Source organism: Gammaproteobacteria bacterium (genome assembly GCA_021648145.1).
Classification (GTDB): domain Bacteria; phylum Pseudomonadota; class Gammaproteobacteria; order JAADGQ01; family JAADGQ01; genus S141-38.
Genome location: JAKITI010000006.1, coordinates 115,343 through 157,021 on the forward strand (window position 1 = coordinate 115,343; position 41,679 = coordinate 157,021).

Below are 41,679 nucleotides of genomic sequence, written 5' to 3' on the forward strand. Positions count from 1 at the left end.
TCCTGACGAACTACCGAGTAATCCTCGGTAGTTGATTTTTCATCTAATTCGCCTTCAGAAAAAATATTTTTTAAGTGCAAGCTGATATTATCGCTAGATGTTTGAAACAAATCAGCCATCAACTGCTGAGTAAGCCATACTGTTTCATCAACAAAACGAACATCCAACCTGGTTTCACCATTTTCGGTTTGATAGATGATGAATTGAGAGTCATTTTTAGACATAGACTAACCTCTAATAACAAATTTGTAAGGAGTCCTTTTCTGGTTCCCACGCTAACCCATAATCATTAAACTGGCTTTCATTCATAGCATTAAACGCAAAACGTAAGGTTGCATGGGTGCATATTAAAATAGTGGCCGCACTATCCTCCATAAAAGAAACAAACGCACTCACCTTGCTTTTATCACCCCCCGCTGTACACAGGTTATATTCATGCTCAACTTCCCAATCCGTAAAGAAGCCGTGAGTCTTTAAAACAGTGGTGGCAAACGATGCGCCAAGCGAGCGTTCAGGCACCGCTACGATTACCTTTTTAACATCTTGGTTAAATAATTCATCAAAATAATCAGGGCGACCATCAGGTTTTTTTTAAGCGCTCATCATCCATTACAAAGCCCTTTAACAAATACTCCTTTAAGTTATTATTTGCCCATATTCTAAACTGTGTTCCTCGGAAACCTTTGACCCGAAAACCAATGGCAATAATCATTTCAAGGGAATAATGAAGTATCTTGTAATCCTTGACAACTGAAGCTTCGTGCAACTCATTGTTTTTTATAATACTATCAACATGAAGTCATATATTTTTCTTAGAGGTGTCAAAAAGTTCTGCCAACTGATTTTGCGTCATCCAAACCATGCCATCATTGGCATAAAGTGAGACAGATACTCCTCCATCAGTGGAGTTGTAAATAATAAGAGTAGATTGATTAGACTTTGACATCGTTACACGACCCTCCCTATTTTTCAGACATAATCATTCATCCGCCCCCAGTCTCTTAATATCTTCTTCTATTTCTTTAAGACTATTCTCAACTTCAATATTTCTTTGCTGCTCACGGTATTTTTTCAACTCTAGTGCGGATTTTTCTTTGGCTTGTTGCTGGCTAATTTTACCTGCATGTTTGAGTAACTCCCTGCCATTTAATTGCAAAATAGCATCGAGGCGCTCGCTCCAATCTTGCATCGTCATCGGCGTTTGTTGTTGCGCCATTGTTTCAGCAAAAGCGAGGTATTGCTCTACCAATAAACCGAGTAGCTTTATCTCATCTTCATTCAAATAATTTTTGGCAATGCTGGCTTGTTGTTTGTTAATGGATTGACTTTTTGAGTCAAGTGACAACATTCCCAACAGTGGCAAACGGGCATCGGCGCGACGGTAGACCAACTCAGCCGCAGTTTGCTGGCTAATTGCCCAAAGTAGCTTATTTTGTACTATTTGAAAAAACTGGCGGGTTTTTTCATCCTTGGGACTGTAATCAACACTGGTGGTGTAAATGTCTTTTATTTTTTGGTAAAAGAATTTTTCAGAAAGGCGTATCTCACGAATGCGTTGTTGCAGTTCATCAAAGTACTGCATGGATTTGCCTGTTTTAAAACGATCATCATTTAAGGCGAATCCTTTAATAATATACTCTTTTAAACGCTGGGTTGCCCAGATTCGGAACTGCGTGCCCTGTTTGGATTTTACGCGGTAACCAACAGAAATAATCAGCTCTAAATTATAAAGCTTGAGGCTCTGTTGCTGTGTTTTTCCTGCTATAGCACCGTGTTTAGTGGTATGTCGGAAATCCCGACACACCACCTCTTCAGATAATTCTTTTTCTTGGAATATATGATTAATATGCTCGGAAATCGTACTTCGACCTTTACCAAATAGCTGTGCAATTTGAGATTGACTGAGCCAAACACTTTCACTTTCAATGCGTACATCAAGCTGTATACCTCCTTGAGCATTTTGATAAATGACAATTTGACTATCATTACTCATTGTCTTGCTCCTTTTTAATCATCTCTTCGATATTAGATAGCGCTCAACTTATCATGCCTGCAATGACGATATAACGAACAATTCTCAGCGTACAAATTACGCCAATAAACCATAACCAACCCACTCGTGCCATACCGGCAATTACTGTCAGCGGATCACCAATAATGGGCAGCCAGCTTAGAAATAGGCTTGCTTTTCCATAACGCTGCATCCAGTGAAGAGAGAGCCTTCCCCCCTTGCTGTTTTCCATTTTGCTTTGCATCTTTTCCCGCAGCCAATCACCCAGTTTAAAATTCAGCAAACATGCGAGACAATTCCCGATCGAGCAAGCGATCACCACATTCAGCACAGGCACACCTGCCGTAATGGCAGCAAACAGCGCCGCCTCCGAACTGAAAGGCAGCAGCGTTGCCGCAAAAAAGGAGACCAGCACAAGACCAAGCTCAGTAATCATCTATTGGCGACGCCAGCTCGTTCCCCCGCTGCCGATTCCATCAGCGGCTCCATCACCTTTGAAATAGTGACCCGAATTTTCTTGAAGCAATCCTATAATGGCTCCTAAATGGCGTAGCAGTGCAGCCAGTTGTGCCGCTTTTTCGGTATTTGATTCACGTAGGTTATTAATCTCTCGAACGACATTGAACAATACAGCCAAGGCTTCAGGCGTATTAAAATCATCATTCATCGCATTGTGAAATCGTTGCTCATACTCACCGCCTAATTTAAATTTTGAGGCAGGCTGATAACGCGCCAATACGTCACGGATCGTGAAAAAACTACCTAAATGGATCAGCCCCGTCGGGCTGGGTGCAAAACGAGTTTTAAGTGTATTTGAATTCATGAAGCGCATGGTAACGGAAACTGGTTTGTGCTACCACCTGATCAATATGAATTGAATAAGCGCCATTAATTCATAATGCTTATTGAGCCAAATTCTGGGCTGGATTGCACAGGTGTTAGCCCTAACAGGCATTTGCTTAACAACACGCATTGTCATTACCAGCCTCTCAAAAATAATAACTCACTGTTGATACTATACGATCATTGTTGCGATAGTTATACAATATTGCATCCGGTTTAGCCGCACGATAAATGAAGTAGTCCAGAGAGAATTGTATATTATCGCGATACTCATAGCTCAAGTTAATGCGATAAATATTCCCATCATTCGCGCCATATTTAAACCAGGCTAAATCACTGCTCAGTCGATTATTTAAATACGTTCGCTTTAAAAACAGCGCATAGGTGTGCTGTATTTTGTCGTTTAACAAACGTTCCGTATAGTTTTTGATATAGCGAGTATTCCATTCAAACGTAATGGTGGTATTGATTAAGCCGCTGTAGTCCACGCCAATCATAGATTGAACAACGTCTTTTCGAGACCATCCCTGAGTTTGTTGTATCCCCTTATTAAATTTATAAGAAAATTCAAATTTAGTGAGCCACGCTTGCCACACCGCATTACCCGATGCGCCAACAGTTTTCATTCGTTTATACTCTGGCCTTAGACTATTGCCAGGGCGTTGGTTGAGTATGGCGGATTTGTCATACCCATCACCAATAATCACGGCAAGCTCCCCTTTTGCCAAATAAGTTTTGAGACGAAAATAAAACTCGCCACTTCTTGCGAAGCCATAAGGTTTGGTTTCATCATGGATTTCTCTATCTCGAAACGTGAGGTAGGGATCAAAATCGCTGCCATGTACACCGACTCTGTTGCCGCGAAACTCAAACACAGAGACAAACTCAGCCAGCCATTGATTGTCAGTGTAATTCAGTTTTAAAGCCCCTACGGGTAAACGCATTTCTTCGAGATCGGCTTGGCCAAATTCCCTGATATCTCGCGGATTGACGATATCGACAACGGGGGATGCTTCGGATTGTCCCCAGGCACTAATGAGTCGACCTATGGAAAGCGAGAAGTCGTTAGGTAGCTTTAGGGTTAAATAAGACTCTGCCATTTCCACCGCAGATTCAAATGCCCTTTTTTGCTCGGCTGTGTATGATGAAGAATCATTGAATTGATAGCTTGCGTCATAATAGCCATTCAGCCTAAATTTATACTTGATTGACGACGAATACTCATCGTGCACATAAGCGTTAAAGCTGACCTTTGCCTTTGTCAGTGCCGGAGCGCGAGAGTTCGGTACATGGGTGGTTTTATTGTCTTCCAGGTTTATACCTGTCTGATAACGCAAAAAACCACCAAGATATTTGTTTTTATCGTCACTCTCTTTGTTAGTCAGCTCTATCTCACCAAAAAAATCCACGTCAGTGAATGTTTCCTGAGCATAAGTTATCTGGCCGTAAAGCAGGAGCATGAGAAATAATGTCCGCCTCACTCTAATGTTCTTTCAATGCAGCGGCGGTGAATGTTTTGTCTTCTATTGCTTGGTTGTACTGAATGTCATTAACAATAATGATTGTCTGATGTTGTAGCTGACCATTTTTTGTCGTCGTCATTTGCAGTTTTGTATCGGTTGCAATGCCATCGATGATCTCAAGTCGGGTGACTTTTAAGTATTTAATTTTGTTGTTTTTAAACCAGCCTTTTTTTTGCATCACGACAAAGTGATCTTTACTTACCCATAACAACTCTTTTCGGTAGCCGGTCTGTTTTTCAATACGGGCTTTTATTTCAGGCTGAGGCACTCTTTCTATTAACCAGCTATCGATTTTATCCACCGAGCCATTTGCATCAATCATTTTGTAATCGTAATAAGAGACTTCGGCATCTTCAAAATCAGAAAATGAAAAATCACTGCCCAGAAATGCCCCCGTTCGATCACTGGAGGGAATACGTTTTGTTTTTCGTAACGTGGGTAGATAGATCCATGCGTCGTTACCCTTCATGTCATCTGCCCACTCATAACTTAAAAAGCGTGTGCCTTTAACATCTGCTGGAGAGAGAAAAGTCGTCAGAGATTTATCACTACCCTCATAGGATTTGCTAAGGGTCGTGAAGTTTCGTTTTCTTTGCGAACCACGCTTGTCGATTAATATCATGGTCAATTTTCGATGAGAGGTATCTCCCGTGTCACGCTCGTCCACTTTCACCATGATTTCCTTGGCGGTTAGATTATCATCGGCCAAGGTGATGGATGAAAAAGATGCCAATGCCATCGCCAATAAAATTAATTTTGTTGTCAATTGATTGTTCATGTTTATGCTTCCTTTGATTTCTTGCGGTATGCCAGCGACAGTAATGCAGGAACCAATATGATGTCTGCTATCAGCGCACTGATAATCGCAACGCTAAGTACCATACCCAGGCTGGCCAGCGTGCCGACTGAGGCGAAGAGGTAAAGACTAAATGCGCCCACTAACGTACAGGAGGTAATTAGAATGGCGCGTCCTACCGAGGAGATAGCTGTTTCGATGGCATGCCACATATCGTTGCTACGCTGATAATTTCGTTGAACGTGATGAATAAAATGAACGCTATCATCCACGGCCAAGCCAAATGCAATACAGCCCATCAACACGGTAAACATATCAATCGGGATGCCTGCAATCCCCATAAAAGAGAGCGCCATAATGATGGGAAAAAAATTAGGTGCAAGACTAATCAGACCAAAGCGTAAATCGCCAAAAATCAATAGCATTAATAAAGCGATGATTAAAAATGCAATCAAATAACTCTCGGTCATTGTATCAATGACGTTGACAAAACTTTGCGACAAGAGGTCTAAATAACCCGTGACGGTAACGGTTGCGTAATCTTCAAACTTGGCTCTAAACATCATTTCAAGTTCATTGCGTAAGGGCAAATAGAGGAAGGCATCGCCTTGCGGTAATCTCAGTGTTATGCGTAACATTGAAAATTGGTTATCAATGATATTTTCGAGATCATCTGTATTGGAATTTTCAAACAATAACAGCGCTTGAGCAATGAGGGCTTTCGATTCCGGTACAACGTGAAACGCTGGTTGGCCTTCATTCAGCGCCATGTTAATTTGTTTTAAAATATCAACGACGGAATAGGTTTTTGAGACGGACATACCATTAACCTCCAGTGCTTCAACTGCTGATTGAATATCGGCTAAATCTTGCATCAAACGAGAATCGTATAAGCCGTTTTCTTTGCCTGTATCGACGATCACTTCCAGTGAAAGAGTGGTACCGAGTTCCTTGTCAATGGCTTCGGTATTCATTCTCACCCAGTTATCTTCGGGCAACCACGAAACCACATCGTGTGAAAAACGTAAATTGCTCAGCCCCGCACTCATCACTAGAATCGTGATTAAGCTAAAACTTATGATGGTGTAAGCGGGGCGTTGATAACCTATGCGCCCAAGGTTTACCATCACTTGAGTTGCTGTATAAGCATTATTTACTGGTTTCTTTACTTTGATATCAAATAACGAAATCAACGCAGGCAATAACATAAAAGTAAACAACAAAGCGAACATAACGCCAATGGGCGTGGCGATACCCAGGTGGGCAATAGGCAACAAATCAGCTTGGCTAAACGCGATAAAACCTGCGGCTGTAGTCAGGCTAGTAAAAATCATTGGCAGCCCTGATTTTTTTAACGCATGAGCGACGGCATCTCGTTTGCTCATGTCACCATAGGCCGGATAAAATAGACTTAAAAAATGCACCGTATCGGCCACACAAATGGCAATGAGCAAGGAAGGAAGCATTTGTGACACAGGAGAGATGGGGATACCGAGAAATCCAATCACACCAAAGATGGAAATCAAGGTGAGCATCACAACACACAAAGGTAAAACAACCCCGCTGACGCGTCTAAAAATAAGGGCAAGAAGAAAAAATATTAAGACCCCTGCTGCCATGATCATCGCACCCACATCTTTGTGGATGGAGCTGTCATGCTCTACATCAACAATTGGACCACCGGAAAGGTAAATTTTGAAGTTAGCATCGTTATTATATTTTTCGACAAGTTTTTTTATCGCTTGAGAAAATTCATTTTTTTGAATATTATTCAAAGAAGATGGGATTGCTTTTATTTGGGTCGTTTTAGGGCTGGCTTGATTAAACTCGTCAAACTGAATGAAATCATTATCAGCCACCGTGCTTTGCAACCCAGTTCCTGGGCGAATGGTGATGATGGTAAAATTCCCTTCATCAGATATTAAACGTTTCTGATATATGGCGTTATTAAGCACATAAGCTTTTAATGCCGCCATCTCCTGCTTACTTTCAGGAAACTTATCCAGTAGTTCATTAACCAGCAGCTCGCCACCCTGCCCACGTATACTGGTAACATTGAACAAACTGGTTACTTTATCAACATAAGGAACCGTCTCTTCGAGTTCAATATGAAATGCTTTAAGGCGTTGCAAAACGGGCAGGGTAAATAACTCATCAGATTGAAGGGCGGCAATAGCGATTGAGTCTTGCCCAAACTGTTGTTTAAAAGCCTCGTAATTTATAAAGGTTTGATCATCTGGATGAAACATCCCTTCGATGCTGGTTTCAACTTGCAGTTTGGATATGCCAAAACTAAAAACCAGTGTCAGCAGTACGATAACGGCTAAGCTTCGTTTTGCGTTATCGTAAATATAATAGGCTAGGTGCGCTAATAATTTGTCAAACTTGTTTTTGAATTTTTGCATATAAAGCCCTAGTCGTAAAATTTAGACACCATTTTGTCCTGATAGCGATGCGACTGACTTGATATATGATGCACATCATTTGATGATATGCGCTAAACACCACTGACGAGTTAAATTAAATAATGACTGAATCCAATAGCAGGGCATCGTCCACTGCGTGCCTGATTTTGATTGATCACCTCTATTCAATTGGCCATGATGCAGAACAATGGTTGATTGATGCAGGGCTTGCAGTGGACTGGTTAAATCGTGCGGATAGCTGGCTGCCTTTAACCCTGTTAGACGATGTTTGGCGCGTTATGCTGGAAAAAACCGGTGATGAGCTGCTTGGATTCCATGCAGGCTTATCGATTAATGGAATACAAAATAATGTGCTGTCCTTGTTGGCAAGCAATTGCATGACCGTTGAGCAAGCACTTGATAAAGTCTGTGAATATCATGGTGTAATGTCCTCAGGACCCTTACCTAAAATGCATAAAGGCGAACAGTCATCCACATTTAGTGTTGAGGAAGTGAATTCAAGCCAAGAAATAAATTGTCACCTTACCGAAGCCATGTTTTCCATCATAATTACCATGCTGAGGCAACTAACACGAAAACCTCTTTCCCCTATAAGCGTTCAAATAGCTCGGAGCAACCCTCGTCACTCAAGAGAATTAGACGCGCATTTCCAATGCTCTGTTAAGTTTGATTGCTCAAGCAGTAATATGACATTTTCAAAAAAAGCACTTGCTCAAGCCATTCCCCGCGCTGATCCGAAATTTTTAATGTCCATTGAGCAGCATGCCAAATATTTGTTGAGCCAGCGAACAAAAACTGCAACATGGACGGACAAAGTGAAACAAGCCTTGATAAGTGGTGTTAGTCAGAGAGAAAGCACTATTCGAGATATTGCACCTCGTCTTTGTGTCAGCACGCGAACACTGCAACAAAAATTAAATAAAGAAGGGATGAGTTTTCAAAAAATACTCGATGCGGTTCGAAAAGAGATTGCTATCGACTATTTGAAAGATGAAGATGTCTCAATGATTGATTTAGCACTCCATCTGGGCTTCTCGGAACAGAGTGCATTTAACCATGCGTTTAAACGTTGGACTGGGTGTACGCCGACGGATTATATAAACTTGGGATAATAGCCCCATGGCATTTAAGGTTTAGAAATTCCTGTCGCGCCACACTGCAAAAAATGAGAGCAGCGCAAGACTCAGTTCACTCACTGGCGACGCCAGCTCGTTCCCCCGCTGCCATCTTCAATAATAATGCCTTGTGATTGCAACTCATCACGAACTCGGTCTGACTCTGCCCAATCTTTGTTTTGACGTGCGACTTTGCGTTTTTCGATCAGCGCTTCAATCGCTGCACTGTCGACTCCATCAGCGGCTTCATCACCTTTGAAATAGTGATCCGAATTTTCTTGGAGCAGTCCCATAATGGCTCCTAAATGGCGCAGCAATGCGGCAAGCTGTGCAGCTTTTTTGGTATTCGACTCACGTAAGCTATTAATTTCTCGCACAACGTCAAACAATACAGCCAGTGCTTCCGGCGTATTGAAATCATCATTCATCGCATTGTGAAATCGTTGTTCATATTCACTGCCTGTTTCAAATTTTGAAGCAGGCAGATCACGCAGTGCCAGATAAAAACGATCCAGTGCAAATTTAGCATTATCCAGATGCTCATCAGAGTAGCTCAGTGGGCTGCGATACTGGCTGGTAAGAATGAAATAGCGTACGACTTCAGGCTGATAACGCGCCAATACATCACGGATCGTGAAAAAATTACCCAATGATTTGGACATTTTTTCATTATCAATATTAACAAATCCGTTATGCATCCAGACATTCACATAATGGTGACCGCTTGCGCTTTCAGATTGCGCAATCTCATTTTCATGATGTGGAAATTTCAGATCCATACCGCCGCCATGAATATCAAAATGATCGCCCAGGCAACGTTTCGCCATCGCAGAACATTCAATATGCCAACCTGGACGACCCCGCCCCCACGGCGCATCCCATGCAGGTTCATTAGGTTTGGCTGATTTCCATAAAACGAAATCTAACGGATCATCTTTGGCTTCATCGACATCAACGCGAGCGCCTGCGCGCAAATCTTCCAGCTTTTTACCTGAAAGTTGGCCGTAATTTTCGAAGCGGCTGATATCGTAATAAACATCACCGTTATCCGCGCAGTAAGCCGCGCCCTTATCCACCAAGGTTTGAATCATGGCGATAATGTCATCCATCGAAGCGGTGGCTTTGGGTTCCTGATCAGGGGGTAAAACACCCAACAATGCTGCATCTTCGTGCATTGCTTCGATAAAACGATGAGTTAATGTTTCGAACGGCTCACCATTTTCATTGGCACGTTTGATGATTTTATCGTCAATGTCTGTCACGTTACGCACATAAGTCAGGTCATAACCTGAGTGACGCAGATAACGTGCGACCACATCAAATGCAACCAATACACGCGCATGACCGATATGACAGTAGTCATAAACCGTCATACCGCACACATACATGCCCACCTTACCGGGAACAATCGGAACAAATTTTTCTTTTTTGCCTGTCAGGCTATTATAGATATGCAACATAATTAAACTTTATGAAATGATTTTCAGGCAATGATCAAAACGCTGACGAATCTTCTCTTCACCCATTAAGGTCAGCAACGCACTCATCTCTGGGCCATTGTGCTCACCAGTCATGGCAATACGAAGCGGCTGAAACAGCGCTTTACCTTTTGCGCCAGTGGCCTCTTTAATCTGTTTATTGAGAAGTTTGAAATCATCAGGGTATGCAGTAACTGCTTCAATCGCCGCTTTAAAAAAGTCGGCTCCCGCCTGTTGAACAATATCCAGAGCATCCCCTTGTAAATCGAGTGACTCTGCAAACAGGTGGTTTGCCCATAACAACGCATCATTCGGAAGTTTGATATTGGGGCGCACCGCTTCGATAAAAGCCTCTTTTTTATCTTGAGGAACCAATGAATGTACCTCTTCACCCATCCACAACCAAAGTGCCTGTGCATCGGTTTGTGCAATCACCTCTTTTTGCCAATAATCGAGCTGAGAAACGTCAAAACGAGCTGGTGCACGCCCCAAATTAGAAACATCAAACTGAGCCGCCAACCCTTCCAGAGTCATGCACTGGTTATCTTTATAATAGTGCCCCAATCGTGCCAGATAATTATTCACTGCATTGGGTAGGTAACCGTTATTGCGCAATTCAGCCACACTGCGACTGCCGTGACGCTTGGAGAGTGGTGAGCCATCGTCTCCAACAATCATGGAGATATGACCATATTGTGGCGCTCGAAGCTGTAACCCTTGCAGTAACATCAACTGACGCGGTGTATTCGTTAAATGATCTTCACCACGTAGCACACAAGTTACGCCAGTCAACGAATCATCAATCGCATTACTAAAGAAAAAGGCCGGTGTACCATCGCCGCGACGAATAATAAAATCACCAATTTCATCGGTTGCAAACTTTTGAGTGCCACGTACAATATCTTCAAACTCAACTGTTTCACCACGCGGCACACTAAAGCGCAACGTGGGTTTTAATCCTTGATCTAATTTGGCCTGCACTTCATCCGCACTCAAAAAGCCACAACGCCCCTCATAGCGCGGCGCTCGCCCTGACGAACGTTGTATTTTACGAGAGATTTCCAATTCACGACTGCTACAAAAACAGGGGTAAGCTAAATTTGCATCGACCAGTTGTTGATAATAATCAGAATAAACAGCGCTACGATTAGACTGCATACATGGCGTTTGTGAGCCATCATCCAGAATACCCTGCCACCAATTCAGCCCCAGCCAGCTCAAATCCTCTTCCAAAGCTTGTACATACTCAGCTTTACTGCGCTCTTGATCGGTATCTTCTATACGCAGTAAAAAATGACCCTGCTGACTTTTAGCCATCAGCCAGTTAAACAGAGCCGTACGAACATTGCCTAGATGAATCAACCCAGTCGGGCTGGGTGCAAAACGTGTTTTAAGTGTATTTAAATTCATGAAGCGCATGGTAACGGAAACTGGTTCGTGCTACCACCTGACAACGAGGAAATATGAAGCAGCTGTTAATAAATCAAATCAAGAAACATCTGACCGCAGAGAACTTGGTTCTTTGCGGTCATTGTTAAACATTCACTTTATTTTACAATGATTTCGATTTTTTTTGATACAACAGGCGGGGTGTGAGGCACATGTTTTTTATCACCCAGCACAAGCTGTAGCGTATGTTTTCCCTGAGCCAGTTTAAGCGTCACCTGTGTTTGGCCGCCACCAAAATGCTGATGGTTAGCATCGCTTATGATTGCCCTTTTCATATTTGGTGTTTCTGCATCAATAATCAAATGATGGTGTCCAGTATTTTTTTTATCCACACCTGCCGGAGCAACACCCGCTCCAGACAAACCAAAAATCACCGTAACAGGCGAAGACACCACTTGCCCATGGGCAGGCGACACAATAAAAACATGCGCATTCTCTGATATTGGCGTAGCAGCGAAACTGTTTGCTGACACCAACATCCCAAACAATAAAGCTAATACATTTGTTTTAAACATTTTCATTTCCTCTCTTGAGTAAATTATTAGTCACTGCAGAGTAATCCAGCAAACAGTTTATACACTTAATTATGCGAATTCCAGAGTGAAATATTATCTCAGATTCTTCGCCAACAAACCCAGTTCAATATTTTTTGTAGGCACTGGGATACGTATTTTATAACCACCACCTGGTGCTTCCTGCATTGGTTTTCCATAAAAATCTTCCATGCTTTCCAGCATAATAGTATGGTTCCCATCAGGCAAGATGACTTCCAGTGAGTCACCGACACATATTTTATTTTTCACCAACACTTCAGCAAGGTTTTTCTCTTCATCAAAACCGATAAATTCGCCCACAAATTTTTGGCTGTAATACTCTGAATTTCCTTGAATATAATTTTGATATTCATGCGTATCATGACGCTTGTAAAAACCATCGGTATAACCACGGTTTGCCAGTGACTCCAACGCACCTAACATACTAGGGTCGAACGGCTTTCCAGCAGCGGCATCATCAATAGATTTGCGATAAATTTGTGCAGTACGCGTCACGTAATAGTGGGATTTCGTCCGCCCTTCTATTTTCAGCGAATTGATGCCCATCTTCGCAAGACGCACAACATGTTCAACAGCTCTCAAATCTTTTGAATTCATAATATAAGTGCCCAACTCATCCTCAAAAATGGGCATCAATTGATCAGGGCGACCGGCCTCTTCAATCAGGTAAGTTTTCTCTGCTTCAGGATGGCGCTCTGACTTTTTATAGAGATCACCCGTCTCATCTTCGACCGCTTCAAACGTTTTATATTTCCAGCGACACGCATTAGTACAAGCGCCTTGATTGGGGTCACGGTGATTAAAGTAACCCGACAACAAACAACGCCCTGAATAAGCAATGCATAATGCCCCATGAACAAACACTTCCAGTTCGATATCGGGGCAACGCTGACGAATCTCTTCAATCTCATCCAGAGAGAGTTCACGCGATAAAATAATGCGCCTAACTCCCATTGACTCCCAAAACTTCACAGATGCATAATTCACCGTATTTGCCTGCACTGAAAGGTGAACCGGCAGATCAGGCCAACGCTCCCGAACCCACATAATCAAGCCAGGATCAGCCATGATAAATGCATCGGGTTTAAGTGCCACCACTTCCTCCATATCTTTCATAAACGTTTTCAGTTTTGAATTATGTGGAATCACATTGGCAGCCACAAAAAGCTGCTTGCCTTGTTGGTGCGCCTCTTCAATACCGATACGTAAATGTTCCAAATTAAAATCATTATTACGAACACGAAGGCTATAACGTGGCATTCCGGCATACACGGCATCTGCACCATAGGCAAAAGCGTAGCGCATATTTTTTAAAGTGCCGGCGGGAGAGAGGAGTTCAGGTGCTTTCATAGAGTTTATATGATTTTATTTTTTTAAAGCGGCAAGTAATTTTTGTAATGCTTGACCACGATGGCTGATGCGATTTTTTTCATCTTTGGGTAACTCAGCTGATGTGCATTTATGAGTCGGCACATAAAAAATAGGGTCATAACCAAACCCACCCGAACCTAAAGACTCAAACAAAATTCGACCTTCCCAAGAGCTTTGGCATACGAGCGGCGTGGGGTCGTTTTCATGCTGCATATAAACAATCACACATTGAAAGCGTGCTGTACGCTCACTCTCTTTTACCTCACGAAGATCCGTCAATAATTTTTCGCGGTTCGTCTCATCCGTGGCATCGGCTCCCGCATAACGCGAAGAGTAGATGCCTGGTGCGCCTTGAAGTGCATCCACCTCAAGACCCGAATCATCTGCAATGGCAGGCAAGCCCGTATGATGTGCGGCGTTACGTGCTTTGATAATGGCATTTTCTATGAATGTCAGACCTGTTTCATCTGCTTCAGGAACATTAAATTCAGATTGTGGCACGACATCCAGACCCAAGCTGGATAACAGTTGGCTCATTTCTCGAACCTTGCCTTGATTCCCCGTCGCCAAAACAATACGTGACGCAGCTTTTTTTATCGGCAACGACATCTTAAATTCCCAAAGCCTCGCGCTGAATTTCAATCAATTCAGCAATGCCTTTATGAGCCAAATCTAGCATTCCATTCAATTCCTCACGATGAAATGCATGGCCTTCTGCTGTGCCTTGTAATTCAATAAATGCGCCAGCATCATTCATGATGACGTTCATATCCGTCTCTGCATTTGAATCTTCGGCATAATCAAGATCCAATACCGGCTTGCCTTTATAAATACCGACGGAAACAGCCGCGACCGCACCATAAACCGGAATTTTTTTACCCAGCTTTTTCCGCATTGCATCGACCATCGCTACATAAGCACCTGTAATGGACGCGGTGCGTGTGCCACCATCCGCTTGAATGACATCACAATCCAGTACGATTGTATTTTCACCCAGGCCTTTCAGATCCACCGCTGCACGTAATGAACGTCCGATCAAACGTTGAATTTCTACGGTGCGCCCGCCTTGTTTACCTCTTGCAGCTTCACGACCCATTCTTGAACCGGTCGAGCGTGGCAACATTCCATACTCTGCTGTAATCCATCCTTGGCCTTTACCTTTCAAAAAGCGAGGCACCTGGTTATCCAGACTAGCAGTGCAAATCACTTTAGTATCTCCAAATTCGACCAGCACGGAGCCTTCAGCATGCATAGTGAAATTACGTGTCAACTTAATTGTTCTTAATTCATCAAGAGCTCGACCACTTGGGCGCATAACAGACTTCCTTTTTATTAAAATTTAAAGGTTAGATAATTCAGGCAAATAGATTAGAATATAACAAAGTATAGCACCGAGACAGGATTAAAAAGAAACAACATGATACGAAGCATGACGGCCTTTGCCCACAAACAGCTTCAAACCGAAGGGGGCACACTGACGTGGGAAATTCGCTCAGTGAATCATCGTTACCTGGAACCGGCCATTCGACTTCCTGACTGTTTGCGCACATTGGAAACATCCGTTCGTGAAGTACTCAAGAAGCAACTCAGCCGAGGCAAAATTGATTGCAACCTTCGATTTCAACGCAATGAATCCAGTAATTCGACTATTGAAATCAACCAAGCGCTTACAGAGCAGCTCATTACCGCTACCCAGCAAATCAATGCCTTATTAAAAACCAACGCCAATCCTGTTCAGGCAATGGAACTTTTGAATTGGCCTGGTATTGTTCAAAGTGTTGAACTTGATGCCAAACCACTGCAAGCGACCTCAATAAAACTGTTTGAAGCAACGCTGTCTGAACTACGTAAATCGCGTGAACGTGAAGGCGAAAAACTACAAACACTCATACGCCAACGCTGTGATGCGATGGAGAGTTGGACGACTCAAATTAAAACATGCTTACCACAAGTATTAGAGACAATACGCCAAACACTCAGCCACCGGCTCGCTGAATTAAAATCAGAGATTGATCAGTCTCGACTTGAGCAAGAGTTGGTGTTGCTTATACAGAAACTGGATGTTGATGAAGAGCTGGATCGCCTTGCAGCTCATATCATTGAAGTCCGGCGCGTATTAACACTTGATGAACCCGTTGGAAGACGGCTCGACTTTCTCATGCAGGAGCTGAACCGTGAAACAAATACGATTGCATCAAAATCGGCCAGTGCAGAGATCACTCGTATCAGCATTGAAATGAAAGTGCTCATTGAACAGATGCGCGAACAGGTTCAGAATATCGAATAATTCACTTAACTCGGAAAGTTGTTATGAAACCGAAGCAAAAAAATCAGGATAGTTTCCGCCTTAGAGGAAGTTTTTTCAGTCTCTCTGCCATGGAGCTGCACTCCTCAGATATTGATAAAATTGATGAACAGCTAGCTGAAAGTATTGCCCTCGCCCCCAAATTCTTCGAAAAAGCACCCCTTGTTATTGACCTAGAAAAAATCAAAGGTAAAATCCCTGACCTGCTCGTCCTGCGGCAATTATTAGAACGGCACAACCTGATTCCTGTCGCAGTCTGCTCCTCTAAAAAACTACATCAAAACGCAGCACATAAAGCAGGGCTTGGCATACTCACGACCAACACACCTCCAGTCGATCCAGTCACTAATAAGGCAAAAGAGGCTAAAACAGAGGATCATCAGGAGGCGGCCGAAACACCACCACACGATGAAGCCAAAAGTAACGGGGTCATGATTCGTCAATCGGTACGTTCTGGGCAACAAATCTACGCAAAGGGGTGTGATTTAACCATATTGTCCTCAGTCAGCCCTGGCGCTGAAGTACTTTCTGATGGAAATATTCATATTTACGGTGCACTCCGTGGACGTGCTTTTGCAGGTGCTAGCGGTGATACTGGAGCCATGATTTTTTGTCACAGTCTGGAAGCAGAGCTGGTTTCCATTGCCGGACACTACCGCCTAAATGAAAAAATTGACTCCGATTACCTAAGTAAACGAACAGTCGTTCATTTACAAGATGAGAAACTACTTATTGATTTACTGGATTAACAGTGATAAATAAGACAGGCTTTTAAAAAAGTGATAAGGAAATCGCTTTCAAAGACTCATTGTTACGTTATAAAATAAATCAAGAACAAAAACTGATCCAGATTAATAACTCAGGGAATATACTGAAAATGTCTCAAATCATTGTCGTTACGTCCGGTAAAGGGGGCGTAGGAAAAACAACCACAAGTGCTTCGCTGGGTTCAGGATTAGCCTTGAAAGGACACAAAACAGTTATCATCGACTTTGACATCGGCTTGCGTAATCTTGATTTGATCATGGGCTGTGAACGCCGCGTTGTTTATGATTTTGTCAACGTTATTAATGAAGAAGCCACCCTGAATCAAGCACTGATCAAGGACAAACGTGTTGATAACCTATTTTTGTTGCCTGCATCACAAACGCGCAATAAAGATGCTCTAACTCGGAAAGGTGTCGAACGTATACTGGATCAACTGACCGGCGAACACAGTTTTGACTATATTGTATGTGACTCTCCCGCAGGGATCGAACACGGCGCATTAATGGCGCTCTATTTTGCTGATGAAGCCATTATAGTCACCAACCCTGAAGTCTCTTCTGTTCGTGATTCAGATCGTATTTTAGGTATTCTGGCCAGTCAATCCCGTCGTGCAGAGCGCGGTGGCACACCCGTTAGAGAGCGGCTGCTACTCACTCGCTATTCACCGGCACGCGTCGCAAACGGCGACATGCTTTGCATTGAAGATATCGAAGAAATTCTAGCCATTCCATTACTGGGTGTCATTCCTGAATCAGGGGATGTATTAAAAGCCTCAAATTCAGGCTCACCCGTTATTTTGGATAGTGAGAGCGATGCAGCAAAAGCCTACGGGGATGCCGTTGACCGCTTCCTCGGCGAAGAAGTTCCTCTACGGTTTATCGAAGAAGAGAGACCTGGATTATTTAAAAGATTATTTGGAGGCAAAGGATGAGCCTGCTCGACTATTTTCGTAAACCTAAGAAAAAGACAGCTTCGCTTGCCAAAGAGCGTTTGCAAATCATTGTCGCACATGAACGATCTCAGCGTGGAACAGCAGCACCTAATTATCTACCACAAATGAAAAAAGAGATATTGGCCGTTATTAGCAAGTATGTTGATATTGATAAAGAGCAGGTCAAAGTCAGTCTTGATAAAAACGAGCAGTTTTCCGTTCTGGAACTCAATGTCACCCTGCCTGATAACGACTCCCGAATACGCTAATTTTATCTCGTTCCCATGCTCTCCGTGGAAATGCATACGATAGTGAAAGAATAACATACGATATGGATTCCCACGGAGGACTGTGGGAACCAGAAATCGACTTGACCAGAGACCCCATATGGATTTTATACAAATAGCGGTTTTAGCCATTGTTCAAGGGCTAACCGAATTTCTTCCTGTCTCCAGCTCAGCCCATCTGATTTTAGTCCCGGCCTTAACAGGCTGGGAGGATCAAGGGCTGGCTTTTGATGTGGCAGTTCATGTCGGAACATTGGCAGCTGTCGTCGCCTATTTCCGCAAAGAGTTGGCAAAAATGTTTACTGACTGGTTTGCGTCCTTGGCGGGTAAAGGACAAACCAAAGAGAGCAAGCTGGCGTGGGCTGTACTGCTAGGTACTATTCCCGCAGGGCTTGCCGGCCTGATCTTTAAGGATTTCATCGAAGAAAATTTGCGTGGCCCTATCGTGATTGCGATAACAACCATTGTCTTTGGTATCGCATTATGGATTGCCGATCGCAGGGGAAAGATGAATCGCAGCGAATACAGCATCGTCTGGTTTGATGTGCTTGTCATTGGCTGCGCTCAGGCATTAGCACTTATTCCGGGCACATCACGTTCAGGAATCACAATCACTGCTGCACTCCTGCTCGGTATGACGCGTGAAGCCGGAGCGCGATTTTCATTCCTGCTCTCTATTCCGATTATTGTGTTAGCCGGTGGATTGGAGACGGTCGGTTATCTTGAACATGCAAAAGGCGATGACTGGCTACCACTGGTTCTGGGCGCTGTACTTTCAGCCGTCAGTGCCTACCTCTGTATTCACTTCTTCTTAAAGCTTCTTAACCGCATCGGTATGACACCTTTTGTCATCTATCGACTGTTATTGGGAATTGTGCTCCTGGCAGTATTTTTGTAGGTTGGTGGTGAGCTTGCGAATCCCAACGTAGCCAATAATGTTGGGGTTCGCAAGCCAAGTAGGGTGCATTATATGCACAACAACACTGCTGACAATGCCAAAAATCACTTGGTTTTATGAAACGTTTTTGGTGCGTGCAACGCACCCTACTTGGCTTCTGGCAGTCCAGATTGACGCTAGTTCGTATGCGACTTACGTGCTACACTTAACCAGTGTAAAATGCAATATAATACGGTAAGAGGCTGAAGTACAATGACTAATGTAACGATTTCTATAGAGGAAGAAGACCTCAAGCAAGCTCGAATGGTTGCACTACAACAAGGTTCATCGTTGAATGCCGCGATACGTGAATTTGTGAAAAGCTACATCGGAAATACCAGGCGCTACAGCCAGGTGACTGAACGTATTTTACAAAGAGCCGAACAATCACAATTCAGTAGCGAAGGGTGTGAATGGACAAGAGAAGACTTGTATGAACGATAAAGTCTTTTTCGATAGCAATATATTAGTTTATGCCTACGACAAAAATGAACCGGAAAAGGGGGCAATTGCTAAACAACTCATCCGCGAACATGGAACAGATGGCAATCTTGTATTGAGCACACAGGTCATGCAAGAATTCTATGTCACTGTTACCAAAATCGGCAAACATATGCTACCCAAAGAAGAAGCGGCCGATATAGTAAATGATCTTGCTGAGTTCCCATTGATACAGATAACTAAAGACATCATTGCACGAGCGATGAAACGCCATCAAACCAGGATATTTTCTTTTTGGGATAGTCTGATAGTAGAAGCAGCCTTACAAGCTGGATGTTCGACCTTGTTAAGCGAAGACATGCAGGATGGATTTGTGATTGATGCAATGCAAATACACAATCCCTTTTCACGCTTACCTACATAAAAGAAACTATCGCTATTTTTTGCCTACTTGTTGAGGTTCGCAAGCTCACCACCCACCTACCAATTGCCACAAATTATTGAATTCTATATTCTGCAGAACGCGCATGGGCAGTCAAACCTTCGCCACGCGCGAGTATTGAAGCAGGCACCCCTAATCGAGAAGCACCTTCTTTCGAGCACATAATTAAACTAGAACGCTTCTGAAAATCATAAACGCCCAATGGTGACGAGAAACGTGCTGTGCGTGATGTAGGCAATACATGATTAGGCCCCGCACAATAATCACCCACGGCTTCAGCCGTATATCGACCCATGAAAATAGCACCCGCACGACTGATACTTTCGACCAACGATTCAGGCTCTTCTACAGACAGTTCAAGATGCTCTGGGGCAACATGGTTTGAAACCTGAGCGGCTTCAGCCAAATCAGTCACTTGAATCAAAGCGGCTCTGGATGATAATGATTTCTCAATAATTTCAGCGCGCTCCATTGTTGGCAACAGACGGTTAACACTCTCTTCAACTTTATCAATAAATTCAGCATCAGGGCAGACCAGTAAAGATTGTGCATCTTCATCATGCTCTGCCTGAGAAAACAGATCCATCGCGATCCAGTCAGGGTCTGTTTGACCATCACAAATAATCAATATTTCTGATGGCCCTGCAATCATATCAATGCCCACCGTACCAAATACCATTTTTTTTGCAGTGGCCACATAGATATTACCTGGGCCTACAATTTTATCGACTTGCGGTACGGTTTCAGTTCCATAAGCCAATGCTGCCACAGCCTGAGCACCGCCGATCGCAAATACTTTATCGACATTCGATATGCAGGCCGCAGCCAGAACTAAATCATTGACTTCACCATCAGGTGTAGGCACAACCATAATAAGCTCTTCAACACCCGCCACTTTCGCAGGAATTGCATTCATCAATACAGAAGATGGGTATGCTGCTTTTCCACCGGGAACATACAAGCCAACTCGATCAAGTGGCGTGACTTTTTGCCCCAACATCGTGCCATCAGCTTCAGTATAAGACCACGATTCAATTTTTTGGTGTTGGTGATAACTTTTTATGCGCTCAGCAGAAAACTCCAGTATTTCACGCTGCACTGCAGTGATCGACTGCAGTGCTTTTTGCTGACGAGAACTACTGATATCCAATGCCGCCATATCAGTAACACTCATACGGTCAAAACGATTCGTGTACTCAACAACAGCGCTGTCACCTCGTTGCCGAACATCGTTTAATATGCCGTTGACGGTTTGAAATACAGCATCATCGCTTGCTTTATCCCATGCCAACAACTGATCCAACTGTGACCAAAAAGTATTCTCTTTGCTATTAAGGCGCTTTATCTTCATCATCATTCAATGCCCAGATTAATTTTTACGCTGCGCAACCGCTTCTTCAATTTTATCAACAAAGCTTTTTACTACCGAGTGCTTCATTTTCATTGATGCTTTATTCACAATCAGACGAGAGCTGATATCAACAATATGTTCATACGGCTTCAGACCATTCGCCACCAGAGTATTCCCTGTATCCACCAAGTCAACAATCGCATCAGCCAATCCCACTAAAGGCGCAAGTTCCATTGATCCATAGAGTTTGATAATTTCAACCTGCTCACTTTTGGCTGCAAAGTAGCGCTTAGCTGTTTTGACATATTTTGTTGCAATACGTAACCGGCCTTGTGATTGTATACCATCCACTGGCCCTGCCAGCATCAAACGGCACTTTGCAATCTCAAGATCCAGCGGTTCGTAAATACCTTCCCCGCCATACTCCATTAATACATCTTTACCCGATACACCGACATCCGCCGCACCGTAATCCACATAAACAGGCACATCCGATGCACGAATAATAAGCAGCTTTACATCATCATGATTGGTATCAAAAATCAGCTTGCGACTGGTCGCCAAATCATCCCGAAGTTCAATGCCAGCATAAGCCAGCAAAGGTAAAGTCTCTTTTAAAATACGCCCTTTCGACAAGGCAATTGTCAATTTTTTATCCATCAATAACTACTCAGAAACTCGGCGAATCGTTGCTCCTAATTGAGCCATTTTCTCTTCAATATGATCATAACCACGATCAACATGATAGATACGAGAAATCTCTGTTTCACCTGTTGCAACCAAACCGGCTAAAACCAGACTGGCCGATGCACGCAAATCTGTTGCCATCACGGGCGCGCCTGTCAGCTGTTCTTTGCCTGTACAAAATACCGTATTACCACGTAATTTAATTTGAGCGCCCATACGTTGCAGCTCTTGCACATGCATAAAACGATTCTCAAAAATCGTTTCCGTCACCGCACCGACACCTTCTGCAACTACATTCATTGATGTAAACTGAGCCTGCATATCCGTTGGAAAACCTGGATACGGGGCGGACTGAACATCCACGGCTTTAGGGCGTTTCCCTTTCATATCCAACTCAATCCAATCGTCACCTGTTTCGATATGAGCGCCAGCTTCTCGCAATTTAATCAGCACAGTTTCCAGTAGATGAGGGTCGGTATCTTTCAATTTGATGCGGCCACGAGTCATTGCGGCTGCGACAAGGTAAGTGCCCGTTTCAATGCGATCGGGTAATACGGTATAACGCGCGCCATGCAAACGTTCAACGCCATCAATCACTAAAGTATCAGTGCCGACACCACTAATTTTGGCACCCATCTGAATCAAACAGTTTGCCAAATCAGTCACTTCGGGTTCACGCGCAGCATTTTCGATAACCGTTTGCCCATCGGCCAGCGTTGCCGCCATCATTAAGTTTTCAGTGCCCGTCACGGTGACCTGATCCATTACCAAGTGTGCGCCCTTCAGGCGCTCCGCTCGTGCCCGAATCACTCCACCCTCGATAGTAATGGTCGCACCCATTGCTTCCAGACCAGAGATATGCAGGTTGACTGGACGAGAACCAATCGCACAACCACCTGGCAAAGCAACATTGGCCTCTCCATGGCGAGCCAACAAAGGCCCCAACACCAGGATTGATGCACGCATGGTTTTAACCCATGCATAAGGCGCATCAAACGTATTGATCGTCGTGGAGTCTATTTCAACACACATTTTTTCATCGACAACCAGCTGCACACCCATCTGTCCCAACAGCCCCATCGTTGTTGTTACATCCTGTAGATGAGGCACATTACAAATTGTGACAGGTTCATCTGCCAATAAGGTCGAGGCAAGAATAGGCAAGGCAGCATTTTTAGCACCAGAGATGCGAATTTCGCCATCTAACCGTGCTCCGCCCGTAATTATTAGTTTATCCATTGAAAGTAGTTTGTATTATTAATTAAAAAAATATTTCTCGTTCCCATGCTCTGCGTGGGAATGCATACGGTGCCAACATATAGCACGGTATATGGGTTCCCACGCGGGAGCATGGGAACCAAAAAACTATGCTGCATTTTGAGCATCTGCCCACTGCGCTACAGTATAGGTGCGAATAGAAAGCGCATGAATCGCTGACTCCATTTGATCACCTAACGCCGCATAAACCATGCGGTGTTGTTGTAACATTCCTTTTCCCGCAAAATCATCACAGATGACAACAGCCTGAAAATGGCGACCATCACCACATACTTCAGCCTGGCTGTCAGGTAAATTACTTTCTATCATCTCTTGAATCGTTTCAGGTTGCATTATCAATTGATCTCACAAAATTAGTTATCTATAAGCATTGAAAGTCCACTTAGTTCAGCAATTGCTTTCATTTGCTGAGGAACATGGTGACATAGTATTTTTTTATTGTGTTGTTTTGCCAAACGCTGCCACTCAACCAGCAAAGCAAACCCTGCGCTATCAACTTGGGTGACTTTCAATAAGTCTAATACTAACTCATCACCTTCGAGGTCAAACAGTGGCAAACTCTTTTTATGCAATACTGGAACGGTCGCATAGGTCAGTATTCCAGTAATTTGATACTGATTATCAGCTATTTTATTTAATTGTGCAGCTAGATCGCTCATGAAGAAGCAGGTTCAGCCTTGTGGTTTCCTTTGGCCAATTTTTCAATCAAACGATCCAGCCCTTTTTTACGGATCTCTTTTGAAAAGCTGGTGCGATAGTTCGCCACAAGACTAATTCCATCGACTTCGACATCATATAATTTCCAGACATCTTCTTTCAGGTGAAGTTTATAGTTAATTGGAATTGGAAAGCCACCAGGCTCATCCACTTCCATACGCACAGTTGCGTTGGTCGCACCCTCTTTGCCACGAAAAGGGAGGTAGTTGAACTCTTTATCAATAAATTCATTCAATGATTTTGCATAAGTACGTACAAGCAGTTGTTTGAACTCAACAACAAAACGCTGTTTTTGCTCATCCGTTGCACGTAACCAGTATTTACCTAAAACCCACCTTGAGGTACGTTCAAAATCAAAATGGGGCAGCACCAAGTCTTCAACGAGAGAATAAATTTTTTCAGGGTGTTTTTTAATGATCGACTGCTCTTCTTTCAGCTTAGCAATCACCTTTTCAGAAGTCTCCTCCATTAACTTCTGTGGTGTAGAATCTTTTGCCCATACAGGGTTTAAAAAAGAGACAAGCAGTACAGCAGCTATAATCTGAATTTTCACTGTTTTTCTCCTGTTACATTCATCAATTGGGCAACATACATATTGTAATCAAATGTTGTTTTAAGGTAATCCGTATGTGCCATCACATAACTTTGCAATGCCAATATTATTTGCTCAGGTTTTTCTAGTCCAGCTTCAAAATCTGCAAAACTTGCTACCATCCAGCGCCGTGCGGCACGACTGCCCTCAGCCAACTTATTGACCGCTTCATGATACGCGTGCACCTGATAGTATTGCTCCGCTACTTGAAAAGGAATTCCTGTTTTTGCAAATTTAGCCTTCGAAAGCATCGCATTTAATTCAGCTTCTGCCTGTCTGATTTTTGCTGATTGTACGCCATTCGCCCACTTCCAGTTAAGACCGATCACAGGGATGATTCCATAGTCATTAAAAGGATCAGCAATAAATGGACTATCCAGACGATCTCTATTGCTCGAGTTTGCTGCCATGCCACGAAACCCCGCAAACACGTTGGGGCGTTTTTCTGCTTTTTTTGCCTCAAGCAGAGCCTGACGTGCAGCTAAACCTGCATTGACTTGAGCAATTTCAGGGCGCTGTGACAGAGCATTTCTTCGCAGATCTTCTTTTGTCAGTTCAGGCAATTCGACCGGTTTTATTGCTTTATCGAGCAATTCAACATCAACATTATCCTCAATACCTGAAAGCATTTTCAGCCCCGCCAATGCAACTCGCTCAAGCCCTGTCGCCTGCGCCATATAACGTCCCAACACAGCACGCCCTGCTTGTAAGGCATAAAGATTTGATTGAGAAACATCACCTTCCCCCTCTTCAAGCCATGTCGATACTAAATCAATTGCAGATGCCAAGCGCTTATCGACTGACTCTAAAGTTTTTCGACTATCACTCGCTGAAAGGTAGCCATAATAAGCACGCTTTACATCCAGCACAGTGGCATTACGCTGTATCTGCACATCCCCTGCTTTCACTTCAATATTATTTTTTGCAGCGAGACTGTAATTTTCAAGCTTGCCAAAAGTATACAGCGGTTTGATCACGCTAAATTGCAATACTGTTAACAGGGATGTGCCATCAAAGTCATACCGGCCTCTACGTGGTGTTTTACCATCGGTTTCAAAAAAACCGCCCTCGTCAAGCCCATTGGTTATACCGACAAGAAATGTGACATCAGCAGACACATCTCCATAACTTTTTGCCTCGCTCAGCAAAGCTTCTGCCTTCGAGACAAAATGCTGTTTTTCACTGATACGAGGATCAACCTGCAGGGCACGTTCAATCGCCTGATCTAATGAAAGAGTCACCGTTGATTCAGCCATACAGGGTGATATAATAGCGCTTGCCAACAGCCCTATGCTACATAAAAGCTGTTTCACTCATCATCTCCGCCGGCATTAAATAAAAACTGCCCAATCAATTGCTCCAGCACTAAAGCAGACTGCGTGAGCTGCAGTTCACTGCCATTTGCCAGATAAGTTTCCTCACCACCTGGTTCCAATGCGATATATTGCTCACCCAGTAAACCCGCAGTAAAAATACTGGCTGAAGTATCAAGCGGCAAAGCCGCATACTGCGAGTTAATCGTCAAAGTGACCACCGCTTCGTACGTTTGACTATCAAGACCGATACTGGAAACCTGTCCAATTTTAACGCCCCCCATTGACACCGGAGAACGCGCCTTCAAACCACCGATATTATCAAATCGAGCGGTGACATCGTAACTTGCACCATTATCAAAGCTGGAGAAATTACTCATCTGGATCGCCAGCACAAATAGAGCAACGATTCCTGCGGCAATAAATAGCCCGACGCTGATCTCTACTGCTTTAGTTTGTCTCATGACACATTTCCCCAGAGTTATTCATCAAACATTAGAGCTGTCAATATAAAGTCAAGCCCTAAAATTGCTAATGCGGAGTGAACAACGGTACGTGTTGTTGCACGTCCAACGCCTTCAGATGTTGGCACTGTATCATACCCTTCAAAGAGCGCAATCCAACTGATTACAAAACCAAAAACAACACTTTTAATAATGCCATTTACAATATCTCCATGAAAATCAACCTGACTCTGCAGTTGCGACCAATAAGCTCCATCATCCAGACCCAGCAAACCAACACCAACAATGTAACCACCAAAAATTCCTACCGCACTAAACATCGCGGCAAGCAGTGGCATACTGATCAACCCTGCCAAAAATCGTGGGGCTACAATTCTTGAAATAGGGTCGACAGCCATCATCTCCATTCCTGAAAGCTGCTCGGTCGATTTCATCAAACCAATCTCAGCCGTCAAAGCTGACCCTGCGCGCCCCGCAAAAAGCAGCCCTGCAACCACAGGCCCGAGTTCTCGTACCAGTGATAACGCCACCATGACACTCAGCGACTCTTCGGCACCAAAGTCCACAAGAGTATTATAACCTTGCAATCCAAGAACCATTCCCACAAACAAGCCTGAAACAACAATAATCAGCATCGATAAAACGCCAATATAATAGAGTTGCTGAACCAACAAGTTAAAACGCATCAACGATGCAGGCACCGCTCTTAGAACATTAAACAAAAAGAGAGAGGCACGCCCCAATCTCTGGAAAAAACGAATACCGGCCTGACCCAGTTGTTGTATCCAAGCACTCATTTAATCACCCAACCCAAATAGCTCACTCTTATAGTCAGGAGCCGGGTAATGAAATGGAACCGGTCCATCTGCCAAGCCCTGCATAAATTGTTGAACCTGAGCTGATTTAGATTCTTTTATTTCCTGCGGTGTGCCAGACCCAACCACCTTTCCTTCAGAAAGAATATAGATATAGTCTGCAATTGAAGTTGTTTCATGAATATCATGCGAGACAACAATACTGGTCATATTAAGCGTTGCATTTAATAATTTGATCAGCTTTACAAGCACACCCATTGAAATCGGATCCTGACCGGCAAAAGGCTCATCATACATAATCATCATTGGGTCAAGCGCAATTGTACGTGCCAACGCAACACGCCGCGCCATCCCGCCAGAAAGCTCATTAGGCATTAGCCGGTATGCACCACGCAAACCTACTGAGTTCAATTTCATTAGAACAAGATGATGAATAATTATTTCGGGTAAATTAGTATGCTCCCTTAAAGGGAAAGCAACATTATCAAAGACAGAAAGATCCGTCAGCAGCGCACCACTTTGAAACAACATGCCCATGCGCTTGCGTAAGTTAAACAGTGATCGACGCGACAATTGACTCACGCTTTCGCCATCCACATGAATTGTTCCTGCATCAGGCAGTAGTTGACCACCAATAAGGCGTAATAACGTGGTTTTTCCTGTTCCACTGGGACCCATAATTGCTGTTATTTTACCGACAGGAATATCCAGATCAATTTCATCAAAAATTGTACGAGAGTCGCGTCGAAATGTCATACGACGAACTTCAACCAAGGAGTTCCTGGATTGTTCTGTCATTTTGTTTTTATCTTTGCAATCATCAGTTTTTCATTTTTTGATGGAGTGACATACAAGAAAATAGCCGGCAATTCTAACAGCTAGACGGCTTATCGTCATACTGTTTTCATAAATTGATACAAAAAGATACAAAAAACCCACCGTCAGGTGGGTTTTTTGTTCTGACATAATACCGAAGTATTATCAATTGATTACATCAATGTTGATCCGGCCAAGGATGGGTGCGCCCTTTAATACGCGACCAAACAGCTTTTTTCAACAAATATGCCAAGATACTTAACAACACCAAATAGCCGAGCACATATTTACCCAGTTCATGGCGCTCTTTCTCTTTTGGGTCTTGCGTCCAGTGCAAGAAAGAAGCAAGGTCATTAATCTTCTGCTCAGCCGCTTCACGGTCAGCCCCTTTCAAAGAAGCATAACCAAACACGTCCGGCATTTTAGTGCCGGGCATTGCATGATTATCAACCTGACCGTTTTCGTCGTTATAATAACCCGCCATCAATGTATAGACATAAAGTGCGCCACCTGCGCGCGCTTTAGCCATCAATGATAAATCAGGTGGCACCATGCCAAAAGCTGCCTTGGCTCCCTCAGGCGGCATCATTGCCGTTAATGGAGCCTCCATTCCATTATCACCACGCATCGCATTGACTTCATCTTCGCTGTAACCGATATCCATCAAATGCTTATAACGAATGTACTTAAGACTATGACAACTCATACAAAGAGTCGTCACTGTTTCAGCACCCCGTTTAGCGGCTTCGTAACTCTTATCAATGTCCACATCAGCGAGTTCGACTTTAACTGGCGCCGCCCATACTGATGATACAGAGAACATCAATCCCAGCGCACATAAAATACGTTTACTGTTTTTCATTACGACTGCCCTCCGTTATTTGCCTTTTTCTCTTCTGCTTCCATATAGTCCAGAACCTCTTTAGGTAATGTTCCACGCTGTAGCAACCATTTTTCTTCCCATTTAGAGACCCATGGCAATGACAGAAAAAAACCAAAATAGAGCACAGAAAAAACTCGGCCTATAGTCACATAAGGCTCTTCAGCCGCCTGCGCACCGATCCATGCCAAAACAATGACAACCAAAATAAAAGCAGCAAATGACCAGCGATAGATTGGGCGAAAACGTCCGCCACCAGGAATTTTCGAGCGATCAAGGAACGGTAACGCTGCAAAAATAACCGTCGCAACACCCATTGCAACAACACCCGTCAACGTGTCAGGAATGGCTCGCAAGATGGCATAAAAAGGTAAAAAGTACCATTCTGGCACAATACTCGCCGGAGTCTTCATCGCATCAGCAGGAACATTATTGTCTGCCATGATAAAGCTTGATGGTGAATAGAAAACCAACCCCAGGAATATAATCAAAAAGATACAAACACCCAGAAAATCTTTCATTGTGTAATATGGGTGAAAAGGAATCGCATCTTTTGCTGGCTGTGGCACACCTTCAGGATTACTGCTTTTCACTGTATGCAGTGCAACCAAATGGATAATGACCATACCCGCAATCAAGAATGGAATTAAATAATGCAAAACGAAGAAGCGTGTTAGCGTTGCATCACCGACCACAAAGTCACCACGCAACAAAACAACAATAGACTCACCCGCTATTGGTATTGCACCAAATAGATTGGTAATAACAGCCGCACCCCAGTATGACATTTGCCCCCAAGGAAGCAAATAACCCATAAATGCTGCGCCCATGACTAACAGCAACAGAATCTGCCCTGTCCACATCATCAGCTCACGAGGTTTGCGATAACAACCATAATAGAGCGTCCGCCCCATATGGAGAAATATCACCGCAAAAAAGGCACTGGCACCCGTTGAATGTATATAACGCAGCAGCCAACCATAGTTCACATCGCGCATCATATGCTCAATGGAATCAAAAGCCATGCCAATATCTGGTTTATAGTGCATGGCTAAAAATAGACCAGTTGCAATTTGAATCACCAGCATCAAGCCGGCTAATGAACCAAAATTCCACCAGTAGTTCAGATTCCGAGGTACCGGATAATCTGTTAATTCATGTCGAATGATCGCCGAAAGCGGAAAGCGTTCATCGATCCAGGCCATAACTCCTTTCATAATCTTTCCCCTTAAGCCTTGTTAATTCTGACAGTCGTATCTGTCAAAAATTCATAAGGCGGCACTTCAAGGTTCGTCGGTGCCGGCCCTTCGAGAATTCGACCACTATAGTCATAAACACTGCCATGACATGGACAAAACCAACCTGCATCTGCTGTATTAGGAATACAGCCCAGATGCGTACAAACGCCCACCACAATGAGCCACTCAGGTTTTTGAGTACGTTCGCTATCAGGCTGCGGATCTTTTCCGCCGTCATTCTCCTGAACTCCAGCAATCTGCTCTGGCGTACGATGCATTACAAACACCGGTTTGCCTTGCCAGATTACGGTGCGTGATTCACCGACAGAAATCTCACTCAGTTCAACCTCTGTGGTCGCTTTTGCCAGCACATCGGCGGTTGGATTCATGCTATCAATAAATGGAATACACGCAGCGCCCGCACCTACGGCTGCCACTGCACCTGTGGCAATACCGATACCCATAATTCCCCGACGTTCCGGGTCTTGAAGATCAGACTTATCAATTATATTAATCGTGTCATCAGCCATATATACACCTAAGACAATCTTTGAAATTAACTTACTAAATGGCCGCAGCAATGCATAAAAGCAATACTACTTCCCCCCCTCATAAAAGTGTTTTAAAAAGTAACTCTTTAAAACAATCTCACAATTCAAAAGAACTCTACATAACTTATTATTGTTGAAAATAGCTTTGACTTGTTTCCAGTCAAAAACTTGCTCATACACGAATCAACCTAGTAAATGAGTCAAGTTCTTAGGTATATTAGAGAAAACTGCCGAAAAAAACAAAGTTTTTGCTGATTTAATCGCTTGTTTTGTTGAGTTAAATAGTCACCATCAATATTTAAACAGTAATTTTCCAACACTCAATTAAAGATGTATTTAATTTACATCGAACAATTTTATTGGCAGCAAAAAACTTGAAGGAAACGCTTTAAAATAATAAAATACACATCAGGATGTGTATTCTAATGCGCACAAATATTATTCTTGACGATCAACTGGTTAACGAATCTTTTTTACTAACATCAATTAAAACAAAGCGAGAGTTTGTTGATCACCGAAAACGCCTTGATTTACGTGATCTAAAAGGCATATGTGGACTTGCGGATGATCAGGACAAAAATATTACTCTTTTAATTATGCCCTAAAAAGTCGCACAACAGCCGCACAACTCTATTTTAATTGTCGCAAAAAAGGAATTACCATCCGCTCAACCATTGATTGTTTAATTGCACAGTGTGCAATAGAAAACAACCTGATCCTTTTACACAATGATAAAGACTTTATCCAAATTGCTAAAATTGCGACAGAATTAAAATTAAAGCCATTTTAAGCAAACAAAGGGGCAAGTACCATATGCACTCTTTAACAATATCATGTGAAATCGTTTCCTCAGTCAATTGACATTCCTCCCAACGTTCATCTATCCAGCCATACTCCAACTCTTGATAGTTGACAAGCCGCAAGAATGGGATAATAATCCCATTATGAAAAAAGCAACAAAATTAATTCTTGCTGAAGCGGTGGGCAGAATGTTGAAGCCATTGATAAAAGTGTTAATCCGAAATGACGTGTCTCATGGCGAGTTTGTGGCACTTGCAAAACGTGCTTATGTTGATGTTGCCTATGAGCACTTCTCTATTCCGGGCAGGAAAACCACCTATTCGAGAGTCGCAGTTTTAACTGGATTGAACAGAAAAGAAGTCGTTGCCTTAACCAAGGAAAAGGAAGAGGGCTCCAATACCCCAAAGGGCAGACCAAACCGTGCAATACGGGTTGTCAATGGCTGGCTTAACGATTCGGAATTTCTCGACGAAAACAACGAAGCAAAAGTGCTGCCGATTCAAGGGGAACATGGCAGTTTCTCAGCACTGGTAGCACGTTATAGCGGCGATATCACGCTTGGAGCTGTCGTCGATGAACTGGAGCGAACAGGAATAGTCTCCAGACCAGACAAGCAGTCGGTCAAACTCAACAGCTATGGCTATATACCCGCAGATAACGAACTGGAAAAAATTAAAATTATGTCTACCTGTGCGGCTGATCTATTAGCCAGTGCTGTGCATAATCAGGAGCAGAGTAGCGATGATGCCAGATTTCAGCGGCAGGTCGTTTACAGAAAGGTGCCGAAACAAGTGGTGAGTCAATTTAAAGAATACAGTGATAATAAATCATTAGTTTTATTGCGTGATTACAATCGCTGGCTAGAAGAGAGTACCAATCAACTTACGCCTGAACAGGACGAACCCACCAGTAGAGTGGGTGTAGGCATTTATTATTTCGAAGAAAAAAATTAACAAAAGGAGCTAATACAATGAAAAAACCATCAAATCTACAAGCCAGTTGGGCTTCAAGATATCTCAAATATTTTTTGATTATTTTTATGCTATCAGTAATTTCTGCCTGTGGCGGAGGCGGAGGCGGAGGTGACGGTGATGGCACCATCGGCACCGGAATTATTCAGGGTACAGCAGCAACGGGGGCTGCCATTGCCAATGCAACCATTACAGTAAAATCAAAATCCGGTGCGATTAAAACCGCAACGTCCGATGCCAAGGGCAAATTTAAAGTCAAAGAGCTGGCTGACGATGGCCCTTACCTGCTACGCACAGATAAAGGGAATGGTGAATTTCTCTATAGTGTGGCACATAAGGCTGGAGGCGACACTATAAATCGGAACATTCATCCCTACACGGATCTGATCATCCGCAACTGGTTTGAAACCGAGGGGCTGGATATCGATTCAGCGTTTTCCGGAGACGCGGCGATCCCGAAAATGCCAACGGAGCAATCAGTCAATGCTATCAAGGATGAGGTTTATAATATCGTTGCACAGGTGCTGGTTAGCAATGGTGTTACAGATAAAATCGACCTATTGTCCACACCTTTCGATGCGGATAGTACTGGTTTTGATGCCTTTCTCGATAACGCACCCGTGATTATTAACAATAACCAGATTACAGTGATTATCAATGATCCCGTCACCAATATTCAGAATATTGTTATTAATAATATCTATTTGAATACCGACTTCACCTCCAGCGAAGACAGCGCACCCACCACGCCGGATGAAGTGCGTGCACTGGCTGCAAGCACAACTGAAATTATCGTGGTCTGGAAAGCTTCGATTGATGACAAAGGTGTCACCGGCTATAACGTTTACAGAAACGGCGAATTGGCCGCAACAACACCTTATCCGGTTTACAGTGATACCGGGCTTTCTACCGGCACTGATTACAGTTACGAGATTGAAGCGATTGATGGTCGCGGCCAACTGTCCGCAAAAAGCGTAGCGACAACGCCAATTACGCTGGATACGACAGATATTACAAAACCACCTGCACCAACAAATTTGCAGGCAACTGTGGCTGGAGACGATGTCAGTCTCAGTTGGGATCAAGCACAGATTAATGATGTTTATGGTTTCCGCATCCTGCGTGGCAGTGCTGGAAACGTCAGCACGGAAATTGCCAATATTACTTCAATGACCTATACGGATTTCAATTTGGTATCAGCAACCGATTATTGTTACAAGGTTATCGCCTACGATGCAGCTGGAAACGACTCCGAATCCAGTGAAGAAAGTTGCGCAACAACGGGTGGTACAACTCCAGAATCATCCAGCGTATCGTTCTCGGCAACTACCTACACCGTAATGGAAAATGCGACCAGCATTACCATCACAGTGAACCGTAGCGGAAACATTTCAGAGGCGATCAGTGTTGATTACGCCGTCAGCAACGGAACCGCCACAGATGGCACGGACTTTACGGCTGCATCGGGAACACTGACCTGGGCGGCGAATGACAACAGCGCAAAAACATTTGATGTGCAAATTATGTCAGACAGCGCAACGGAAGAGGATGAGACAGTTCAAATAGCACTCACCAGTCCGTCTGCAAATACAAGTTTGGGAGCCAATACAATAGCCATACTGACGATTAAAGATGCGGTCACGACTCAATGTGCTGACTTACAAGATACAAATATTTCACAAAACACTTCTTTAAGTTTGCCCTGTTATAATGTTAACAGCGACATCTCAGTTCAAAATGCAGCAACATTAACCATTCAACCTGGTGTCATGCTTCAATTTGCTGCAGGTAAAGAACTTAGAGTTAAATCTGATGGCGCCCTCAATGCTGTAGGCACACCTACTGCGCCCATTATTTTCACCGGTGCACAACAAACGCCTGGATACTGGGACGGTATAAACTATTTAAGTTCTAACAATGCAAATAATGAGCTTAAATATGTAACGGTTGAATACGGTGGTGCGGGTGGTGGTGCAAATTTGGAAATCAACTCGACCACGCGTATTAAGCTCAGCAATACTACCCTGCGCCAAAGTGCTGGTTATGGTGTGTTTTTTGGTAATGGCGCGATTATTGATCTTTTTGCAAACAATACGCTAACGACGAATGAAGGCGCTCCTGTACGTATTCCCGCAAATGAGGTTGGCAAGCTGGATAGACAGTCGAGTTACACCGGTAATGTTGCGAATCGTGAATATATCTCTATCTTTGAAACTTCAAACATCGAGGATGATCAAACATGGCAGGCACTGAATGTACCCTATAAGTTGCACAATAACAGTGTAGAAGCGGTGTTAATGATTGATCCTGGCAGCACACTTATTTTCAGGCAGGGAGGTAATTTTCGAATAGAAAGGACTGGAACCTTAATCGCAAGAGGAACTACAGTTAATAACATTATCTTTACCGGAGAAAACAAAACCCCGGGATCATGGCATGGTTTGCAGTTTACTTTCAGCGGAACGGCTAATGAACTTGACCATGTTAGTGTGGAATATGCGGGTGGCACAAATGGCAATGGCAAAGGTGCCGTTACTCTGTTCGGTACGCCAGGTCGTTTAAAAATTCACAATACGATTATTAGTGATAGCTTGCAGTACGGTCTTGATGTTAATAATGCTGCGCACATCCTTGATATTTCCACCGTAAGTTTTATCAATAGTGTCGATGGCTCCGTTTTGATTGATCCAAACCTAGTAGGTAAGCTGGATACAAACAGCACATATAATGACCCTATCGTGTTTGACAGCGGTGCTTTTGTCACCGATCAGACCATTAAAAATTTGGGTGTATCATATTATGTTGGTACTCATAATATTAGCTCAAGCATTATCATTGAAGAAGGTACAACACTTTCCTTTGCCGCCAGCGGTGGCTTTAGAGTCGATGGTTCGCTAACGGCTATTGGAACAGCAGCGTTGCCGATTACCTTCACTGGTCGACAACAGGTTCCTGGTTACTGGAAAGGACTTGAGTTTTTCAGTAACAGTTTTTCCAATAAACTTGACAACTGTATTGTCGAATACGCTGGTGCACCAGGCGGAAATACACAAGGACTAGTAGGAGTTTTCTTTAACGATGCTGTTGTAGACGTCACTAACTGCTTGCTTCAGCATAGCGCGACCAATGGACTTTGGCTTTACGACAGTACAGCAGGGACTCACACAGGAAATACGTTTAATAATATAGATAGTGGGACTAACGTTTTCATTCGCTAATTGCCATGGAAAGCGAAGCGAGGGCAATTAGCGTGAGTTTTGAAACCTGTTTTTTGCTCTCTGTGTTCGCATGTAAGGCGTTAATAAAATAACCTGTCGGTTTGGGGTGTATACAAATACGGAGATGCAGCAGACGGTTGCACTATCACACTGACGGATAATACCTATAGCAACAATGCATCAGGTGATGTAAATACGCCCTAGTTTTATCTGTGAAAATGGTGGAATTCAGGGCTAAATATTGAAATGGAATTTTATGAACGTACGGGGGCGGATCATTCTTCCCTCGTGCTTTAACTAAAAAATAGTTCAAGAGGTTTATAAAATGAAAATACATACATATTTTCACTCAAAAGAGTCATTTTTCAAGTTAATCAGCACCATGCTGTTCACTACAGCGTTAGTAGCCTGCGGAGGTGGCGGAGGTTGTGCCTGATAACGGCACAGGAGGGAATGGGTCAGGAGGCGGCAACGAAACCGAACTGGAGGGCACGTGGAAACTATGTCAGAGCCTTAGCGATTACAGCAAGAGTACAACCTATACTTTTTTCAGGATCCAACTTCAGTGAAATAACCGAGGACTATACGGATCTAGACTGCTCAGACAAAGAAAAAACGGTAATGGGTCGAATTTGTAGTTATCCTGTATAATCTGAATTTATGACCTGTTATCAAGAAATAAGTTGCCCAAAGTGTAGCAGTATAAAAATCACAAGATCTGGGACGAATGGTAAAGGAAAACAACGTTACTATTGTCGTAATTCAGAGTGTAAAACTAAAACATTCATGCTTGATTATAACTACAAAGCTTGTGCATACGGAATGACTGAAAGAATCGTTGAAATGGCTATTAATGGAAGTGGAATTAGAGATACAGCCCGTGTACTTAAAATCAATAAGAATACGGTTATAAATAGGCTAAAAAAAAGGAAAGCAAGCTCACACAAGTGAATCCTAAATTTCAGTCTAAAACAGCGCTCGGTGATGTTGAATTAATCTGTGAAGAGGCTGAAATAGATGAGCAATGGTCATTTGTAGGAAACAAAACTAATCAACGCTGGACTTGGTATGCGGTGGAACATTCAACGAATATTATTTTGGCTTATGTTTTTGGCAAGCGAAAAGACATTGTTTTTAAGGAGTTAAAAGCCTTGCTAGCGCCCTTGAAAATCAAACGTTTTTACACGGATGACTGGGGAGCCTACGAACGATATATTGACCCCACTAAGCACGAAGTGGGAAAACGTAATACTCAAAAGATTGAACGTAAGAATTTAAACTTAAGAACATGGATTAAGCGACTGACACGAAAAACAATTTGTTTTTCAAAGTCAGAAAAAATGCATGATATTGTCATTGGTTTATTGATTAACAAAATCGAATTCGGTGTGGACATTCATGCTTAACAACGAATTCGACCCACTACCGAAAAAACACTCGTCTCTTACACAGGAACATTTGAGATCAAAAACTCAATTACTACAGACAGCGGCAACACCGCACAAGAGATTGATTTTCAGTATCTGACTGGGTTTGCGTTCAATCAACAACCCAAATTTTATGATATTTTTTACGTAGGAAATGTCGGAACCGGATATAAAACTTCCGTCGATCAACGACCCACTGATATTTACTACGACGTGCCATATATCAGTCAATAATCCATAAACCAAGAGCACCCCGAGGGGTGCTCTTTTTGTATGCCTGAATTCTGAATATCTTGAATAAGAGCTTGTCTCTTCAAGCGCTTCAAAAAGTATGATCTAAACTACATCAATAGTTTTTCCATTGTTGTATAAGTTATTCCGTGCTCGTTCCTTAGAACATTTACTTTTACAGCTCATCTGCAATCCACTGGAGCTATTTATGTTTGGTTTTTTCAAACCAAAGATATATTCCCAGTGAGAAAAAGGCACTCCCCAAGAAATATGGTAGTGACGCTTCATGATTTGTCTCACCAGCAAATAGAGCAACAACTAATAACGGTATATAAAGACCTACTAGAAATGTAATTATAGAAAACACAATAATTCTTATATATTTAATCATTGTGAATTACCCGATCTTTTAGGACGATATCCCCTACGGGTAAGTACCATACTTTTTAGCCGTTTTTCTTGTCTAATTTTAATTGCCAATTGAGTTGGACAATTTGATATTATTCCAAAATCATTTTCTCCTGAGCCAATAACTTCTTCTACAAAATCAGTACAGTTATTTGGAACAATTAGCCATAACCATTTTTCGGAAAGTAAGGATTTAAGCTTATCTCTAGCAGCTTTTCTATTTATTAAAATTCTTCTCGTTCGAAATAGTTCAGTTTTTTTGTTTTGACTAATATATCGTTTATATTCTGATGCATTCATATACATAGGGTGAGAATAAACACCTGAAACGTGAAAATAGTAATTATCCACACGTAACATCATATGACCACAGAAATTCGGGCCATCTCCTGAAACGACTACAGCCTCTACTAGAGAAAAAGATAGGGCGGTGTAATTTATAAAATTTTTACCTGAATAACCTTGGAACCCTGACGACATTTAATGCCTCCTTTAAAACAAACAGCAAGATAAACCCTTTTGTAAAAGCAGTGAAGTAACATCTTGTCTGGCATCATCAACTTTGTTGAAACCAGAATAAAAGAGCAAGTCATTATTGAATAAGTTATTCCGTGCTCGCTCCTAAAACTCGCCCCATGTGTAAGTATCAATTCTCTCCGCAGTACCGTCTCCATCTTCGTCAGAACTCTCTGTCAACCTATTACCATTGGCATCATAGGTGAGAGCAGAAGTGCTATCCACAGTACCGTCCCCATCCTCATCACGACTATATGCCAACTGATTACCATTGTCATCATAGGTGTAAGTATCAATTCTATCTGCAGTACCGTCCCCACCCTCATCACGACTATATGTCAACTGATTACCATTGTCATCATAGGTGTAAGTATCAATTCTATCTGCAGTACCGTCTCCATCTTCGTCAGAACTCTCTGTCAACCTATTACCATTAGCATCATAGGTGTAAGTATCAATTCTCTCCGCAGCGCCATCTCCATCTTCGTCAAAACTCTCTGTCAACAGCTTTCCATTAGCATCATAGGTATCAGTATAAACTCTATCCACAGTGCCATTCCCGTCAAAATCATAACTAATTGTCAACCGGTTATCATTGGCATCATAGGTGAAAGTAGTAATACTATCTGCAGTGCTACCTCCATCATCAAAACTAGCTGTCAACGCGTTACCATTGGCATCATAGGTATAGGTGTAAGTCTCAATTTTCTCCGCAGTGCCGTCCCCATCCTCATCACGACTATATGTCAACAGGTTACCTTTGGCATCATAGGTGAAAGTCTCAATTCTCTCCGCAGTTCCGTCCCCATTCGCATCATAACTCTCTGTCAACCGGTTACCATTCGCATCATAGGTGAGAGCAGAAGTGCTATCCACAGTACCGTCTCCATCCTCATCACGACTATATGTCAACCGGTTACCTTTGGCATCATAGCTGGAAGTAAAAATGGTATCCGCAGTGCCGTTTCCATCACCATCATAACTATTTGTCAACTCATTACCATTGGCATCATAAGTGTAAGTCCTAATTACATCCGCGGTGCCATCTCCATCATAGTCTTCTCTTTTTTCTAAAAGCATATATGTCTTGATAGTCAATTTTACCGTTGCAGGTGCAGAATCATCAGTGCCATTATTTACTTTGAATGTGAAGCTGTCATCACCGGCGTAGTCTGCTGATTCTGGTGTATAAAGCAGGTTTGGAGCAGTACCACTTAATTTTCCATTTTTTGGTGGTGTTACAACAGCGTATGTTAATGCCTTATTTCCTGCATCGTTTCCTGCATCGTTTCCTGCAAGAGTGATTGCTCTACTTGTATTTTTTGCAAATGTAATACTTTGTGGTGTGGCTATGGGGGGTTGTTTTATAGATTTATCTGCCTTGATAGCCAATTTTATCGTTGCGAGCTCAGAATCATTAGCGCCATCATTCACTTTGAATGTGAAGCTGTCATCACCGGTATAATCTGACTTTGGAGTATAGAGTAGGCTTGGCGCAGTACCACTTAATTTTCCGTTTTTTGGGGGTGTTACAACGGCGTATGTTAATGCTCTGTTTTTTGCCTGACTGCCTGTCAGAGTGATTTTTTTCTTTGTATTTTCTGTAAGTGTAATATCTTGTGGTGTGGCTGTTGGGGGGATTGGTGTGGGTGGTTTTGGTGTATCTTCCTTGATGGTCAATTTTACCGTTGCGAGCTCAGAATCATTAGCACCATCATTGACTTTAAATGTAAAGCTGTCATCACCGCTGTAGTTTGATTTTGGTGTATAAATCAGGTCTGGCGCTGTGCCGCTTAACGCTCCATTTTCTGGTTGTGTTACAACAGCGTATTTTAATGCTTTGTTTTCTTTCTGACTTCCTGTCAGGGTGATTTTTTTCTTTGTATTTTCTGCCAGTGTAATACCTTGTGGTGTGGCTGTTGGGGGGATTGGTGTGGGTGGTTTTGGTGTATCTGCCTTGATGGTCAATTTTACCGTTGCGAGCTCAGAGTCAGCAACGCCATCATTGACTTTAAATGTGAAGCTGTCATCACCAGTGTAATCTGACTTTGGAGTATAGAGCAGGTTTGGTGCAGTGCCACTTAACCCTCCATTTTCTGGCAGTGTTACAACGGTGTATGTTAATACTCTGTTTTCTGCCTGACTTCCTGCCAGGGTAACTTCTCTCTTTGTGTTTTCTGTCAATGTAATATTTTGTGGTGTGGCTATGGGGAGTGATACATTCGGGTCGGTTCCTGCATTAAGCTCATCCAGATTGTTAATTCCATCATTATCACTATCCTCATATGTCATCACTTCAGAGCTAAAGTCAGCAGCGGCCGCTTCTCCTTCAACAACTTTCACTTCGATACTGGAGGTTATTGCAACTTTAACCTTTTCGTAAGTAGGATCTATGATTGAATAGATCAGTGACAGTGTATGTGGGCCAGCTGATACGGTGATGTCGCATGAAAATGTGGCGTTTTCTTTGTCTACAGCAAGATTAGCGCATACTTTTGGTGCTTCTCCATTGATCACTACTTCGACGACTAAATTGCTTTCATTATCCAATGCTCTGAGTGCTCTGGGGAGTGGTGCTGAGAGCCTGTCATTGGAAAGTTGTACTTCTTCTTGACCGGTTTGTTGGGCACAACCACTGAGTAGTAATGCTATCACTGTGAACATAAGTAAAAAGTGGAATTTCATTCCTGGAATATTGATTCTTGTTGTATTTTGCATCGTGTGGTTTTTCATTGCGCTGGTCTCTGTCCGCCAATAGTGATTGTGCCTGATGTCCCAGTGGATATTTTTGGTGCTATGAGGTCACCGTAAGGCAAGCTGCTCTGCAAAAACAAGGGGAGAAGACAAGTGATTTACATAGAATCAGAACCAGCGCAACTCTAAAAATATGAAGAGACATAATTTTTCCTGAGGTGTTATCAGACTAGGAGGTTATCAATTGTTCTTGCCAGTCCATGGTGCAAACGCCCTGTCAAACTTATAGCGCCAAGTAGGTGTTTTGTCAATTTTTTTATGGACTTTGATGTCATATTTATTCGGTTTTCCCTTCACTGCCCGACAACACACCGCTCTGGCTACACCCGGAAAAATAGTTTAAGAGGTTTATGAAATGAAAACACATACATATTTTCACTCAAAAAAGTCAGTTTTCAAGTTAATCAGCACCATGCTGTTCACTACAGTGTTAGTCGCCTGCGGAGGTTGGTAACCCTGTATCTGATAACGGAGCAGGAGGGCACGTGGAAACTATGTCAGAGCCTTAGCGATTACAGCGACAGCACAACGTATACTTTTTCAGGAACCAGCTTCAGTAAGAAATAACCGAGGACTATACGGATCTAGACTGCTCAGACAAAAAAAACACTCGTCTCTTACACAGGAACATTTGAGATCAAAAACTCAATTACTACAGACAGCGGCAACACCGCACAAGAGATTGATTTTCAGTATCTAAAGTGGACTAAAGTGGACCCCAGAAATCAGACAGTAGTTTAAGATATAAAAACCTGTCAAAAAGGGGTTCAGAAATGACACGCAAAAAATTTAGCAATACATTTAAAGCCAAAGTTGCACTAGAAGCACTGAAAGGCGAAAAGACGGCGAATGAGCTTGCCAGTGAATATGAAATCCATGTAACGCAGCTCAATGCTTGGAAGAAAGCCCTGAATCAAGGTGCCAATGAAATATTCAGCAGTAAAAAAGAGCAGGATGAAAAGGCTTCCGAGGAA

At 42.9% G+C, this 41,679-nt stretch carries 40 protein-coding genes and 4 pseudogenes (1 of these 44 running past the window's edge); 14 read left to right on the forward strand and 30 right to left on the reverse strand.

Annotated elements, in window-relative coordinates:
• The 9 genes and pseudogenes from L3J70_05560 to L3J70_05600 all read right to left on the reverse strand — a co-directional run.
• A protein-coding gene (locus L3J70_05560; protein MCF6235829.1) for a virulence RhuM family protein crosses the window boundary here: on the reverse strand, positions 1-224 show its start. Its footprint begins 784 nt before the window's first position; only the first 224 of its 1,008 coding nucleotides appear in the window; the start codon lies at positions 222-224; the stop codon falls past the left edge of the window.
• 49 nt (positions 225-273) lie between these two features.
• Positions 274-561, reverse strand: a pseudogene (locus L3J70_05565) (ATP-dependent helicase).
• Positions 553-946: pseudogene (locus L3J70_05570) on the reverse strand (virulence RhuM family protein). The pseudogenes L3J70_05565 and L3J70_05570 overlap by 9 nt, the downstream one beginning before the upstream one ends.
• A gap of 33 nt (positions 947-979) precedes the next feature.
• Positions 980-1,993 carry a virulence RhuM family protein gene (locus L3J70_05575; protein MCF6235830.1) on the reverse strand — a complete coding sequence of 338 codons (1,014 nt, stop codon included), beginning with the start codon at positions 1,991-1,993 and terminating at the stop codon, positions 980-982.
• A 43-nt stretch (positions 1,994-2,036) separates the two neighbouring features.
• Positions 2,037-2,447, reverse strand: coding sequence for a VTT domain-containing protein (locus L3J70_05580; GenBank protein ID MCF6235831.1), 411 nt, complete (start codon positions 2,445-2,447; stop codon positions 2,037-2,039).
• The gene (locus tag L3J70_05585; GenBank protein ID MCF6235832.1) at positions 2,448-2,834 is read right to left on the reverse strand and encodes a hypothetical protein; all 387 of its coding nucleotides are present in this window, start codon (positions 2,832-2,834) and stop codon (positions 2,448-2,450) included.
• Positions 2,835-3,000: 166 nt separating this feature from the next.
• Entirely contained in the window at positions 3,001-4,314 is a 1,314-nt protein-coding gene (locus L3J70_05590) for a hypothetical protein (protein MCF6235833.1), read from the reverse strand.
• Between the two features lie 22 nt (positions 4,315-4,336).
• The gene (locus L3J70_05595; protein ID MCF6235834.1) at positions 4,337-5,155 is read right to left on the reverse strand and encodes an outer membrane lipoprotein-sorting protein; all 819 of its coding nucleotides are present in this window, start codon (positions 5,153-5,155) and stop codon (positions 4,337-4,339) included.
• Positions 5,156-5,157: 2 nt separating this feature from the next.
• Complete coding sequence (locus L3J70_05600) at positions 5,158-7,578, reverse strand: efflux RND transporter permease subunit (GenBank protein ID MCF6235835.1); 2,421 nt, start codon at positions 7,576-7,578, stop codon at positions 5,158-5,160.
• Positions 7,579-7,700: 122 nt separating this feature from the next.
• On the opposite strand from L3J70_05600, the gene L3J70_05605 reads away from it, so the two are divergent.
• Positions 7,701-8,711: an AraC family transcriptional regulator gene (locus tag L3J70_05605; protein MCF6235836.1), complete on the forward strand. Its 1,011-nt coding sequence runs from the start codon at positions 7,701-7,703 to the stop codon at positions 8,709-8,711.
• Positions 8,712-8,791: 80 nt separating this feature from the next.
• On the opposite strand, the gene cysS is transcribed toward L3J70_05605, so the two are convergent.
• From cysS to rph, 6 genes are all read right to left on the reverse strand, one after another.
• The gene (cysS, locus tag L3J70_05610) at positions 8,792-10,174 is read right to left on the reverse strand and encodes a cysteine--tRNA ligase (GenBank protein ID MCF6235837.1); all 1,383 of its coding nucleotides are present in this window, start codon (positions 10,172-10,174) and stop codon (positions 8,792-8,794) included.
• A 9-nt stretch (positions 10,175-10,183) separates the two neighbouring features.
• On the reverse strand, positions 10,184-11,602 hold the full coding sequence (gene gltX / locus L3J70_05615; protein ID MCF6235838.1) for a glutamate--tRNA ligase: 1,419 nt from the start codon (positions 11,600-11,602) through the stop codon (positions 10,184-10,186).
• Between the two features lie 137 nt (positions 11,603-11,739).
• Positions 11,740-12,162, reverse strand: coding sequence for a DUF4399 domain-containing protein (locus L3J70_05620; protein ID MCF6235839.1), 423 nt, complete (start codon positions 12,160-12,162; stop codon positions 11,740-11,742).
• A gap of 87 nt (positions 12,163-12,249) precedes the next feature.
• Positions 12,250-13,545 (reverse strand): tRNA 5-hydroxyuridine modification protein YegQ, encoded by a 1,296-nt coding sequence (gene yegQ / locus L3J70_05625; GenBank protein MCF6235840.1) that lies wholly within the window; start codon positions 13,543-13,545, stop codon positions 12,250-12,252.
• A gap of 15 nt (positions 13,546-13,560) precedes the next feature.
• Entirely contained in the window at positions 13,561-14,175 is a 615-nt protein-coding gene (locus L3J70_05630; protein MCF6235841.1) for an XTP/dITP diphosphatase, read from the reverse strand.
• Between the two features lies 1 nt (position 14,176).
• Positions 14,177-14,881, reverse strand: coding sequence for a ribonuclease PH (gene rph, locus L3J70_05635; protein MCF6235842.1), 705 nt, complete (start codon positions 14,879-14,881; stop codon positions 14,177-14,179).
• A gap of 102 nt (positions 14,882-14,983) precedes the next feature.
• On the opposite strand from rph, the gene L3J70_05640 reads away from it, so the two are divergent.
• The 7 genes from L3J70_05640 to L3J70_05670 all read left to right on the forward strand — a co-directional run bounded on the left by L3J70_05640 (position 14,984) and on the right by L3J70_05670 (position 19,659).
• Positions 14,984-15,853: a YicC family protein gene (locus tag L3J70_05640; protein ID MCF6235843.1), complete on the forward strand. Its 870-nt coding sequence runs from the start codon at positions 14,984-14,986 to the stop codon at positions 15,851-15,853.
• Positions 15,854-15,876: 23 nt separating this feature from the next.
• Entirely contained in the window at positions 15,877-16,620 is a 744-nt protein-coding gene (minC, locus tag L3J70_05645) for a septum site-determining protein MinC (GenBank protein MCF6235844.1), read from the forward strand.
• Between the two features lie 128 nt (positions 16,621-16,748).
• The gene (gene minD / locus L3J70_05650; GenBank protein ID MCF6235845.1) at positions 16,749-17,570 is read left to right on the forward strand and encodes a septum site-determining protein MinD; all 822 of its coding nucleotides are present in this window, start codon (positions 16,749-16,751) and stop codon (positions 17,568-17,570) included.
• Positions 17,567-17,839 (forward strand): cell division topological specificity factor MinE, encoded by a 273-nt coding sequence (gene minE, locus L3J70_05655; protein ID MCF6235846.1) that lies wholly within the window; start codon positions 17,567-17,569, stop codon positions 17,837-17,839. Before minD ends, minE begins: the two co-directional genes overlap by 4 nt.
• A 118-nt stretch (positions 17,840-17,957) precedes the next feature.
• A complete protein-coding gene (locus L3J70_05660; GenBank protein ID MCF6235847.1) occupies positions 17,958-18,755 on the forward strand; it encodes an undecaprenyl-diphosphate phosphatase in 798 nt (265 codons plus the stop codon).
• Positions 18,756-19,007: 252 nt separating this feature from the next.
• On the forward strand, positions 19,008-19,238 hold the full coding sequence (locus L3J70_05665; protein ID MCF6235848.1) for a hypothetical protein: 231 nt from the start codon (positions 19,008-19,010) through the stop codon (positions 19,236-19,238).
• Positions 19,228-19,659 (forward strand): PIN domain-containing protein, encoded by a 432-nt coding sequence (locus L3J70_05670; GenBank protein MCF6235849.1) that lies wholly within the window; start codon positions 19,228-19,230, stop codon positions 19,657-19,659. Before L3J70_05665 ends, L3J70_05670 begins: the two co-directional genes overlap by 11 nt.
• A gap of 73 nt (positions 19,660-19,732) precedes the next feature.
• Here the strand turns inward: L3J70_05670 and hisD are convergent, their stop codons facing one another.
• The 13 genes from hisD to petA form a co-directional block, all read right to left on the reverse strand.
• Positions 19,733-21,031, reverse strand: a complete 1,299-nt coding sequence (gene hisD / locus L3J70_05675) for a histidinol dehydrogenase (protein ID MCF6235850.1) — start codon at positions 21,029-21,031, stop codon at positions 19,733-19,735.
• Positions 21,032-21,046: 15 nt separating this feature from the next.
• A complete protein-coding gene (gene hisG, locus L3J70_05680) occupies positions 21,047-21,688 on the reverse strand; it encodes an ATP phosphoribosyltransferase (GenBank protein MCF6235851.1) in 642 nt (213 codons plus the stop codon).
• 6 nt (positions 21,689-21,694) lie between these two features.
• Positions 21,695-22,954 (reverse strand): UDP-N-acetylglucosamine 1-carboxyvinyltransferase, encoded by a 1,260-nt coding sequence (gene murA / locus L3J70_05685; GenBank protein MCF6235852.1) that lies wholly within the window; start codon positions 22,952-22,954, stop codon positions 21,695-21,697.
• A gap of 126 nt (positions 22,955-23,080) precedes the next feature.
• Positions 23,081-23,326 carry a BolA/IbaG family iron-sulfur metabolism protein gene (locus L3J70_05690; GenBank protein ID MCF6235853.1) on the reverse strand — a complete coding sequence of 82 codons (246 nt, stop codon included), beginning with the start codon at positions 23,324-23,326 and terminating at the stop codon, positions 23,081-23,083.
• Positions 23,327-23,346: 20 nt separating this feature from the next.
• A complete protein-coding gene (locus L3J70_05695) occupies positions 23,347-23,652 on the reverse strand; it encodes an STAS domain-containing protein (protein MCF6235854.1) in 306 nt (101 codons plus the stop codon).
• Complete coding sequence (locus L3J70_05700; GenBank protein ID MCF6235855.1) at positions 23,649-24,263, reverse strand: ABC transporter substrate-binding protein; 615 nt, start codon at positions 24,261-24,263, stop codon at positions 23,649-23,651. The genes L3J70_05695 and L3J70_05700 overlap by 4 nt, the downstream gene beginning before the upstream one ends.
• The gene (locus tag L3J70_05705; GenBank protein ID MCF6235856.1) at positions 24,260-25,615 is read right to left on the reverse strand and encodes a TolC family protein; all 1,356 of its coding nucleotides are present in this window, start codon (positions 25,613-25,615) and stop codon (positions 24,260-24,262) included. The genes L3J70_05700 and L3J70_05705 overlap by 4 nt, the downstream gene beginning before the upstream one ends.
• Complete coding sequence (gene mlaD, locus L3J70_05710; protein ID MCF6235857.1) at positions 25,612-26,079, reverse strand: outer membrane lipid asymmetry maintenance protein MlaD; 468 nt, start codon at positions 26,077-26,079, stop codon at positions 25,612-25,614. Before mlaD ends, L3J70_05705 begins: the two co-directional genes overlap by 4 nt.
• A gap of 17 nt (positions 26,080-26,096) precedes the next feature.
• Positions 26,097-26,876 (reverse strand): lipid asymmetry maintenance ABC transporter permease subunit MlaE, encoded by a 780-nt coding sequence (gene mlaE, locus L3J70_05715; protein MCF6235858.1) that lies wholly within the window; start codon positions 26,874-26,876, stop codon positions 26,097-26,099.
• Positions 26,877-27,692, reverse strand: a complete 816-nt coding sequence (locus L3J70_05720; protein MCF6235859.1) for an ATP-binding cassette domain-containing protein — start codon at positions 27,690-27,692, stop codon at positions 26,877-26,879.
• Between the two features lie 196 nt (positions 27,693-27,888).
• Positions 27,889-28,572: a cytochrome c1 gene (locus L3J70_05725; protein ID MCF6235860.1), complete on the reverse strand. Its 684-nt coding sequence runs from the start codon at positions 28,570-28,572 to the stop codon at positions 27,889-27,891.
• Positions 28,572-29,807, reverse strand: a complete 1,236-nt coding sequence (locus tag L3J70_05730) for a cytochrome b N-terminal domain-containing protein (GenBank protein MCF6235861.1) — start codon at positions 29,805-29,807, stop codon at positions 28,572-28,574. The genes L3J70_05725 and L3J70_05730 overlap by 1 nt, the downstream gene beginning before the upstream one ends.
• A gap of 11 nt (positions 29,808-29,818) precedes the next feature.
• A complete protein-coding gene (gene petA, locus L3J70_05735; GenBank protein MCF6235862.1) occupies positions 29,819-30,358 on the reverse strand; it encodes a ubiquinol-cytochrome c reductase iron-sulfur subunit in 540 nt (179 codons plus the stop codon).
• 446 nt (positions 30,359-30,804) lie between these two features.
• Between petA and L3J70_05740 the strand changes: the two genes are divergently transcribed.
• The 5 genes and pseudogenes from L3J70_05740 (at position 30,805) to L3J70_05760 (ending at position 36,775) form a co-directional block, all read left to right on the forward strand.
• Positions 30,805-30,984 carry a type II toxin-antitoxin system VapB family antitoxin gene (locus tag L3J70_05740; protein MCF6235863.1) on the forward strand — a complete coding sequence of 60 codons (180 nt, stop codon included), beginning with the start codon at positions 30,805-30,807 and terminating at the stop codon, positions 30,982-30,984.
• 14 nt (positions 30,985-30,998) lie between these two features.
• Positions 30,999-31,169 (forward strand): annotated as a pseudogene (locus tag L3J70_05745) (PIN domain-containing protein).
• A 154-nt stretch (positions 31,170-31,323) separates the two neighbouring features.
• Positions 31,324-32,133 (forward strand): DUF6502 family protein, encoded by an 810-nt coding sequence (locus L3J70_05750; GenBank protein ID MCF6235864.1) that lies wholly within the window; start codon positions 31,324-31,326, stop codon positions 32,131-32,133.
• Positions 32,134-32,150: 17 nt separating this feature from the next.
• Positions 32,151-35,369 carry a hypothetical protein gene (locus tag L3J70_05755; protein MCF6235865.1) on the forward strand — a complete coding sequence of 1,073 codons (3,219 nt, stop codon included), beginning with the start codon at positions 32,151-32,153 and terminating at the stop codon, positions 35,367-35,369.
• A 660-nt stretch (positions 35,370-36,029) separates the two neighbouring features.
• Positions 36,030-36,775: pseudogene (locus tag L3J70_05760) on the forward strand (IS1 family transposase).
• 639 nt (positions 36,776-37,414) lie between these two features.
• On the opposite strand, the gene L3J70_05765 reads toward L3J70_05760, so the two are convergent.
• Positions 37,415-37,915, reverse strand: coding sequence for a hypothetical protein (locus tag L3J70_05765; GenBank protein MCF6235866.1), 501 nt, complete (start codon positions 37,913-37,915; stop codon positions 37,415-37,417).
• Positions 37,916-38,056: 141 nt separating this feature from the next.
• On the reverse strand, positions 38,057-40,684 hold the full coding sequence (locus L3J70_05770) for an Ig-like domain-containing protein (GenBank protein ID MCF6235867.1): 2,628 nt from the start codon (positions 40,682-40,684) through the stop codon (positions 38,057-38,059).
• Between the two features lie 794 nt (positions 40,685-41,478).
• Between L3J70_05770 and L3J70_05775 the strand changes: the two genes are divergently transcribed.
• A partial coding sequence (locus L3J70_05775; GenBank protein MCF6235868.1) for a transposase occupies positions 41,479-41,679 on the forward strand: 201 nt, incomplete at its 3' end.

Excerpts from the sequence above, each read along its gene's own strand:
- L3J70_05575 (MCF6235830.1), bottom strand. The coding sequence starts at position 1,993 with ATGAGTAATGATAGTCAAATTGTCATTTATCAAAATGCTCAAGGAGGT.
- L3J70_05580 (MCF6235831.1), bottom strand. The coding sequence starts at position 2,447 with ATGATTACTGAGCTTGGTCTTGTGCTGGTCTCCTTTTTTGCGGCAACG.
- L3J70_05585 (MCF6235832.1), bottom strand. The coding sequence starts at position 2,834 with ATGAATTCAAATACACTTAAAACTCGTTTTGCACCCAGCCCGACGGGG.
- L3J70_05590 (MCF6235833.1), bottom strand. The coding sequence starts at position 4,314 with ATGCTCCTGCTTTACGGCCAGATAACTTATGCTCAGGAAACATTCACT.
- L3J70_05595 (MCF6235834.1), bottom strand. The coding sequence starts at position 5,155 with ATGAACAATCAATTGACAACAAAATTAATTTTATTGGCGATGGCATTG.
- L3J70_05600 (MCF6235835.1), bottom strand. The coding sequence starts at position 7,578 with ATGCAAAAATTCAAAAACAAGTTTGACAAATTATTAGCGCACCTAGCC.
- L3J70_05605 (MCF6235836.1), top strand. The coding sequence starts at position 7,701 with ATGACTGAATCCAATAGCAGGGCATCGTCCACTGCGTGCCTGATTTTG.
- cysS (MCF6235837.1), bottom strand. The coding sequence starts at position 10,174 with ATGTTGCATATCTATAATAGCCTGACAGGCAAAAAAGAAAAATTTGTT.
- gltX (MCF6235838.1), bottom strand. The coding sequence starts at position 11,602 with ATGAATTTAAATACACTTAAAACACGTTTTGCACCCAGCCCGACTGGG.
- L3J70_05620 (MCF6235839.1), bottom strand. The coding sequence starts at position 12,162 with ATGAAAATGTTTAAAACAAATGTATTAGCTTTATTGTTTGGGATGTTG.
- yegQ (MCF6235840.1), bottom strand. The coding sequence starts at position 13,545 with ATGAAAGCACCTGAACTCCTCTCTCCCGCCGGCACTTTAAAAAATATG.
- L3J70_05630 (MCF6235841.1), bottom strand. The coding sequence starts at position 14,175 with ATGTCGTTGCCGATAAAAAAAGCTGCGTCACGTATTGTTTTGGCGACG.
- rph (MCF6235842.1), bottom strand. The coding sequence starts at position 14,881 with ATGCGCCCAAGTGGTCGAGCTCTTGATGAATTAAGAACAATTAAGTTG.
- L3J70_05640 (MCF6235843.1), top strand. The coding sequence starts at position 14,984 with ATGATACGAAGCATGACGGCCTTTGCCCACAAACAGCTTCAAACCGAA.
- minC (MCF6235844.1), top strand. The coding sequence starts at position 15,877 with ATGAAACCGAAGCAAAAAAATCAGGATAGTTTCCGCCTTAGAGGAAGT.
- minD (MCF6235845.1), top strand. The coding sequence starts at position 16,749 with ATGTCTCAAATCATTGTCGTTACGTCCGGTAAAGGGGGCGTAGGAAAA.
- minE (MCF6235846.1), top strand. The coding sequence starts at position 17,567 with ATGAGCCTGCTCGACTATTTTCGTAAACCTAAGAAAAAGACAGCTTCG.
- L3J70_05660 (MCF6235847.1), top strand. The coding sequence starts at position 17,958 with ATGGATTTTATACAAATAGCGGTTTTAGCCATTGTTCAAGGGCTAACC.
- L3J70_05665 (MCF6235848.1), top strand. The coding sequence starts at position 19,008 with ATGACTAATGTAACGATTTCTATAGAGGAAGAAGACCTCAAGCAAGCT.
- L3J70_05670 (MCF6235849.1), top strand. The coding sequence starts at position 19,228 with ATGAACGATAAAGTCTTTTTCGATAGCAATATATTAGTTTATGCCTAC.
- hisD (MCF6235850.1), bottom strand. The coding sequence starts at position 21,031 with ATGATGAAGATAAAGCGCCTTAATAGCAAAGAGAATACTTTTTGGTCA.
- hisG (MCF6235851.1), bottom strand. The coding sequence starts at position 21,688 with ATGGATAAAAAATTGACAATTGCCTTGTCGAAAGGGCGTATTTTAAAA.
- murA (MCF6235852.1), bottom strand. The coding sequence starts at position 22,954 with ATGGATAAACTAATAATTACGGGCGGAGCACGGTTAGATGGCGAAATT.
- L3J70_05690 (MCF6235853.1), bottom strand. The coding sequence starts at position 23,326 with ATGCAACCTGAAACGATTCAAGAGATGATAGAAAGTAATTTACCTGAC.
- L3J70_05695 (MCF6235854.1), bottom strand. The coding sequence starts at position 23,652 with ATGAGCGATCTAGCTGCACAATTAAATAAAATAGCTGATAATCAGTAT.
- mlaD (MCF6235857.1), bottom strand. The coding sequence starts at position 26,079 with ATGAGACAAACTAAAGCAGTAGAGATCAGCGTCGGGCTATTTATTGCC.
- mlaE (MCF6235858.1), bottom strand. The coding sequence starts at position 26,876 with ATGAGTGCTTGGATACAACAACTGGGTCAGGCCGGTATTCGTTTTTTC.
- L3J70_05720 (MCF6235859.1), bottom strand. The coding sequence starts at position 27,692 with ATGACAGAACAATCCAGGAACTCCTTGGTTGAAGTTCGTCGTATGACA.
- L3J70_05725 (MCF6235860.1), bottom strand. The coding sequence starts at position 28,572 with ATGAAAAACAGTAAACGTATTTTATGTGCGCTGGGATTGATGTTCTCT.
- L3J70_05730 (MCF6235861.1), bottom strand. The coding sequence starts at position 29,807 with ATGAAAGGAGTTATGGCCTGGATCGATGAACGCTTTCCGCTTTCGGCG.
- petA (MCF6235862.1), bottom strand. The coding sequence starts at position 30,358 with ATGGCTGATGACACGATTAATATAATTGATAAGTCTGATCTTCAAGAC.
- L3J70_05740 (MCF6235863.1), top strand. The coding sequence starts at position 30,805 with ATGCGCACAAATATTATTCTTGACGATCAACTGGTTAACGAATCTTTT.
- L3J70_05750 (MCF6235864.1), top strand. The coding sequence starts at position 31,324 with ATGAAAAAAGCAACAAAATTAATTCTTGCTGAAGCGGTGGGCAGAATG.
- L3J70_05755 (MCF6235865.1), top strand. The coding sequence starts at position 32,151 with ATGAAAAAACCATCAAATCTACAAGCCAGTTGGGCTTCAAGATATCTC.
- L3J70_05765 (MCF6235866.1), bottom strand. The coding sequence starts at position 37,915 with ATGTCGTCAGGGTTCCAAGGTTATTCAGGTAAAAATTTTATAAATTAC.
- L3J70_05770 (MCF6235867.1), bottom strand. The coding sequence starts at position 40,684 with ATGAAAAACCACACGATGCAAAATACAACAAGAATCAATATTCCAGGA.